This is a genomic window from Micromonospora sp. R311, from assembly GCF_056780015.1.
The window spans coordinates 55,052-112,722 of the sequence record NZ_JBSWCE010000019.1; the positions used below are offsets into that span (position 1 = coordinate 55,052).

General features: G+C 72.7%; 46 protein-coding genes and 2 pseudogenes (2 of these 48 running past the window's edge). 31 read left to right on the forward strand and 17 right to left on the reverse strand.

Annotated features, from left to right (window positions below; genetic code table 11):
- Window positions 1–283, reverse strand: the 5' portion of a protein-coding gene (locus AC1WTP_RS17775) for a GlxA family transcriptional regulator (protein ID WP_481650375.1). The gene continues 719 nt to the left of window position 1, outside the view; the window shows 283 of its 1,002 coding nt (coding positions 1–283); it begins with the start codon at window positions 281–283; the stop codon falls past the left edge of the window.
- Between the two features lie 53 nt (window positions 284–336).
- On the opposite strand from AC1WTP_RS17775, the gene AC1WTP_RS17780 reads away from it, so the two are divergent.
- The gene (locus AC1WTP_RS17780) at window positions 337–1,641 is read left to right on the forward strand and encodes an MFS transporter (protein ID WP_481650376.1); all 1,305 of its coding nucleotides are present in this window, start codon (window positions 337–339) and stop codon (window positions 1,639–1,641) included.
- A gap of 4 nt (window positions 1,642–1,645) precedes the next feature.
- On the opposite strand, the gene AC1WTP_RS17785 is transcribed toward AC1WTP_RS17780, so the two are convergent.
- The 3 genes from AC1WTP_RS17785 to AC1WTP_RS17795 all read right to left on the reverse strand — a co-directional run bounded on the left by AC1WTP_RS17785 (window position 1,646) and on the right by AC1WTP_RS17795 (window position 3,234).
- Window positions 1,646–2,362 (reverse strand): RICIN domain-containing protein, encoded by a 717-nt coding sequence (locus AC1WTP_RS17785; protein ID WP_481650377.1) that lies wholly within the window; start codon window positions 2,360–2,362, stop codon window positions 1,646–1,648.
- A gap of 55 nt (window positions 2,363–2,417) precedes the next feature.
- Window positions 2,418–2,702, reverse strand: a complete 285-nt coding sequence (locus AC1WTP_RS17790) for a DUF427 domain-containing protein (RefSeq protein ID WP_447137329.1) — start codon at window positions 2,700–2,702, stop codon at window positions 2,418–2,420.
- Between the two features lie 61 nt (window positions 2,703–2,763).
- Entirely contained in the window at window positions 2,764–3,234 is a 471-nt protein-coding gene (locus AC1WTP_RS17795; protein WP_481650378.1) for an aminoacyl-tRNA deacylase, read from the reverse strand.
- Window positions 3,235–3,328: 94 nt separating this feature from the next.
- On the opposite strand from AC1WTP_RS17795, the gene AC1WTP_RS17800 reads away from it, so the two are divergent.
- The 9 genes from AC1WTP_RS17800 (at window position 3,329) to AC1WTP_RS17840 (ending at window position 13,563) form a co-directional block, all read left to right on the forward strand.
- Entirely contained in the window at window positions 3,329–4,729 is a 1,401-nt protein-coding gene (locus AC1WTP_RS17800; RefSeq protein ID WP_481650379.1) for an FAD-binding oxidoreductase, read from the forward strand.
- A complete protein-coding gene (locus tag AC1WTP_RS17805) occupies window positions 4,726–6,069 on the forward strand; it encodes a class I SAM-dependent methyltransferase (RefSeq protein ID WP_481650380.1) in 1,344 nt (447 codons plus the stop codon). Before AC1WTP_RS17800 ends, AC1WTP_RS17805 begins: the two co-directional genes overlap by 4 nt.
- A 95-nt stretch (window positions 6,070–6,164) precedes the next feature.
- Entirely contained in the window at window positions 6,165–6,722 is a 558-nt protein-coding gene (locus AC1WTP_RS17810; RefSeq protein WP_481650381.1) for a helix-turn-helix domain-containing protein, read from the forward strand.
- The gene (locus tag AC1WTP_RS17815) at window positions 6,715–7,590 is read left to right on the forward strand and encodes an SRPBCC domain-containing protein (RefSeq protein WP_481650382.1); all 876 of its coding nucleotides are present in this window, start codon (window positions 6,715–6,717) and stop codon (window positions 7,588–7,590) included. The genes AC1WTP_RS17810 and AC1WTP_RS17815 overlap by 8 nt, the downstream gene beginning before the upstream one ends.
- Window positions 7,591–7,948: 358 nt before the next feature.
- Window positions 7,949–8,791 carry a CHRD domain-containing protein gene (locus tag AC1WTP_RS17820; protein ID WP_481650383.1) on the forward strand — a complete coding sequence of 281 codons (843 nt, stop codon included), beginning with the start codon at window positions 7,949–7,951 and terminating at the stop codon, window positions 8,789–8,791.
- Between the two features lie 133 nt (window positions 8,792–8,924).
- Window positions 8,925–9,158, forward strand: coding sequence for a zinc-ribbon domain-containing protein (locus AC1WTP_RS17825; RefSeq protein ID WP_447137307.1), 234 nt, complete (start codon window positions 8,925–8,927; stop codon window positions 9,156–9,158).
- A gap of 281 nt (window positions 9,159–9,439) precedes the next feature.
- Window positions 9,440–10,834, forward strand: coding sequence for an MFS transporter (locus AC1WTP_RS17830; RefSeq protein ID WP_481650384.1), 1,395 nt, complete (start codon window positions 9,440–9,442; stop codon window positions 10,832–10,834).
- Window positions 10,835–10,915: 81 nt separating this feature from the next.
- Window positions 10,916–12,013 carry a hypothetical protein gene (locus tag AC1WTP_RS17835; RefSeq protein WP_481650385.1) on the forward strand — a complete coding sequence of 366 codons (1,098 nt, stop codon included), beginning with the start codon at window positions 10,916–10,918 and terminating at the stop codon, window positions 12,011–12,013.
- Complete coding sequence (locus tag AC1WTP_RS17840) at window positions 12,010–13,563, forward strand: hypothetical protein (protein ID WP_481650386.1); 1,554 nt, start codon at window positions 12,010–12,012, stop codon at window positions 13,561–13,563. The genes AC1WTP_RS17835 and AC1WTP_RS17840 overlap by 4 nt, the downstream gene beginning before the upstream one ends.
- A gap of 72 nt (window positions 13,564–13,635) precedes the next feature.
- On the opposite strand, the gene AC1WTP_RS17845 is transcribed toward AC1WTP_RS17840, so the two are convergent.
- A complete protein-coding gene (locus AC1WTP_RS17845) occupies window positions 13,636–14,562 on the reverse strand; it encodes a S41 family peptidase (RefSeq protein WP_481650387.1) in 927 nt (308 codons plus the stop codon).
- A 56-nt stretch (window positions 14,563–14,618) separates the two neighbouring features.
- On the opposite strand from AC1WTP_RS17845, the gene AC1WTP_RS17850 reads away from it, so the two are divergent.
- The 4 genes from AC1WTP_RS17850 (at window position 14,619) to AC1WTP_RS17865 (ending at window position 19,372) form a co-directional block, all read left to right on the forward strand.
- A complete protein-coding gene (locus tag AC1WTP_RS17850; protein WP_481650388.1) occupies window positions 14,619–15,146 on the forward strand; it encodes an ArsR/SmtB family transcription factor in 528 nt (175 codons plus the stop codon).
- Window positions 15,147–15,424: 278 nt separating this feature from the next.
- On the forward strand, window positions 15,425–17,635 hold the full coding sequence (locus AC1WTP_RS17855; RefSeq protein WP_481650389.1) for a putative bifunctional diguanylate cyclase/phosphodiesterase: 2,211 nt from the start codon (window positions 15,425–15,427) through the stop codon (window positions 17,633–17,635).
- A 123-nt stretch (window positions 17,636–17,758) separates the two neighbouring features.
- Entirely contained in the window at window positions 17,759–18,517 is a 759-nt protein-coding gene (locus AC1WTP_RS17860; RefSeq protein ID WP_481650390.1) for a MerR family transcriptional regulator, read from the forward strand.
- A gap of 105 nt (window positions 18,518–18,622) precedes the next feature.
- Window positions 18,623–19,372 carry a hypothetical protein gene (locus tag AC1WTP_RS17865; RefSeq protein ID WP_481650391.1) on the forward strand — a complete coding sequence of 250 codons (750 nt, stop codon included), beginning with the start codon at window positions 18,623–18,625 and terminating at the stop codon, window positions 19,370–19,372.
- Window positions 19,373–19,374: 2 nt separating this feature from the next.
- Here AC1WTP_RS17865 and AC1WTP_RS17870 read toward each other — a convergent pair whose 3' ends face one another.
- A complete protein-coding gene (locus tag AC1WTP_RS17870; protein ID WP_481650392.1) occupies window positions 19,375–20,646 on the reverse strand; it encodes a serine hydrolase in 1,272 nt (423 codons plus the stop codon).
- 433 nt (window positions 20,647–21,079) lie between these two features.
- Here AC1WTP_RS17870 and AC1WTP_RS17875 point away from each other — a divergent pair, with 433 nt between their 5' ends.
- Window positions 21,080–22,495: an RNA-guided endonuclease TnpB family protein gene (locus AC1WTP_RS17875; protein ID WP_481650393.1), complete on the forward strand. Its 1,416-nt coding sequence runs from the start codon at window positions 21,080–21,082 to the stop codon at window positions 22,493–22,495.
- A gap of 17 nt (window positions 22,496–22,512) precedes the next feature.
- Window positions 22,513–22,797: a putative quinol monooxygenase gene (locus AC1WTP_RS17880; protein WP_481650394.1), complete on the forward strand. Its 285-nt coding sequence runs from the start codon at window positions 22,513–22,515 to the stop codon at window positions 22,795–22,797.
- Between the two features lie 50 nt (window positions 22,798–22,847).
- Here the strand turns inward: AC1WTP_RS17880 and AC1WTP_RS17885 are convergent, their stop codons facing one another.
- Complete coding sequence (locus AC1WTP_RS17885; RefSeq protein ID WP_481650395.1) at window positions 22,848–24,401, reverse strand: gluconokinase; 1,554 nt, start codon at window positions 24,399–24,401, stop codon at window positions 22,848–22,850.
- A 169-nt stretch (window positions 24,402–24,570) separates the two neighbouring features.
- Between AC1WTP_RS17885 and AC1WTP_RS17890 the strand changes: the two genes are divergently transcribed.
- The 3 genes from AC1WTP_RS17890 to AC1WTP_RS17900 all read left to right on the forward strand — a co-directional run bounded on the left by AC1WTP_RS17890 (window position 24,571) and on the right by AC1WTP_RS17900 (window position 29,112).
- The gene (locus AC1WTP_RS17890) at window positions 24,571–25,314 is read left to right on the forward strand and encodes an MBL fold metallo-hydrolase (RefSeq protein WP_481650396.1); all 744 of its coding nucleotides are present in this window, start codon (window positions 24,571–24,573) and stop codon (window positions 25,312–25,314) included.
- Window positions 25,315–25,451: 137 nt separating this feature from the next.
- On the forward strand, window positions 25,452–27,809 hold the full coding sequence (locus AC1WTP_RS17895; RefSeq protein WP_481650441.1) for an acylase: 2,358 nt from the start codon (window positions 25,452–25,454) through the stop codon (window positions 27,807–27,809).
- A gap of 160 nt (window positions 27,810–27,969) precedes the next feature.
- Window positions 27,970–29,112, forward strand: coding sequence for a hypothetical protein (locus AC1WTP_RS17900; RefSeq protein ID WP_481650397.1), 1,143 nt, complete (start codon window positions 27,970–27,972; stop codon window positions 29,110–29,112).
- 85 nt (window positions 29,113–29,197) lie between these two features.
- Here the strand turns inward: AC1WTP_RS17900 and AC1WTP_RS17905 are convergent, their stop codons facing one another.
- On the reverse strand, window positions 29,198–29,776 hold the full coding sequence (locus AC1WTP_RS17905) for a hypothetical protein (RefSeq protein WP_481650398.1): 579 nt from the start codon (window positions 29,774–29,776) through the stop codon (window positions 29,198–29,200).
- 143 nt (window positions 29,777–29,919) lie between these two features.
- Between AC1WTP_RS17905 and AC1WTP_RS17910 the strand changes: the two genes are divergently transcribed.
- Both AC1WTP_RS17910 and AC1WTP_RS17915 read left to right on the forward strand, forming a co-directional pair.
- A complete protein-coding gene (locus AC1WTP_RS17910; RefSeq protein WP_481650399.1) occupies window positions 29,920–30,402 on the forward strand; it encodes a WapI family immunity protein in 483 nt (160 codons plus the stop codon).
- 140 nt (window positions 30,403–30,542) lie between these two features.
- Window positions 30,543–31,775 (forward strand): hypothetical protein, encoded by a 1,233-nt coding sequence (locus AC1WTP_RS17915; RefSeq protein ID WP_481650400.1) that lies wholly within the window; start codon window positions 30,543–30,545, stop codon window positions 31,773–31,775.
- A 23-nt stretch (window positions 31,776–31,798) separates the two neighbouring features.
- Here the strand turns inward: AC1WTP_RS17915 and AC1WTP_RS17920 are convergent, their stop codons facing one another.
- Both AC1WTP_RS17920 and AC1WTP_RS17925 read right to left on the reverse strand, forming a co-directional pair.
- The gene (locus AC1WTP_RS17920; protein WP_481650401.1) at window positions 31,799–32,239 is read right to left on the reverse strand and encodes a VOC family protein; all 441 of its coding nucleotides are present in this window, start codon (window positions 32,237–32,239) and stop codon (window positions 31,799–31,801) included.
- 21 nt (window positions 32,240–32,260) lie between these two features.
- Window positions 32,261–32,629 (reverse strand): VOC family protein, encoded by a 369-nt coding sequence (locus tag AC1WTP_RS17925; protein ID WP_481650402.1) that lies wholly within the window; start codon window positions 32,627–32,629, stop codon window positions 32,261–32,263.
- A gap of 96 nt (window positions 32,630–32,725) precedes the next feature.
- On the opposite strand from AC1WTP_RS17925, the gene AC1WTP_RS17930 reads away from it, so the two are divergent.
- On the forward strand, window positions 32,726–33,151 hold the full coding sequence (locus tag AC1WTP_RS17930; RefSeq protein ID WP_481650403.1) for a hypothetical protein: 426 nt from the start codon (window positions 32,726–32,728) through the stop codon (window positions 33,149–33,151).
- Between the two features lie 71 nt (window positions 33,152–33,222).
- Window positions 33,223–34,047, forward strand: a complete 825-nt coding sequence (locus AC1WTP_RS17935; protein WP_481650404.1) for an LLM class flavin-dependent oxidoreductase — start codon at window positions 33,223–33,225, stop codon at window positions 34,045–34,047.
- A gap of 25 nt (window positions 34,048–34,072) precedes the next feature.
- Here AC1WTP_RS17935 and AC1WTP_RS17940 read toward each other — a convergent pair whose 3' ends face one another.
- Window positions 34,073–34,516, reverse strand: a complete 444-nt coding sequence (locus tag AC1WTP_RS17940) for a MarR family winged helix-turn-helix transcriptional regulator (RefSeq protein ID WP_481650405.1) — start codon at window positions 34,514–34,516, stop codon at window positions 34,073–34,075.
- Window positions 34,517–34,596: 80 nt separating this feature from the next.
- Here AC1WTP_RS17940 and AC1WTP_RS17945 point away from each other — a divergent pair, with 80 nt between their 5' ends.
- The 3 genes from AC1WTP_RS17945 to AC1WTP_RS17955 all read left to right on the forward strand — a co-directional run bounded on the left by AC1WTP_RS17945 (window position 34,597) and on the right by AC1WTP_RS17955 (window position 37,818).
- Window positions 34,597–35,829 carry a multidrug effflux MFS transporter gene (locus tag AC1WTP_RS17945; RefSeq protein WP_481650406.1) on the forward strand — a complete coding sequence of 411 codons (1,233 nt, stop codon included), beginning with the start codon at window positions 34,597–34,599 and terminating at the stop codon, window positions 35,827–35,829.
- Between the two features lie 160 nt (window positions 35,830–35,989).
- Window positions 35,990–37,003 carry a MarR family transcriptional regulator gene (locus AC1WTP_RS17950; protein ID WP_481650407.1) on the forward strand — a complete coding sequence of 338 codons (1,014 nt, stop codon included), beginning with the start codon at window positions 35,990–35,992 and terminating at the stop codon, window positions 37,001–37,003.
- Entirely contained in the window at window positions 37,000–37,818 is an 819-nt protein-coding gene (locus AC1WTP_RS17955) for a nucleotidyl transferase AbiEii/AbiGii toxin family protein (RefSeq protein WP_481650408.1), read from the forward strand. The genes AC1WTP_RS17950 and AC1WTP_RS17955 overlap by 4 nt, the downstream gene beginning before the upstream one ends.
- 237 nt (window positions 37,819–38,055) lie before the next feature.
- Here AC1WTP_RS17955 and AC1WTP_RS17960 read toward each other — a convergent pair whose 3' ends face one another.
- Window positions 38,056–38,721: a hypothetical protein gene (locus tag AC1WTP_RS17960; protein ID WP_481650409.1), complete on the reverse strand. Its 666-nt coding sequence runs from the start codon at window positions 38,719–38,721 to the stop codon at window positions 38,056–38,058.
- 292 nt (window positions 38,722–39,013) lie between these two features.
- Between AC1WTP_RS17960 and AC1WTP_RS17965 the strand changes: the two genes are divergently transcribed.
- Window positions 39,014–40,276: a phospholipase D-like domain-containing protein gene (locus AC1WTP_RS17965; RefSeq protein WP_481650410.1), complete on the forward strand. Its 1,263-nt coding sequence runs from the start codon at window positions 39,014–39,016 to the stop codon at window positions 40,274–40,276.
- Between the two features lie 53 nt (window positions 40,277–40,329).
- Here AC1WTP_RS17965 and AC1WTP_RS17970 read toward each other — a convergent pair whose 3' ends face one another.
- Window positions 40,330–43,197 carry an AfsR/SARP family transcriptional regulator gene (locus AC1WTP_RS17970; RefSeq protein WP_481650411.1) on the reverse strand — a complete coding sequence of 956 codons (2,868 nt, stop codon included), beginning with the start codon at window positions 43,195–43,197 and terminating at the stop codon, window positions 40,330–40,332.
- A gap of 159 nt (window positions 43,198–43,356) precedes the next feature.
- On the opposite strand from AC1WTP_RS17970, the gene AC1WTP_RS17975 reads away from it, so the two are divergent.
- Window positions 43,357–44,556 carry a phosphotransferase family protein gene (locus AC1WTP_RS17975; RefSeq protein ID WP_481650412.1) on the forward strand — a complete coding sequence of 400 codons (1,200 nt, stop codon included), beginning with the start codon at window positions 43,357–43,359 and terminating at the stop codon, window positions 44,554–44,556.
- Between the two features lie 446 nt (window positions 44,557–45,002).
- A pseudogene (locus AC1WTP_RS17980) lies at window positions 45,003–45,552 on the forward strand (transposase family protein); the annotation flags it as partial.
- A gap of 152 nt (window positions 45,553–45,704) precedes the next feature.
- Here AC1WTP_RS17980 and AC1WTP_RS17985 read toward each other — a convergent pair.
- The 4 genes and pseudogenes from AC1WTP_RS17985 to AC1WTP_RS18000 all read right to left on the reverse strand — a co-directional run bounded on the left by AC1WTP_RS17985 (window position 45,705) and on the right by AC1WTP_RS18000 (window position 48,879).
- The gene (locus AC1WTP_RS17985) at window positions 45,705–46,499 is read right to left on the reverse strand and encodes an HNH endonuclease (protein WP_481650413.1); all 795 of its coding nucleotides are present in this window, start codon (window positions 46,497–46,499) and stop codon (window positions 45,705–45,707) included.
- Between the two features lie 306 nt (window positions 46,500–46,805).
- Window positions 46,806–47,095: pseudogene (locus AC1WTP_RS17990) on the reverse strand (IS481 family transposase); the annotation flags it as partial.
- A gap of 217 nt (window positions 47,096–47,312) precedes the next feature.
- Window positions 47,313–47,741, reverse strand: a complete 429-nt coding sequence (locus tag AC1WTP_RS17995; RefSeq protein ID WP_481650414.1) for a very short patch repair endonuclease — start codon at window positions 47,739–47,741, stop codon at window positions 47,313–47,315.
- 7 nt (window positions 47,742–47,748) lie between these two features.
- Window positions 47,749–48,879 carry a DNA cytosine methyltransferase gene (locus tag AC1WTP_RS18000; protein WP_481650415.1) on the reverse strand — a complete coding sequence of 377 codons (1,131 nt, stop codon included), beginning with the start codon at window positions 48,877–48,879 and terminating at the stop codon, window positions 47,749–47,751.
- Between the two features lie 291 nt (window positions 48,880–49,170).
- On the opposite strand from AC1WTP_RS18000, the gene AC1WTP_RS18005 reads away from it, so the two are divergent.
- Both AC1WTP_RS18005 and AC1WTP_RS18010 read left to right on the forward strand, forming a co-directional pair.
- Window positions 49,171–52,344: a hypothetical protein gene (locus AC1WTP_RS18005; protein ID WP_481650416.1), complete on the forward strand. Its 3,174-nt coding sequence runs from the start codon at window positions 49,171–49,173 to the stop codon at window positions 52,342–52,344.
- A 73-nt stretch (window positions 52,345–52,417) separates the two neighbouring features.
- Window positions 52,418–57,671: the 5' portion of a DEAD/DEAH box helicase gene (locus AC1WTP_RS18010; protein ID WP_481650417.1), read on the forward strand. The gene runs 167 nt beyond the window's last position; 5,254 of the gene's 5,421 nt are visible here — the first part of the coding sequence; it begins with the start codon at window positions 52,418–52,420; the stop codon falls past the right edge of the window.

Sequence of the window (57,671 nt, forward strand, 5' to 3'; positions counted from 1 at the left end):
CGTCGGTCAGCGGCGACCCGCCGTGGATCCCGGGAACCACCACCGTGTCGGCGGTGGCGAGCAGTTCCAGGCCGTGGTCGGGGAGCACCCGGTAGCCGCCGCTGCTGCGGACCGGCCGGGCGCCGGGGGTGCAGACGTCGACGGTGTAGAGCGGCCGCTCGTCGTCGTCGCGGGCGGTCCCGAAGACCTGGGCGGGGGTGCCGAGGTCCAGGCCGACGACGTCGTCGAGGGCGAGCACCGCGACGCGGTGCCGGCGGAGGGTCATGGCCCGATTATTGCGCATGATGGCTTCCCGGCCACTCGTCGTTCGGGGGACGGGTCCCGAGACTCGACATCGTGACCCGATCCCGTCGCCTGCATCCGGCCTGGACCGTCGCCGCCGTCGCCTTCGTCGCGCTGGTCGGGGCGGCCGGGTTCCGCGCCGCCCCCTCGGTGCTGCTGCACCCGCTGCACGCCGAGTTCCACTGGCCGCTGGCCACCATCTCCGCCGCGGTCTCGGTCAACCTGCTGCTCTACGGGCTCACCGCGCCGTTCGCCGCCGCCCTGATGGACCGGTTCGGCATCCGGCGGGTGGTCACCGCCGCGCTGTTGCTGGTCGCGGCGGGCAGCGGGTTGACGGTCTTCATGACGGCGAGCTGGCAGCTCATCCTCTGCTGGGGCGTCCTGGTCGGGCTGGGCACCGGGTCGATGGCGCTGGCCTTCGTGGCGACCGTCACCGGGCGCTGGTTCGTGCACCGCCGGGGACTGGTGACCGGCGTGCTCACCGCCGGCGGCGCGACCGGCCAGCTGGTCTTCCTCCCGCTGGTCGCGGTGCTGGTCGGCGAGCACGGGTGGCGGTCGGCGGCACTCGTCGTGGCCGGGGCCGCGCTGGCGGTCGTACCGCTGGTGGTGTGGCTGCTCCGCGAGCACCCGGCGGACCTGGGCCTGCCGGCCTACGGCGCGACCGAGGTGACGCCCCCGGCGCCGACGGCCGGCGGGGCGGCCGGGCGGGCCCTCGGCGCGCTGGCCCAGGCCGCCCGGACCCGGCCGTTCTGGCTGCTGGCCGGCGGCTTCGCGATCTGCGGCGCGACCACCAACGGGCTGGTCGGCACGCACTTCGTGCCGGCCGCGCACGACCACGGCATGCCGCAGACCACCGCGGCCGGGCTGCTGGCGCTGGTCGGGCTCTTCGACATCGCCGGCACCATCGCCTCCGGCTGGCTGACCGACCGGGTGGACAGCCGGCTGCTGCTCGGCGCCTACTACGCGCTGCGCGGTGGCTCGCTGCTGGTGCTGCCCGGGCTCTTCGCGGCCACCGCCGAGCCGAGCATGCTGGTGTTCATCGTCTTCTACGGGCTGGACTGGGTGGCCACCGTGCCGCCGACGGTGGCGCTGTGCCGGGAGTACTTCGGCGCGTCCGCCGCGGTGGTCTTCGGCTGGGTGTTCGCCGCGCACCAGGTGGGTGCGGCGCTCGCCGCGACCGGCGCGGGGCTGGTCCGCGACCAGCTCGGCGACTACGCGCCGGCCTGGTACGCCGCCGGGGCGCTGTCGATCGGCGCGGCCGGGCTGTCCCTGCTGCTGCGCCGCCGGGGCGCCCCGGCCGCGCCGCCGGCCGTCCCGGTGCCGGTGACCGGCCGGCGGGCGTGGAGCTACCGGGGCTGACCGGTCAGGCCAGGTTCCACTGCTGTTCGACGGCGCCGGTGCAGGCGGCCTGTTCCACGTCGTCGCCGACCTCGGTGCCACCGTCGTCGACCTGCCCGCACCGGCCGCTGTGCACCGCGACCAGCAGCACCGGGCCGGTGCCGGTCGGGGTCAGCCGCCACTGCTGGTTGGGCTGGCCGTGGCAGGGGAACTGGAGCAGCTTCGTGCCGTCGTCGGTGCTGCCGCCCTCGACGTCGAGGCACTGCCCGGAGGCGGCGTTGGTCAGGGTCACCACGTCCGGGCCGGCCGGGTTGACCACCCACTGCTGCTCCGGCCCGCCGGTGCAGACGGCGAGCTGGGCCGGCGCCCGTTCCCCGGCGCCGTCCAGGCCGAGGCAGAGCCCGGACGCCGCGGCCCGGAACACCCGCGGCCCGGCGGTCGGTGCCGCCGGGGTGGTGGGGGCGACCGCCGTCGGCGAGGGCGTGGCCGGATCGCTGGGCGGTGGCTCGCTCGCCGTGGTTTCGGGCGCCGTCGACGGGGTGCCGGCGGCCGCCGGCACCACCGGCTCGTCACCGCCACCGCCGAGCACCCCGGTGGCGAAGAACGTCCCGAGCAGGACACCGGCCAGCGCGACGCCGAGCGCCGCCCGCATCAGCGGGTCGCGGGGCAGCCCCGGGCGGGACGCGCGCCGGCCGCCGTAGACCGTGCCGGCCGGGTCGTTGCGCTCTTCTCCGACGCTCATACCGGCATCCTGGCCCACCCCGGCCGGCGACGGCCAGCCGGGTGACCCGACGCGCTCAATCGACGACCTGGACGTCCTTCCAGAAGGCGACCCGGTCGCGGACCATCTCCGCCTCCGGCTTCGGGTCGGGGTAGTACCAGACCGCGTCGGGGCTGGTCCGGCCCGCGTGTTCCAGCGTGTAGTAGGAAGCGGTGCCCTTCCACGGGCAGACGGTGTGGGTCGCCGACTCGCGGATCAGGTCCGCGCGCAGCGCGGCCCGGGGGAAGTAGTGGTTGCCCTCCACCAGCACGGTGTCGTCGCTCTCGGCGACGACCAGGTCGTTCCAGACGGCTTTCGGCATGGCTCCCACGCTATGCCGGCCGGCCGGCGTCGGCCAGCGCGCCGGGCCCGGTGGGCCCGCGTCAGCGGGTCGGCTCCGGGTCGGTGACGTCGGCGACCGTCGCCGCCAGCACGTCCAGCGCGCGGTCGGCGTCCACCGCCACGGCCACCCCGTGCTCGCCGGCGCCGAGGGTGATCTGCCGGCCGCGCAGCCGCTGGTCGGCGACCACCGGCCAGGCGGTGGTGGCGCCGAACGGGGTGATGGTGCCCCGCTCGTAACCGGTCACCGCCTTCGCGGTCGCCGCGTCGGGCAGCGAGAGCCGGCTGACCCCGAGCAGCGCGCGCAGCTTCGGCCAGGAGATCACCCGGCCCCCGGGGGCGAGCACGAAGAGGTGGTCGTCCGGGCCGCGCCGGACGACGATGGTCTTCACCACGTCCGGTACGGCGACGCCGCGCGCCTGCGCGGCCTCGGTCAGGCTGGTGACCGGCCCGTGCCGGATCACCCGGTAGGGCAGGCCGCTGGCGTCCAGGGCGGCGAACGCGGGGGAGGGCATGCCGGCCACGGTAACCGCCTCGATCGGCCCGTGATGCGAAATGGCCACCGTGGACATCCCACGAATTTCACCTCGTGGCGCGTACAGTGATCTCATGTGCGCGGTCCGTGTGGATCATCATTCGGTCGACCACGACGGTGCGGTGGCCCAGCTGCGGCGGTCCTACGCCGCGGTGCCCGCCGGTGAGCCGGTCCGGCTCGCCAAGCGCACCTCCAACCTGTTCCGCCCGCGATCCGCGCCCCGCGCGCCGGGGCTGGACGTCAGCGGGCTGACCGGGGTGCTGGCCGTGGACCCGGCCGCCCGCACCGCCGACGTGCAGGGCATGTGCACCTACGAGGACCTGGTCGACGCGACCCTGCCGCACGGGCTGATGCCGCTGGTGGTGCCGCAGCTACGCACCATCACCCTGGGCGGCGCGGTGACCGGCCTGGGCATCGAGTCCACCTCGTTCCGCAACGGCCTGCCGCACGAGTCGGTGCTCGAGCTGGACGTGCTCACCGGCGCCGGCGAGATCGTCACGGCCCGGCCCGAGGGCGGGCACGCCGACCTGTTCGCCGCGTTCCCCAACTCGCTGGGCAGCCTCGGCTACGCCACCCGGCTGCGCATCGAACTGCAGCCGGTGGGCCGGCACGTGGCGCTGCGCAACGTGCGGTTCACCCGGCTGGAGGAGCTGGTCGACGCGATCGCCGAGGTGAGCGCCACCCGCTCCTGGGCCGGGGTCACCGTCGACGCGATGGACGGGGTGATGTTCAGCCCGGGCGAGGCGTACCTGGTGCTGGGCACGTTCACCGACGACGCGGGCGAGGTCAGCGACTACACCGGCCAGGACATCTACTACCGGTCGCTGCGCCGGCGCACCCGGGACGCGCTGACCGGCTACGACTACCTGTGGCGCTGGGACACCGACTGGTTCTGGTGCTCGGCGGCGTTCGGGGTGCAGCACCCGGTGGTCCGCCGGATCTGGCCGGCGCGGTGGCGGCGCAGCGACGTCTACCACCGGCTGGTCCGGCTGGAGCACCGGCACGGGGTGGCCGCGCGGATCGACCGGTGGCGCGGCCTGCCGGCGCGGGAGCGGGTGGTGCAGGACGTGGAGATCCCGCTGGAGCGGACGGCGGAGTTCCTGCGCTGGTTCGCCCGCGCCGTCGGGATGAGCCCGGTCTGGCTCTGCCCGCTGCGCCTGCGCGAGCCGGCCGGTCCCGGATCGGCCCGGGCCTGGCCGCTGTATCCGCTGCGGCCGGGCCAGGACTACGTCAACATCGGATTCTGGGGGAGCGTGCCGATCGCGGAGGGCGCCGCCGACGGCGACGTCAACCGCGCGATCGAGCGCGAGGTGTCGGAGTTGGGCGGGCACAAGTCGCTCTACTCCGACGCGTACTACGACCGGGCGTCCTTCGACCGGCTCTACGGGGGCGAGACCTGGCGCGCGGTGAAGGACCGTTACGACCCGGACCACCGGCTGACCGGACTGTACGAGAAGGCGGTTGCACGACAATGAGCCTGACCGATCGAGACCAGGGAGCGGCGAGCACTCCCGCCACCCCGCCGGCGGGGGGCCGGCGTACGGGTTTGACCGTGGCCGACGTGATCCGCGCGGTGACCACCGGCGCCCTGCCGGTGCGGATCACCGCGTACGACGGCAGCGCGGTCGGCCCGGCGGACGCCGGGATCACCCTGGCCGTCCGCTCCGAGCGGGGGCTTTCCTACCTGCTCACCGCCCCGGGTGACCTGGGCATGGCCCGCGCCTACGTCAGCGGTGACCTGGCGCTGGAGGGGGTCCACCCGGGCGACCCGTACGAGGCGCTGCGGGTGCTCAAGGACGAGCTGCGGCTGCGCCCGCCGTCGCTGGCCGAGGGGCTTAACCTGGTCCGCCGGCTGGGCTGGGAGCGGCTGCTGCCCCCGCCTCCGCCGCCGCAGGAGGCCCAGCCGCGGTGGAAGCGGGTGGTGAACGGGCTGCGGCACTCCCGCACCCGGGACAGCAACGCGATCTCCCACCACTACGACGTGTCGAACGCCTTCTACGAGAAGGTGCTCGGCCCCTCGATGACGTACACCTGCGCGCTCTTCCGCAGCCGCGACGACACCCTCGAGCAGGCCCAGGCGGCCAAGTACGACCTGGTCGCCGGCAAGCTGGCGCTCAGGCCGGGGATGCGGCTGCTCGACGTGGGCTGCGGCTGGGGCGGCATGGTCCGGCACGCGGCCCGCGAGTACGGCGTCAAGGCGCTCGGCGTGACGCTGTCCCGGGCGCAGGCGCAGTGGGCGCAGGCGGCGATCGAGCGGGAGGGGCTGACCGAGCTGGCCGAGGTGCGCCATCTCGACTACCGGGACGCGCCGGCCCAGCAGTTCGACGCGATCTCCTCGATCGGCCTGACCGAGCACATCGGGGTACGCAACTACCCGGCCTACTTCAGCTTCCTGCGCGACCGGCTGCGTCCGGGCGGGCGGCTGCTCAACCACTGCATCACCCGGGCGGACAACCACGCGCCGCACCGGTCGGGCGCGTTCATCGACCGGTACGTCTTCCCGGACGGGGAGTTGGCCGGGCCGGGCCGGGTGATCAGCGAGCTGCACGACGTGGGGCTGGAGGTGCACCACGAGGAGAACCTGCGCCAGCACTACGCGCTGACGCTGGCCGGCTGGTGCCGCAACCTGGTGGAGCACTGGGACTTCTGCGTCGACGAGGTGGGGGCCGGCACGGCCCGGGTGTGGGGGCTGTACATGGCCGGCTCCCGGATGGCGTTCGAGCGCAACGGCATCCAGTTGCACCAGGTGCTGGCCACCCGTAACGGGCCGGACGGGGCGAACAGCTACCCGCTGCGCCCGGACTGGCTGCCCTGAGCCGGACAGGCGCCTGACGAAAGCCGCGCCGGACCGGCGCGGCTTTCGTCGAACCCATTGACAAAGAAGTTTTGTACGTACAAACTGATTTTGCCATGAGAGAAGTCCTGTACCTGGAGCAGATCGAGCAGGCCGAGGCCCTGCTCAAGCCGCAGCGCGTCGAGGTGCTGCGGCAGCTGGCCGAGCCGCGCACCTGCACCGAGGTCGCCGCCCGGCTGGAGCAGACGCCGCAGCGCGTCTACTACCACGTCAAGCAGCTGGTGGCGGCCGGCCTGGTCGAGCGGGTCAGCGAGCGCAAGGTCCGCGGCATCACCGAGGGCATCTACCAGGCGGCGGCCCGGTCCTACTGGCTCTCGCCCCGGCTGGTCGGCCGGATCGGGCTGCGCCGGGCGCGGGACGAGCTGAGCCTGGGCTACCTGCTCGACCTGATGGAGGAGGTCCAGGCCGACATCGCCGGGCTCGACCGCGCCGCGCCCGAACTCCCCTCGGTCGGGGTGTCCGGCGAGATCCGGGTGCCGGCGGCGCAACGCCAACAGTTCCTGCACGACCTGCAGGCCGCCCTGCAGGACCTTTTCACCCGCTACGGCGGCGCCGAGGGAGACGCCTTCAAGCTCGCCGTGGCCTGCTATCCGAAGGGGAAAGACCGTGAGTGAACCGATGAAGCTGCACGCCCGCCTCGCCGCGCCGGTCGAGACCGTCCGCCGCGCCCTGACCGACCCCGCCGAGCTGCGCGTCTGGCTGGCCGAGCACGCCGAGGTCGAGCTCCCGCACCGGTACGAGTTCTGGGGCCGGCACACCCCCGAGGGCGACGTCGCGCACCAGCGGCTGCTGCACGTCGACGACGACACGCTGCGCTTCGCCTGGACGCTCGACGGAGTGGAGACCACCACCGAGTTCACGCTGGGGGCCGAGAGCCCGGAGAGCACCGTGATCACGCTGAGCCAGAGCCACTTCGACTTCACCGAGGCGATGACCGGCAGCAGCATCCGGGGCGTGCTGCAGACGTTCTGGAGCCTGTCGATCGCCAACCTGGCCGCCCACCTGGAGGGCCGGCCGCTGCTGCCCAAGGTCGACTTCACCTCGGCGGAGCTGCGCGGCGAGTTGCTCATCGACGCCCCGATGGCCGAGGTCTACCGGTCGCTGACCGACTCCGAGCAGGCCAGCGCCTGGTTCGGCTACCCGATCGGCATCGAGCCCTGGGTCGGCGGCCGCTACGCGATGGGCGGCTTCGAGGCCGGCTACGCGGCCAAGGTCATCGACCTGGAGCCCGGCCGGAAGATGTCCGTGGACTGGGGCCCCACCGGCGTGACCACCTGGGAGCTGGCCGAGTCGGCCGGAAAGACCAAGTTGACCTTCGTGCAGAGCGGCTTCGACGAGCAGCACCCGCCGTACGCGGCCTGGGCCGGGTCGGTGGCCGGGCTGGCCGAGCTGCGCCGCTACCACGAGGTTGCGGACTGGCAGCCGATCTGGCTGGAGGCGGAGATCCCCGGCCTGGAGGCCGAGGCGGCCACCGCCGGCTGACCCGCCACCGCGCCGGGCCCCCGGGCCGGCCGGCGAACCGAAGTGCCTGACCCGCTGACGGGGGCCAGGCACTTCGGCGTGTCGTAGGAGAAACGCCGCACGGCGACCGGTCGACGGCAGAGGTTGCAGTTCGCTCATAGCGCTCGTAGGCCACTGACGGTCGGACCAGTGAAGATGTCTCAGGTTTCCGCCAAACATGGGACAATTTCACCATAGGGCGCTAATCGATCCCGAGCGCCGGAGGTCCCGACGTCACGTCTCTCCGGCGCGCGGCGCCTTCGCATGCCTGCGTCCCGGGGTGGACGAGCACTACGCCGTCGGCTCCGGGCCCGGGCCCCGTCTAGGAGGGGAACGACAGATGCTGATCCGATGGACTCGACTGTGGACAGTGGCGGTGGCGGCCAGCGCGGCGGTGGCGGCCACCGCCCTGGGAACCGCAGCCATGGGCGACGGGCGGGACGACTCGGGCGACAAGCGCGAGTCGCACGACTCCCGCGGCTCGTGGGACTGGAGCGACTCCCGGGGCAAGCAGGTCGTCCGGGCCAAGCTCAGCGGCTACGAGGAGGACCCACTGACCATCTCCACGCCCGGCTTCGGCCGGTTCGTGGCGCACATCGACGAACGCAACAAGGAGATCAAGTACAAGCTGACCTACGACGAGCTGAAGGACGTCGAGCAGGCGCACATCCACTTCGGAGGCCGGCACCAGAGCGGCGGGATCGCCGCCTTCCTGTGCTCGAACCTGAAGGACGCCAAGGGCGGGGCGCCGAAGCACGTGCCGGCCTGTCCCAAGTCCCCGGCCAAGGTCGAGGGAACCATCAAGCGGGATGACGTCGTCGGCCCCGCCGCGCAGGGCATCGAGCCGGGCGAGTTCGACGAGCTCGTCGACGCGATCGAGGCCGGTGTCACGTACGTCAACGTGCACACCAAGAAGTACCCGAACGGCGAGATCCGGGGCCAGATCAAGAGCGACGACGACCGGAAGTGCGACCGGAACCGGGACAAGGACCACGAGGACCGTGGCTGGGACAAGGACCACGAGGACCGGGACTGGGACAAGGACCGGGACCGGGATAAGTGCGACGAGGACCGGAACCGGGACAAGGACCACGAGGACCGGGACTCGGACAGGAAGGGCGACGACCGGGACCACGGCAAGGACGGCGACCGCTGGCCCGCGTGGATGAACTCCAACGAGTGACCCTGTCGACGTGACAGGCTGAACGCCCGAACCGGTACGACGGGACGGGCGTTCAGCCGTTGCCTCGCCGGGTCCGTCGCGTCACGACGCCATCGGTGGTGAGGAACGACGTCCCGCTGGGTAATGCCGGGCGATGTTCTTCATCTTCGGACTCCGCACCAAGGTCACCCAGTCGGGCGTGATGCAGCAGGTCTGCCGCAACTGCGGGAACCACGCCGCGCAGGTGATCACCCGCCGGTCGACGAAGTTCAGCCTGTTCTTCATCCCGATCATTCCGATCCGTACCCGCTACCTGCAGCAGTGCACCTTCTGCGGCGCCCAGTACGAGATCCCCAAGGCCGACGCCCAGCGCCTCCCGGTCGGCTGACCGCGCCCCGATGACCCGCTTCCTCTGCTGGCTGATCGGCCGACGACCCGAGGTCGGGCCGCCGCTGCACTCCGTCTCCCGGCCGCCCTGCACCCCCGGCCACCGTCGCCGGCGTCGGCGCGACCGCCGTCCGCTGGCCGGCACCGCGCTGCCCCGTTCTCCCTGGAACCGCTCGACCGGCCGGTAGCCCCGCCGCCGGCCTCGTTGTGATCTTCGACCCGGAGCGGATCGCGCCCCCACCCGCGGCACTTACGCTGGGGCGGCCGTCCGAACGGGGAACCGTGCGCAACCATCCGGCCGTCGTGCTGGTCGCCGTCCTGCTGTCCACCCTCTCGCTGCCGGTGTCGCTGACCGGCGCGTCGGTCGCCCTGCCGGACATCGGTCGCGATCTCGACGCGGGGCTGGCCGGCGTGCAGTGGGTGGTCAACGCCTACAACGCGACCTTCGCCAGCTTCATGCTGGCCAGCGGTGCGCTCGCCGACCTGCTCGGCCGGCGTCGGGTCTTCGCCACCGGCGTCGCGATCTTCTCCGGTGCGGGGCTGCTCGGCGCGGTGGCCGACGACATCGTGCTGCTCGACGTCCTGCGCGCGCTGGCCGGTGTCGGTGCGGCGGCCGCCGCGACCAGCGCCTCGGCGATCCTCGCCGGCACCTTCCACGGCCGTGCCCGGGCCCGCGCCTTCAGCGTCTTCGGCACGACGATCGGCGTCGGCCTGGCGTTCGGCCCGTCCATCGCCGGGCTGCTCATCGACGGCTTCGGCTGGCGGGCGGTCTTCGCCGCGCCGGCGCTGGCCGGGCTGGTGGTGCTGGCCCTGGTGCCGCTGCTGCCCGAATCCCGCCAGCCGCACGGCGGCCGGATCGACTGGCCGGGCACGGTGTCGTTCACCGCCGCGCTGCTGCTGGTCATCTTCGGTTTCGTGCAGGGACCGGAACACGGCTGGGACGATCCCGTCATCGTCGCCGCGTTCGCCGCCGCGCTGGCGCTGCTGGTGCTCTTCGTCCGGGTCGAGCGGCGCCGCGCCGAGCCGATGTTCGACCTGGCGCTGCTGGCCAGCCCCCGGTTCCTCGGCATCTGCCTGGCGGCGGCCACCATCGTGGCCGTGCTCGTGCCGCTGCTGGTCTACCTGCCGTCGTACCTGACCACGGTGGTCGGGATGAGTCCGGCCGAGGCCGGCGCGACGCTGATCCTGCTCACCGCGCCGACGCTGGTCCTGCCGCTGCTCAGCGGGGTGCTGACCCGGGTGGTCCCGGCCCCGGCGGTGATCGTCGCGTCGGTCGCGGTGGTGGCCGTCGGCGCGGCCTGGGCCACCGTGCTCGGGCCGGGCAGCGACGCCGCCGCGCTCGCCGGGCCGCTGCTCACCATCGGCGTCGGGGTGGGCCTCTCGATGGGGCTGCTCGACGCGCTGGCCATCGGCAGCGTCGCGCCGGCCCGGGCGGCGACCGGCGCCGGGATGATCAACACCGCCCGGCTGGCCAGCGAGACGGTCGCCATCGCGGTGGTCGGCGCGGTCGTCGCCAGCACCACGGCCGGCCGGCTCGCCGACCCGGGGTTCACCGGCGGGCTGCGCGTCGTGCTCTGGTCGATGGCCGGGGTGGCGCTGGTGGCCGCCGCGCTCGTCGCCGCCCTGGTGCGCCGCGGCGTACCGGCGCCGGTGCCGGTCGCCGCCGGCGGCCGCTGAGCCCGCCGCTGCCGGCGACCGCCGGTGTTCGGCCGCGGCGCGGGTGGCACGGAGCGGGTCCGGGCCTATCCTGGGCGGATCATGACGAGCAGCGAGCAGCGACTGGCCGCGATCCGCGGCGGGGTGCCGCCCCGGCGGCACAACGCCCGCACCATCGCCGCGCTGACCGGCAACCCGGGCTGCGCCCGGCGGGCCGTGCTCGACGGCGCCGGGGTGGACAAGCCGAAGCTGGCCGAGCGGATCGGCTTCCCGGCCCGGTTCGGGCAGTCCCGGTTCGCCATCACCCGGGGCAACGCGTTCGAGGCGCAGGTCAAGGCCGACGGCGGCGCGGAACTCCTGCGGCTGGTGGCGGAGCGGCTGGGGGTGCCGCCCGGCGACCGGGCCGACTGGACCGACCTCGGCGCCGACGACCTGCCGGACCGGCAGCGGCGCTCCCGCGAGGTGCTCACCGCCGCCGTGCCGACCGGGGCGGACGAGCCGGCGGCACTCTTCGACCACCCGCTGCTCGGCCTGGACGTCGCCGGCCGGCGGGTACACCTGGAGCCGGACCTGGTCGCCGCCCGGCTCGCCGGCCGGTTCCACGTGGTGGAGATCAAGTCGTTCCCGGTGATCGACGGGCAGGCCGACCCGGGCAAGGTGGCCGCGGCGGCGATCCAGTCGGCGGTGTACGTGCTCGCGCTGCGCGAGCTGCTCGCCGCCGAGGGGCACGACCCGGAGCTGGTGTCGCACGACGTGGTGCTGATCTGCCCGCGGGACTTCGCCAACCAGCCGGTGGCCAGCCTGCTCGACGTGCGTAGGCAGTTGCTGGTGCTGCGCCGCCAGTTGGCCCGGATGGCCCGGATCGACGCGCTGCTGGCGGCCGTGCCCGAGGACTTCACCGCCGACCTGACCGCCGACCCGGCGACGCTGGCCGCCGCGCTGTCCACCGTGGAGGCGCGCTACGCGCCGGAGTGCCTGGCCGCCTGCGAGCTGGCGTACTTCTGCCGGCAGGAGGCGCGCGCGCAGACCGCGGTGCTGGGCCGGTCGGTGCGCGAGGCGCTCGGCGGCGTGCCGGCCGTGCCGGAGGCGCTGGCGCTCGCCGCCGGTGAGCGCACCCCGGAGCCGGAGCAGGCGGAGGCCGCCGCGCTGCTGCGTGCCGCCGCCCGGTTGCGGGCCGACGCCCTCGGGCTGCCGGCATGAGTACGCTGCGCGCGCTGGCGAAGGCGCAGGCGCTCGCCGCCGGGGTGGCGCAGCCGGTGGCCACGGTGCGCCACCTGCACCTGTCGCGGCGGCCGCTGGTGCTGGTGCCGCTGGCGATGGCCGGCGAGGCGAACGCCCCGCTGGCGATGCTGGTGGGGGCGGCGGCGGACGAGGCGCGGCTGCTGATCGTGCCGCAGCCCCGCAACCGGGACCAGCGCTTCGCCTTCGCCGCCGAGCTGGCGGCGGTGCTGCTGCCGTACCTGGAGGGGCACCGGGCGGTCAGCGAGGCGGTGGCGGTGGACCGGGGCCGGGACGTCCGGTACCGGTACGTCGACGCGCCGCAGCTGCTGGTGCCGAACCCGGCGGGGATCACCTTCCTGCGGCTGCTCGGCCGCTCCACCCGGTTCCGCCGGCCGGACGGCGATCATCCGGTGCACCCGTCGGTGCCGCTGCTGGGCCGCTGGCTGACGTTCTTCGCCGAGCGGGCCGAGCAGCCGGGCTCGTCGGCGCTGGTGGCGATGACCGACGCGCTGACCCTGCACTGGGCGACCGGGCAGAGCGCGGTGGAGGATCTGCACCTGCCGGCGCTGCTCGGCTGGATCGACCCGCCGGCCGGGCTCACCGGTGCCGAGGCGGCGGCCCGGGCCGAGGACCCGACGGTCTGCCCGCCGGCCGGTCCGGCCACCGATCCCGACTTCGACAACCGGCAGCTCGCCCCGGCCATCGCCCGGTACGCCGCCGCCGAGGCGGATCCGGTGGCCCGCGCGCAGGCGTACGCGGAGCTGGAACGGCTGCTGCGCGACCAGCTCACGCCCACCTGGGAGCTGATGTGGCGCGGCGTGGAACTGCTGCGCGCGATGCCGCCGGGCGCCCGGGTCGAGGGCCGGTGGGCCGGTGACCGGGACGCGTTCACCGGCCACGCGGAGCACGTCGACGCCGGTGGCGGCCCGCAGCCGCGGCGCGACGGCGCGGTGGCCGCGGCCCAACGGCTGCACCGGCTGGAGCGGGCGCTCACCTCGTACGCGGTGCAGCGCGCCTACGACGACCCGCTGGTGATGGCCGAGCACCGGCTGGCCGGCGCGGCGTTCGTCGGCGAGGTGACCCTGGCCGACCCGAAGCGGGTGGACGACAGCGGCAAGCGGCCGGTGCTGCGGCCCCGGATCCAGCTGGTCACCACCGAGCCGGTGCCGGTGCCGGTCGGCGCGACGCTCTACTCGCCGGCCCGGCCGGCGCAGAAGGCCCGGGTGGTCTTCCTGACCCCGGCCGCCGACGGCAAGACCGAGGTGGTGCTGGAACTCTCCGGTGGGATGGGCCGCGGCCTGACGGCGGCGCCGGGCAGCGTGCCGGAGGTGGGGGAGCGGCTCTGCTACACCACCCTGTCGGAGGCCTTCCTGCCGGCGGCGACGTTCCCCGCCGTCGAGGAGACCCCCTGGACCCACGGCGGCCCCCCAACCCCCGCCCCACCGGTCCCCACCCCGCCGGTGGCCGCCCACCCACCGCCCGCCCCTCCACCCGCCCCGGACGCCGACCCCGACGAACCCTGGACCTGACCCCCCCGGGACCCCTGTTGATCATGAGGTTGGCGGCGGTGTCGATCTCCGTTCCTGCCGCCAACCTCATGATCAACGAGTCGCGGCGGGGGTGCGGGCGACGGCGCTCTGGGCGGCCTCCACAGCGTCGGGGGCGGGGACCTCGAGGTCGGGGGTCACCCCGACGCCCTCCCAGTTGGTGTCGGTGACCGGGTTGACCGGCCGGGCGACCGGGACCGAGAGGTGCAGGTGCGGGTGGACCGGGAACCCCGTCCGCGGGTGGGCGCCGCCGCCGGTGCGTTCGCCGACGACCGTGGCGCGGCCGTGCTGCTGGAGGGCGTACGCCAGCGACTCGCCGCCGGAGAAGGTCGTCGCGCTGGTCAGTACGGCCAGCGGCCGGCTGCCGCCGAAGCGCACTCCGCTCGGCGGCGCCGGGCTCCAGAACTGGCGGTCCGGAAGGTGGCGCTGGCACATGGTGTAGAGGTGCACCGGGCGGTCGAAGAGGTGGCCGCAGACCAGCAGCTCCATCTCCGGGTCGCCGCCGATCGTCTCGCGCAGGTCGAGGATCAGGGCGTCGGCGTCGGCGACCAGCCGGAGCGCGGCGGTCATCGCCGGCCCGGCGAGCGCCGGGGCGAAGAGCGCGGGTTCGACCCGTAGCAGGGCGACGTTGCCGGGCAGCCGCTCCACCCGGTGGATGCCGCCCATGCTGTCGCGGGCCATCCGGGGCAGCTCGTCGGCGAGCGGGTCGCCGCCCCCCTCCGGCAGCGGCCGGTCGTGGAACGTCACACGCAGATGGCGGTCACCGTTGATCGACTGGAGCGTCCCGGTGAGCGTGTCGGCCAGCGCCGCCCAGGACGACACCTGCCGGCCCGCCGCCAGCTCGGTCCGGAGCAGCCCGGCGAGCCGGGCGGCGACGTCCGGAAAGATGTAGTGCTCCTCGACCAGCCGAGCGGCGCGCTCGACCACCTCGGCGATCTCGGCCTGCTGCGCTGGCTGTTCCCGGGTGTGCAGAGACGTCATGTCCGCAGTAGAGCAGCCGCGTTGACAAAGCGTCAAGAAGTGCAGACACTTTCTTCGTGGCCGACGAGATCCCCGACCAACCGACCGACGAGCTGCTGGAGGTCACCACCGCGGCGCAGTTCAAGGCGCTCGGGCACCCGCTGCGGCAGCGGCTGCTCTTCGCGCTCGGGCAGCGCCCCGCCACCATCAGCCAGCTCGCCGCCTCGCTCGGCGCGGCCAAGGGCAACGTCGCGCACCACCTCAAGGTGCTCCGCGACGCCGGCATGGTCCGGGTGGTGCACACCCGGCCGGTGCGCGGCGGCACCGAGCAGTACTACCAGCGCAGCGCCCGGCGGCTGCGGGTCGCGCCCGGGCAGACCGCCGCCACCGCCGCGATGTTCGGCGCGGTCGGCGAGGAGGTCGCCACGGCCGCCGGCGAGCCGCTGGTGCAGCTGCGCCACCTGCGGCTCACCGCGGCCCAGGCCGACCAGCTCGCCGCCGCGCTCAGCGAGCTGGTCGACGGCGCCGAGGACGCCGGCGACGCCGCGCCCCGCTACGGCGTGCTGGTCAGCCTCTACCGGCAGGGCACGCCCGCACCGTCCTGAGAGGTCGGCCATGCCCGTACGGCTCTGGCGGGGCGACTGAGCACCTGGCTACGCTTTCCGGGTTTGCCGGGACCGGTCCTCGCCGTCGAGGGTGCGCAGGAGAGAGAGCCGGAGCGATCGGATCGCGACAGGACGTCGAGCAGGCCGCCGGGGGCACCCCCGCGCCGGCCGCTTCGACCCGCCCCGGGCACTCCGGCCCGCCGGCCGGGCCGGTCGACGCCGACCGGCCGACGCTGTGGGGCCGCTCCCGTCGCCCAGCCGCGGGGTGTACCGCTCGGGTGGGGCTTTTCGGCGCGGGCGCGGTGCTGGTCGGCGAGGCCGTCTGGCTGGTCGCGGCGCTGCCCGGCGCGGCCCTGGTCAGCGACGTCGGCGCGTTGCTGGTGGCGGCCTGGGCGGCGCTGGCCTGCCGGGGTGCGGCCCGCCGGCATCCGGCGTCGCTGCGCCGGTTCTGGGCGCTTCTCGCGGCCACCATGGCGCTGGCGGCGCTGGGTCGGGCGGTGTGGACCGTGGACCGGCTGGTCGGCGGCGGCCTGCCGCACACCCCGCTGGTCGGTGCGATCTTCACCGCGGGGATCCTCACCGGCACCGGGGCGCTGCTCTGCTCGCTCGCCGCCCCGCGCACCGCCGTGGGCCGGGCCCGGACCGTGCTGGACGGGGTGATCGTCGGGCTCGCCCTGGTGCCGGTCGGCTGGGTGGTCGTCTTCCGCCCCGTCGCCGCCGCCGACCTGGCCGATCCGGTGCGTACCCTCGGCCTGCTCTTCCCGATGCTCGACCTGATGCAGCTGACCATCCTGGTCGCGGTCGCCGGGCCGGGCCGGCCGATGTGGCGGCCGATGACGGTGATCGGGGCCGCCCTCACCCTGCGGGCGGTGGCCGACACCGTCTACGTGTCGCTCGCCGCGCGCGGCGACTACGTCGCCGGGCACCCGATCGACGTCTGCTGGCCGCTGAGCTACCTGCTGGTCGGCGTGGCCACCGGATACCCCCCGCCGCCGGAGTGCGACGACGCGGACGAGGCGGAGCCGCCGCTGCCGCCGTGGTGGCGGGTGGCGCTGCCGTACCTGCCGGTGGGCGGGGCGGTCGTGGCGGTCGTGCTGGCCCGCCTACCGACCGGGCAGGTCCCGCACCTGGTCTTCTTCGGCATGATGGTGCTGCTCGCCGTGCTGGCGCTGCGGCAGGGGCTGGCCGCCAACGAGAACCTGCGGCTGGTGGTTCGGCTGCGCCGGCTGGCGTACGCCGACCAGCTCACCGGCCTGCCCAACCGGCTGATGTTCACCCGCCGGCTGCGCACCGCGCTGCGCGACGGTGGCCCGGTCGCCGTGCTGCTGCTCGACCTGGACGGGTTCAAGCAGGTCAACGACCGGTTCGGGCACGCCACCGGGGACAGCCTCCTGACCGGCGTCGCCGACCGGATGCGGGCGGCGGTCGACGGCGACGGCACGATCGCCCGGCTCGGTGGCGACGAGTTCGCCGTGCTGGTCGACGGCGACCGGCAGGTGCCGCCGGAGCGGCTGGCCGAACGGCTGCTCGCCGCGCTGGAGCCGCCCGACGACGGCGACCTGGGACTGCACCCGTCGGCCAGCATCGGCATCGCCGAGTACGGCCCGCAGCACGCCTCGCACACCGACCTGCTGCGCGACGCCGACATCGCCATGTACGCGGCCAAGGCCGCCGGCAAGTCCGCGTACCGGACCTGCACCTCGGCACTGCGGGAGTCGGCGGTGACCCGGGCGGAGCTGATCGCCGACCTGCGGCGCGCGGTCGACGAGGGTCAGCTGCACCTGGATTTCCAGCCCATCGTCGACCTGGCCACCGGGGCGGTGCGCAGCGCGGAGGCGCTGGTGCGCTGGCGGCACCCCCGGCTCGGGCTGCTCAGCCCGGCCCGGTTCCTGCCGCTGGCCGAGGAGACCGGGCTGATCGTGCCGATCGACCGGTGGGTGATCCACGAGGCGTGCCGGGCGGCGGCGACCTGGCAGGACCGGCGGACCGAGGCGACCGTGGCGGTGAACATCGCCGCCGCGCACCTGCGCCGGCCGGACCTGATCGCCACGGTGACCGCGGCGACCGCGAGCGCCGGCCTGGCGCCCCGGGCGCTCACCCTGGAGCTGACCGAGTCGGCGCTGATCGACGGCAGCGAGGCGGTGCTCGACCGGCTGCGCCAACTGCGCGAGCTGGGCATCCGGATCGCCATCGACGACTTCGGCACCGGGTACTCGGCGCTGAGCTACCTGCACCGGATCCCGGCCACCGAGCTGAAGATCGACCGCTCCTTCGTGGCCCGGCTCGACACCGACGCACGGGCGTACGCGACGGTGGAGATGGTGACCCGGCTCGCCGGGGCGTTCCAGCTCTCGGTGGTGGCCGAGGGCGTGGAGACCGAGCGGCAGCACGCCGCGGTGACGGCGATCGGCTGCGTGCACGGCCAGGGCTTCCGCTACGGCCGTCCCGCCGGGCTGGCCCAGCTGCGCACCGCGCTCGCCCGAGCCTGACCGGGGCGGCCGCGCACCGCGCTCCGGCGAAGCCGGAGCGCCGGGGTGACCGGCGTCGCAGAATCGGCCTTGACCCTCACGTAGCGGCAGGCGGGAGCCTGGTTTCCGGAAGGGAGGGAAACCATGGCGTACACGGTGGGACAGGTGGCCAAGCTGGCCGGGGTGACCGTGCGGACGCTGCACCACTACGACGAGATCGGACTGCTCTCGCCCAGTGGTCGCAGCAGCACCGGCTACCGCCGCTACGACGACGCGGACCTGGAGCGGTTGCAGCTCATCCGCTACTACCGGGAGCTGGGGTTCCCGCTTGAGGAGATCGCCGCGATCCTCGACGACCCGGCGAGTGACCCGGCGGCGCACCTGCGCCGCCAGCACGAGCTGCTGACCGTACGGATCAAGCGGTTGCAGGAGATGGTCACGGCGATCGAGTTCGCGATGGAGGCGAGCAAGTTGAACATCCAACTGACCCCGCAGGAGCGGTTCGAGGTCTTCGGCGACTTCGACCCGGACGCGCACGCCGCGGAGGCGGAGCAGCGGTGGGGCGGCAGCGAGGCGTACCGGGAGTCGAACCGGCGCGTGTCCCGCCACACCAGGGAGGACTGGCTGCGGATCAAGGCGGAGAACGAGGACTGGGGTCGCCGGATCGTGGCGCTGATGTCCTCCGGCGCTCCGGCGGACAGCGCGGAGGCGATGGAACTGGCCGAGGAGCACCGGCAGATCATCAGCCGGTGGTTCTACGAGTGCTCGTACGAGATCCACACCGGCCTGGCCGACATGTACCTGGCCGACGAGCGGTTCACCGCGCACTACGAGGCCATCGCGCCGGGCCTGACCGCCTACCTGGCCGAGGCGATCCACGCCAACGCGATCAGCCGGGCGTGAGCACGCCGGTGCGGTCCGGCTACGCTGGCCGGACCGCACTGTCGTGAGCGTCGATCGGTGATCCGCCGGCGGGCCCACCACACCCCTGCCGGAGGAGACGTCGCCGTGAATCGTCGCAAGCTGGTCGCCGCCGGCGCCGTCCTCGCCGCCACCGCGGTCGTCGGCGGCTGGGCCGCCTTCGGCCGGTCGGAGCCGTCGGAGACCGGACGGCCGGCGGCGGGCACCGACCCGGCCAGCGTGCTGGTCGACGCCGCCGCCCGGGTCGAGCGGGAGTCGTACCGGTTGACCGTCGGCACCGGCGCGGACGGGGACGGCACCGTGCTGGTCTGGGACCCGCAGGCGCGGCGGGGCCTGGAGACCACCTCGCTGAAGGTGCCCACCGGCGAGGTGAAGATCGAGCGGCTGGTCACCGGGACGGACGTCTACGTGCGGGTGAGCGCCCCGGACCGGCGGGTGCCGGAGTGGGACGGCCGCACCTGGTGGCACGTGCCGGCCGGCGGGGGCCGGGGCCTGGACAACACCCGGCTGGCCAGCACCCTGCGGGCTCCGGCCGGGGTCCGGCAGACGGGGGTGCGCGACTACGCCGGCACCGTCGACCTGCGCGACAGCGCCGACGTGCTCGGTGCGGGGGTCGGCGGGGTGCTCGGTGACCGGGCCGGCGCGGTGCCGTTCACCGCCACCGTGGACGAGCAGGGCCGGCTGGTCCGCTACCAGCTCGAACTGGCCGCCGAGCCGGGGCGGACGGCGCGGCTCGACCTGGCCTACGCCGACTTCGGCCTGCCGGTGTCGGTGCCGAAGCCGGCCGCGGAGCTGGTGCGGGAGGACCCGCCGGCCAACATCCCGGGCGCCGCCTGAGCTCACTCCTGGTACGCCCCGTCGCCGGGCGGCACCAGGTAGTCGTAGACGGTGCGGGCGAGCCGGCGGACGGTCTCGTCGCCGCTGGCCGTCGGCCCGGAGGTGAGGAAGGCGACCGCGGTCTGTGCGCCGGGGAGCAGGTAGTAGCCGACGTCGTGCGAGGCGTCGGGGAGGTCCCCGGTCTTGTGCGCCACCGGCACGCCGGGCGGCAGCGCGGCGGGGATCTTGGTGTTCAGGGTCTGCCCGCGCAGGAAGCCGATCATCAGGTCGCGGGACGCCGGGGTGAGGATCTCGGCGTCCCAGACCGCGCCGAGCAGCGAGATCACGTCGTCCGGGCTGGTGTAGTTCTCCTCGCCCCGCCGGGCGGCCTCGGTGTCGAGCATCTTGCGGGCCAGCACGGTCTCGCGCTGGTTCATCGAGTCGATCAGCGCGTTGACCGGGGCGAACCCGCCCAGGTAGTCGATCAGCACGTTCGCCGCCGTGTTGTCACTGTAGATGATCATGTATTCGGCGAGCCGGTGGACCGTGACCACCTGCGGGAACGTCTCGTACTGCAACTCGCCCGTGCCGTCGACCACGTCGGCCGGGGTGACCAGCACCCCGTCGTCCAGCGCCACCTGGCCGCAGTCGACCCGGCGCAGCAGCTCGACCAGGATCCACAGCTTGATCACGCTGGCGGCCTTGGGGCGGAACGTGCCGTTGACCGCGATCTGCTGGTCGCCGTACCGGCCGGAGAGGTCGCGGACGGCGACCCCGGCCGGGTTGGCGGTGGACCCGGCCACCACCCGCGCCAGCCGCCCGGTGAGCGGGAGCAGCCGCCGCCCGGCGGCCGGGTCGGTGGGCGGTTGCGGGTCGGTGACCACCTCGCCGACCAGCGCCGCCGGCCGGGTGCCGGGGCGTACCACCTCCACCACGCCGGGGATGCGCCCGACCAGCGGGATGTCGTAGACGTAGGTCGTGCCGCCGACGGTGACCTCACCGCTGGCGACCCGGCGGGCGACCCGCATGCCCGGGTCGGCCACCCGGCCGGTGTCACCGTCGCAGGCCCGGTAGCGCACGGTCCGCGCCGCGGTGTCCACCGAGAACACCCCGCCGGGGAAGGCGAGCCAGGCCAGCGCGGCCGCCGGGGGCCGCGGCGCGGCGGGCGACGCCGCCGGCCCGCCGCCGTCGGCCGCCGCCGGCCCCACCGGCCCGAGCAGGGCCAGCGCCACCAGCGCCGACAGGGCTCGCCGTACGTGCCGGGAAGATGAAGCCTTCTTGTCGGTTTTACTCACGTTTGTACGATAAGGAGCGGCCGGCACGGTCGGCGCCGGTGGCGGTGGCGTCACCCGTCCGGGTGCGGCGGCGCGCCGCGCCGCTGTCACACCCGGGGACTATCACTGGATCGTCAGCCGTCAGAGGAGGAGTGACTAGTGGTCGGAACTTTCGCTATAAACTGCCTACAGGGCCAGGTCGCGGCTCGCCGCCTGTCGTCGGGACAGAGGTATTTCGACGACTCCGATGTGCGCAAGGCGCTGCAACCGGGCTTCGACGTCCCGCGCCGGAAGGTTGTGGCCGGGTCTTTTGCCCGGCCAGAGCCGACCTGGCTTCGCGGGTCGCGTCGATGCAGCAGTTCTGCGTGGCTTGCGGGCTCGCCGTGGACGAGTGGATCAGCGGGGTCGGCGGTGGGATGATCAAGAGAGCGGATCTGATCACTGGTGGCGGCCAGTGAAGGTCACCCGAATCGCCTACTCGGCCCGCCTGAACGTCGGCAAGTATGTGGCCCTTGTGGAGCAGGCCAGCCGGCTAGGTTGCGTGCGCAGCGAGGTGTGGCAGCGCTACGGTTCGACCAGCGGAGTCGGGTCGGGGCTGAGGGATCGGCAGGTGCGGGATCGTTGGCTGGCTGATGGCACGCATCAGCGGTTCGGTGTGCTGGCGAATGCGTGGAAGGAGACCGTGCGCGACGCGATGGCCGACATCGCGGCGAACAATGCGGCGGCCAAGGTTGAGGTGCGGCGGGCGATCGTGCGGCGCACGGACGATCCGGCCGAGCGCAAGCGGATGCTCACCGCGCTCAAGAGCGACCGATGGGCAGAGGATCCGTTCCTGGCCCGGCAGATGCGCAAGCACTGGAAGCGAGGCAAGAACCGCACCCACGATCAGATCGTCGTGCGCGCCGATCAGCACAACATCCTCGCCGACGGGCGTGGCGGGTTATGGCTTGCGGTTCCCGGTCTCGAACGCCGCAGGATGGTCAGGATCCCGCTGTCCACGACGGTCGTCCCGACCGGCACGCTGCGGCTGATCCTGCGGGGCGGCCGGGTCGAAGTGCACTACCAGATCGACGCGTCGCAGCTGCGATCGTCGCAGCGGCCGTGCGGCAGCCGAACCATCGGCGTCGACAAGGGCTACACCGAAGCCCTGGCCGACTCCGAGGGCGAGCGCCACGGCACCCGCCTCGGCGAGTTGCTGACTACCGAGTCGGACCGGTTGAAGGAACGCAACCGCCGCCGGGCGAAGCTGCGCTCGATAGCCAACAACGCCGCCCGTCGCGGTGACCACGCGAAAGCGCACCGGATCACTGTCAACAACCTCGGGCACGTGAAGCGGGACCGGCGCGCCGCCCGCCATCGGGCGCAGGTCCGTACGGAGATCTTCACCGCCGTGCACCGGGTCGTCGACAAATCCGCCACCGTGGTCGCCGAAGACCTGACCAAGACCTTCGCCGGGCGTAAGACGCTCGGTAGGAACCTCAACCGGCGCCTCGCCGGGTGGACCAAAGGGGTCACCGCCGAAGCGCTGACCAACGTGTCGGAGCGCAGAGGTTCTGCGCTCGTACACGTCAACGCCGCCTACACCTCACAAACCTGTCACCGCTGCGGCCGGCTCGGCCGACGCAGCGGGGACCGGCTTCACTGCACCTCGTGCGGGGTGGTGTGGCAGGCCGACGTGAACGCCGCGATCAACATCCTGCAACGAGCCGGCGACCCCGACATCGCCCTGCACACCCCACACCACAAGGTGAAGCAGATCCTGCAGGACAGGACCGATCGCCACCGGACCAGACTGCCGGTCCAGGACTCCAGCCCGGCCACCACCGGACGGAGAGCGAAACATCCGAATTGCTCACCAACGAGCACCTAGTAGGAAGCAGGTCCACTGTGCTCATCGTCGCCGGCAGCCTGTACGTCGACCCGGCCGAGCGGGGCCCATACCTGGCGTCCTGCGTCGAGACGGTCCGGCAGGCGCGCTCCGCGCCGGGCTGCGTCGACTTCGCGATCAGCGGGGACCCGGTCGAGCCGGGGCGGATCAACGTCTACGAGCGCTGGGAGTCCGACGAGCAGCTGCTCGCCTTCCGCGGCTCCGGTCCCGGTGAGGGGCAGGTGGCCGCGATCCTCGGCGCCGAGGTGCACAAGTACCGGATCTCCGCGGTCGAGGCCCCCTGACCTCCCGCCGCGCCGGCCGGTCCCCGCCAGGGTGAGCCACCCGGCGGGCGCTACAGGGGCGGCGGCGTGGGGACGGGCTCCGGCGGCAGGCCCGGCGCCAGCCGGCGCAGCGAGGTGAACGTCGGCACCAGCGCGTCGTACAGCTCGGAGAAGAGCGGCAGCAGCGTCGCGTAGGTGGCGGCCGCCGCCGGATCGGGGTTGATGGTCTCCTCGATGGTGACCATCTCGGCGGCCACGTCGACCGAGGCGATCTGCCCCAACGCCTGCATGCCGAGCAGCGCCGCGCCGAGGCTGGACCCCTCGTGCCCGGCCGGGAACCGCACCGGCATGCCCAGCACGTCCGCGAGGATCTGCCGCCACAGCCCGCTGCGGGCGAAGCCGCCGCTGGCCCGTACCTCGTGCACCTCGTTGCCGGCCGCCCGCACCGACGCCAGCACCAGCGCGAGCTGCTGGCAGACCCCCTCGATCGCGGCCCGCACCAGGTGCGAGCGGCGGTGGCCGTGGGTCAGCCCGACGTACGCGCCGCGCGGCAGCGCGCTCCAGTGCGGCGCCCGCTCGCTCAGCAGGTACGGCAGCATGATCAGCCCGCCGGAGCCGACCGGGGCGCGGGCGGCCAGCGCCAGCAGTTGCTCCTCGGCGTCCTCGCCCAGCTCCGGGGCCAGCGCGTCCCCGGCCCAGTCGAGCACCACGCCGCCGTTGTTGATCGCCCCGCCGACCACCCACCGCCGCTCGGTCAGCGCGTAGCAGTACACCCCGCCGAGCGGGTCGACGCCCGGGTGCTCCACCACCACCCGCATCGCGCCGCTGGTGCCGATCGAGCAGGCCACCACCCCCGGGGCCACGGCGCCCAGGCCCAGGTTGGCCAGCGGCCCGTCGCCGGCGCCGACCACCACCGGCGTGTGCCGCGGCAACCCGGTCACCTCGGCCGCCTCGGCGGTCAGGCCGGGCAGCACGGCGGTGGTGGAGACCAGCCGGGGCAGCTGCGCCTCGGTGATGCCGGCGATGCTGAGCGCCTCGGAGTCCCAGGCCAGCCGGTGGATGTCCATCAGCCCGCTGCCAGAGGCGACCGAGTGGTCGGTGACCAGCTCGTCGCAGAGCCGCAGCAGGATCCAGTCCTTGATGCTCACCCAGTAGGCCGTGCGTCCGAACAGCTGCGGCTCCTGCTCGGCCAGCCAGAGCAGCTTGGGCAGCGGCGCCATCGGGTGCACCGGGGTGCCGGTGCGGCGGTGCAGGGCCAGCCCGGACGGGACCGCCCGCAGCCGCTCGGCCTGCCGGCTGGCCCGGGCGTCGGCCCAGGTGATCGAGGGGGTGATCGGCTCGCCGTCGCCGTCCAGGCCGATCAGGCTGTGCATCGCGGTGCTGAACGACAGGCCGGCCACCGGCCGTCCCAGCTCGGCGACCACGGCCGCGATCGCCTCCAGCACCGCCGTGTGGACCCGCAGCGGATCCTGCTCGGCCCAGCCGGGCTGCGGCTCGTCCAGCGGATAGGCGACCCCGTACTGGGTGAGCTGGCGGGCGTGGCTGTCGTAGGCGACCGCCTTGGCGCTGGCCGTGCCGATGTCGACGGCGATCATCGCGTCGCGACGGCCACCCGTCTCGGTCACCGGCGCTCACCCCTTCCGCCCCGCCGCCGGCGGCACCGGCTGCGGCTGACGTTACCCAGCCCCGGACCGCCTCGTCCGGCGAAAGCCGGCGGCCGGCCGGCATCCGAGGGTGACGCCTGCCGGCGGCCGGACGTCGCAGCCCACGGACCGGCCACTAGGGTTGCCGGGCATGCGGCTCAGGGTTCTCGGCGGATGCGGGGCGTGGCCGGAAGCGGGCCAGGCGTGCAGCGGATACCTGGTGGAACATGACGGCTTCCGGCTGCTCGTCGACCTCGGCTACGCGACCGTGCCGCGGCTGCTGCAACGGATCACGGCGGACCAGGTCGACGCGGTGTTCGTCAGCCACGGACATCCCGATCACTGCGCCGACCTGAACCCGCTGCTGCGGGCGCGGGCGCTGCGCGACGACCCGCCGGCGCCGCTACCGGTGTACGCGCTGCCCGGTGCGCTCGACGCGGTGTTGGCGCTGGACCGTCCCGGCATGCTGGCCGACGCCTACGCCCTGCACGAGATCACCGTCGGCAGCCGTCTTGAGATCGGCCCGTTCCGTGCCGAGACCTTCCTGTTGCCGCACTGGGTGCCGAACGCCGGCGTACGGCTGACCGCGGGTGATCGCGTTCTCGCCTACACCGGTGACACCGGTCCGAGTGCCGACCTGGTCGACCTGGCAGGTGACGCGGACCTGCTGCTGGCTGAGGCCACCTACGTGGATCAGGTGCCGGAGGACTCGCGGCGCTACCTGTCGAGCGCGCGGCAGATGGGCCGCCTGGCCGCCGACGCCGGCGTCGGACGGCTCCTGCTGACCCACCTGTGGCCGGGCACGGACCGGGCGGCCGCCCGGGCCGCCGCCGGTGACGAGTACGACGGTGAGATCGGCGTCGCCACCGCCGACCTGGTTCTGGACCTCCCCTGAACCAGGTGGCCGCCGGGCAGGGGTGTACGCGGCGGCCCGGCCGGGTGAGAATGCCGAGGAACGTGAATGTTTCTGGACGATGACGTCCGGCGGGGAGGATGCACGTGACCGGTCCAGCTCTTCGCCTCGGCGCCGCGATGGCCGCGCTGGGCATGGTCGTGTCCGGGCTGGCCGTCGGCGCGGCGCCGGCCGCCGGCGAGCAGCGCGACGGGCGGGGCTACTCCGCCGAGATCCGCCGGGCGTCGTACGGCGTCCCGCACATCACCGCGCACAGCTTCGGCAGCCTCGGCTTCGGCGTCGGCTACGTGCAGGCGGAGGACAACCTCTGCGTCATCGCCGAGAAGGTGGCCACGGTCAACGCCGAGCGCTCCCGGTACTTCGGGGTGACCGGGTCGACGGACCCGAACGTGCGCAGCGACCTGTTCTATCGCAAGGCGATCGAGGACCGTACGGTCGAGCGCCTGCTCACCGGCCCTCGCGACGGCGTCCACTCCCCGTCCGACGACGTCCGCGACCAGATCCGCGGGTTCGTCGCCGGCTACAACACCTACCTGCGCCGGGTCGGCGGCCCGGCCGGCCTCACCGACCCGGCCTGCCGGGCCAAACCCTGGGTGCGCCCGCTGACCGAGCTGGATCTCTGGCGGAGCACCTGGGCCAGCATGGTCCGGGCCGGCTCCCGCGCGCTGCTCGACGGCATCGTCGCCGCCGCCCCGCCGACCGCGACCGGCCCGGCCGCCGCCCAGGACGCGCCCGGCGCGGCGGCCGTGCTCGCCGCCGCCGACGGCGCGCCGGCCGGGGTGGGCAGCAACGCGTACGGCCTGGGCGCCGGGGCCACCACGCACGGCGGCGGGATGGTGCTGGCCAACCCGCACTTCCCCTGGGACGGCGCGGAGCGGTTCTACCGGATGCATCTCAAGGTGCCCGGCCGCTACGACGTGGAGGGCGCCGCGCTGATCGGCGACCCGATCGTGGAGATCGGGCACAACCGCACCCTCGCCTGGAGCCACACCGTCTCCACCGCCCGCCGGTTCGTCTGGCACCGGCTCGCCCTGGTGCCCGGTGATTCGACCTCCTACTACCTCGACGGCCGGCCGCGGAAGATGACCACCCGCACGGTCACCGTGCAGGTGCCCGGCCCGGCCGGCGGCACGGTACCGGTCAGCCGCACCTTCCACGACACCCACTACGGTCCGGTGGTCGTGGTGCCCGGCACCTTCGACTGGACGGCCGACGCCGCGTACGCCGTCACCGACGTCAACGCCACCAACAACCGGGCCTTCGACGGCTGGTTGCAGATGGGCCGGGCGAAGACGGTCCGCGAGCTGAAGAGCGTGCTGGACCGCTACCAGTTCCTGCCCTGGGTCAACGTGATCGCCGCCGACGCCCGCGGCGAGGCGCTCTACGCCGACCACTCGGTGGTGCCCCGGGTCACCGACGAACTCGCCGCCGCCTGCATCCCGGCGCCGTTCCAGCCGCTCTACGCCAGCAGCGGCCAGGCGGTCCTGGACGGGTCCCGGTCGGCGTGCGCGCTCGGCGCCGACCCGGACGCCGTGGTGCCCGGCATCCTCGGCCCGGCTAACCTGCCGATCCGGTTCCGCGCCGACTACGTGACCAACTCCAACGACAGCCACTGGCTGGCCAACCCGGACGCGCCGCTGGAGGGCTACCCGCGGATCGTCGGCAACGAGGGCACCCCGCGCAGCCTGCGCACCCGGCTCGGGCTGGACCAGGTGCAGCGGCGCCTCGCCGGCACCGACGACCTGCCGGGCACCCGGTTCACCGCCGGCCGGCTCTGGCAGACCGTGTTCGGCAACCGCGCGTACGGCGGCGAACTGGTCCGCGACGACCTGGTCGCGCTCTGCACAGCCCAGTCGACCGCCACCGCCTCCGACGGCAGCACCGTGGACCTGCGCGACGCCTGTGCCGCGCTGCGGCGCTGGGACCTGCGGGTGGACACCGACAGCCGGGGCGCCCACGTGTTCACCGAGTTCGCGCTGGCCGGCGGCATCCGGTTCGCCGACGCCTTCGACGCCGCCGACCCGGTGCACACCCCGGCCCGGCTGGCCACCGCCGACCCGCGGGTGCTGCGGGCGCTCGCCGACGCCGTGCGCCGGCTCGCCGGCATCCCGCTGGACGCCCGCCTCGGCGACATCCAGACCGAACCGCGCGGCGACCGGCGCATCCCGATCCACGGTGGACCGGCCGAGGCCGGCATCTTCAACATGATCATCAACCCGTTGCGGCCCGGCGTCGGCTACCCGAAGGTGGTGCACGGTTCGTCCTTCGTGATGGCCGTCGAGCTGGGCCCGAACGGCCCGTCCGGCCGGCAGATCCTCACCTACTCGCAGTCGACCAACCCGAACTCGCCCTGGTACGCCGACCAGACGAGGCTCTACTCGGGCAAGGGCTGGGACACCGTCAAGTACACCGAGGCGCAGCTGCGGGCCGACCCGAACCTGCGCACCTACCGGGTCGGGGAGAGGCACCACCGCTGACACGCCCGACGGGCAGGAAGCCACGCAGCAGAATCGACTTATCGTCCAACTTGGTACACCGATCGGGTGATTCGCCCGATGTGGCGTGTCCACGCCGGACGCCGCCGGAGTTAACACCTGTGACACCCCGGTGGTGGTTCTGCACGGCGAAGGAGTCGGCGTGGCAAGGACTGATTCGACGGGTTCCACATGGCGGTACCGGTGGGCGCACCGGCAGAACGATCGGCGGCTGCGGACGTACCGCGGCGCCGAGACGGCATGGCGACGACGCGACGACGAACTGTGCCGGCTGCGCACCCTCGCCGCGGAGTTCCACGGGTCGGCGGCGGCCGGCGCCGGACTGCCCCTGGAACTCGGCGCCGGCGAGGTGGTCCTCTGGGCGCTGCCCGCCGCGCAACTGGTCGAGGTCCGGCACACCAGCGTGCTCCCGGCCCCCGACCTGACCGTCGCCGTCGACGCCACGCCGCTGCGACCCCGCCGTCCCGACGGGATCCGCGTCACCGACGCCGGCATGGCGGTGATCACCAACCGCCGGCTGGTGCTGCTCGGCGGGCGCGGCCGGCGCGACTGGGCGTACGGCCGGATGACCGGCCTGGCCCACGACCCGGCGGCCCCGGTCACGCTGATCCAGGTGCTGGACCGGCGGCGCACCTCCGGGCTGATGCTGCCCGCCGACGCCGCCGCGGACTTCCGGTTCAAGCTGACCCTGGCCTTCGCCGACGCGATCGAGCAGCGCGACGCCGTCATCGCCCAGCTCGACGAGCTGATCGCCGAGCACGCGCAGCTCAAGCCGATCCGGCCGGGCATCGCCACGCCCGCGCAGGCCCGGCTCAGCGCGATGCTGCCCGGCGGCCGGCGCACCGTGGCGGTGGCGGCGGCCATCGCGGTGCTGGTGCCCGCCGCGCTGATCGAATCCGACCCGTCGGACCCGGGGCGCGGCGAGGTCGCGGTCGCGGCCACCCCCGCGCCGACCGGCGTCCCCCGGCTGGGCCCGTCGGTGCCGCCGCTCGCCGCGCCCAAGCCGAAGCGCAGCACCACCCCGCCCGCCCCGACGCCGTCGACGACGGCGCCCGGGGAGCGGCTCTGCGGCGCGCCGGCCAACCCGATGGGGTACGACTTCTGCGGCGGTAACCGGATCCGCCGGCCCGCCGCCGAGATCTGCGACTGGTTCGACTGCGCGCCGCAGTTCTGGGCCGGGCGGGGTTATCTGGTGCAGTGCCGCGACGGCTCGGTCAGCCTGACCGGCGGGCAGCGGGCCGCCTGCGCCGAGCACCGCGGCGTGCGCCGCACCGTCTGGACCTGACCGACGGCCGGCCGGCTCCCGCGTGTCGCGCCGCCGGGCACCTGTCGCCGGCGGCCGTGATGACCGTGAGGCATCAATATGACTCTCAGGTATCACGCTCGGCGGGTTCGGTGAGTCGGTGCAGGGGGAGCAGGCCGCCGAGGATGAGGGCCGCGCCGAGCGGCAGCAGGTCGAGGTTCACCGCGATCGGCAGGAAGCCGAGCAGCACCAGCACCGGGCTCCAGCCCGGCAGCAGTCGCGGCCGGGCGGTCGCGGCCTGCACCAGCAGGGTGAGGATGCCGACCTGGAACAGCAGCGGCCCGAGCGCCATCGCCGGGTCCGGCAGCGGCGCGGCGTCGGAGAGCCGGGGGAACAGGTCGCCGAGGATCACCCAGAGGAACCCGGCCGCGCCGGCCAGCCCGAGCGCGGTCGCGGCCTCGGTGAGCGGTCGCTGCCGTGGCGCGGCCTGGCGCAGCAGTCGCCGCAGCCCGACCAGGAGTACGGCGAAGAGCACGAACGCCACCAGGAAGAGGGTGTGCCCGACGTTCCATGCCCAGCCCGGTCCATGGTGGCCGTCCAGCCCGTCGAGCAGCCGCAACAGGCCGTAGAGCAGCAGGAGCGCCGGCGCGCCGAGGGCCGCGGCCGGTACGAGTTTCGTGGTGGTCCGGGGGTGGACTGTCGTCATGTCCCCAGCCTTGCCGGGTGGCGGAGTGGAGGCATCCGGGTCTTCCCGTACCGGCCCCCGACTCCGCGGTCCTGAGGGGCCGCCGATCAGGCCGACCGGAGAATTCGCCCAGATTGCGACCCGATGTCCGAGATGATGGGTGGATGGAGATCCGCTCCGACGACGGCGCCCGGGTGAGGATCCGCCCGGTCGGCTACCAGCCGGGCGTCGAGCCGCCGGTCCATCCCGACGAGGGCTGGGACGACTGGCTGCTCATCGAGACGGACGCCCGCACCGCCGACGGGCAGGCGTGGTCGCACCTGGAGCCCTGCCTCACCGTGGCGGAGGCGGAGGCGCTGACCGGCTGGCTGCGGTGGCGGGCCGAGTCCGCGGTGGACCCGGCGGCGCCGCCGGCGGTGGTGCGGTTCATCGAGCCGAACCTGACGTTGCGGAGCCGGGTCATCCGGCGCCGGCGGGTGGAACTGGTCGTCGAGTTCTCCTACGAGTCGCTGCCGCCGTGGATGCCGCGGCGACCCCTCGACGCGGTGTATCCGCTGACGCTGACGGTCTCGGCCGACGCGCTGGCGGCGGCCGCCGAGCAGTGGGCGCGGGAGGCCGAGACGTATCCCCGGCGCGTCATCTTCTAGGCCGGACGGCCGGTTCCGCGCCCCCGTCGGGTCAATTCTCTCCTTTCGGGAACAACGCGGATATATCGATCGCCATGCGTGTCCTGTAGGTGAGACGGGCGGTTGTACCGGGTGTGACGGCGAAATCACCGGCCATCATCATGATCCCGGCACCAGCGGAGGCCCGCTGGCGCATCACCTGGTCGGAGCGCGAGAACGACCGGCGGCGGCGCGCGTACGACGCCGAGACCGCGGCCTGGCTCCGACGCCACGACCAACTGATCCGGCTCCAGATCGAGGCCGCCAGCTTCCTCGGCTGCACCCAGCCCCGAACCGGGCTGCCCGTGGACCTCGCTGACGACGAGGTCGTCTACCGGGTGCTGCCCGCCGCCGAGCTGGTCGAGGCGGAGGCCCGGCACGTCGCCGGCCTGCCCACCCCCGGACTGGCCGGTGCCGCGACCGGCCCCGACACCCCGCACGGGGCCCTGCCGAAGGGCGTACGGGTCGTCGACGCCGGCCTGGCCGTGGTGACCAACCACCGGGTGGCCTTCGCCGGGCGGGAGCACCGGCGCGAGTGGACGTACCCGGACCTGGTGGGGCCCGCGCACCACCCCGACGTTCCGCTCACCCTGCTACACGCCGGCGACGGGGGGCGGCTCGCCGGGCTGCTGGTGCCGACCCCCGCGGTGGTGAACTTCCGCTTCTATCTCACCCTGGCCTTCGCCGCCGCCACCGGGGAGCGCGCCGCGGTGGCCGCGCAGGTCGACGACCTGCTCGACGCCCACCAGCGCGCGCGGCCGGTGCCGCCGCCGGTGGCCGTGCCGGCCCAGGCCCCGCTGACCGGGCTGCGGCACGACCGGCGGGCGGCCATGGTCACCGCCGTCGCCGCGGTGGCGTTCGCGGCGCTGGCCGTCGGCGCCGTCGAGCCGGAGCAGCCGGCGGGCGTGCCGTACCGGGCGGAGGCGGGCGGCTTCCCCGCCGGGCCCGACGCGGTGCCGTCGAGCGACACCGCCCCCACCACGTCCGGCGAGCCGCCGGGCGGCGGCACGGCGGCGTCGGTGACCGGCTCGGCCGAGCCCCGGCCCACCGGCGGCCCGGGGGACCGGCCGACCGCACCCGGGAACCCGGGCGCTCCCATCGCGCCGGCGGCCGGTGCGGACCGGCCCGCCGCCCCGCCGTCCCCGGCCGACGGCCCGGCCCCGACCACCGCCCCGCCGACCAGGGCTCCTGCTCCGAGCGCCGTGCCGCCGACCACGGCGCCGCCCCCGACCACGGCCCCACCGCCGACCACGGCACCGCCGTCGTCGGGTCCTGTCACCCTGATCACGCTCTGCCTGGATCCGCTGGAGCTACCGCTGGTCGACCGGCTGCTCTGCCCGTCGTCCAGTTCATGACCGGAGCCGCGAAGCCGGCCGACTCAGGCCGGGGCGCCGAAGTCGGGGACGGTGATGGTGCCGTCCGGGCCGAGCGGGAAACCCGGGTTCCAGGCGATCTCCCAGACGTGACCGTCCGGGTCGGCGAAACAGCCGGCGTACCCGCCGTAGAAGGTCTCCCGGGCCGGGCGGGTCACCGTGGCGCCGGCAGCCGCCGCCACGGCGAGCAGGTCGTCGACCTCCTCGCGGGAGCGGAGGTTCTGCGCGAGCGTCAGGCCGCCGAACCCACCGGTGCCCGGGTCGTCGTCCACACCCGCGTCGGCGGCCAGCTTCGCCCGGCCCCACAGCACCAGCACCAGGCCGCCGGCCTGGAAGAAGACCGTCTCCTCGACCTCCTGACCGCGCCAGCCGAGCCGCTCGTAGAACGCCCGGGCCCGGGCCACGTCGGCAACCCCGAGGGTGATCAGGCTGATCCGCTGCTCCATGCCCGTCAACCTAACGCCGGATCACTCCGGGGCGTGGCAGACCGCCTGGACGTTGTTGCCGTCCGGGTCGCGGACGAACGCGCCGAAGTAGGTCGGGTGGTATTCCGGCCAGACGCGGGGAGCGTGCAGCACCTCGGCGCCGGCCGCGACGGCGGCGTCGTGGAACGCCTGGACGGCGGCGCGATCCGGCGCGGTGAACGCCAGGTGCACCTCGCGGGCGCTGCCCCCGGTCGTCGTCGGGCCCAGCCAGAAATCGGGCCGGTCGACGCCGTAGCCGATGACGTTCGGGAATTCCAGCAACCGCCGGCCGCCCAGCGGGGCGAGCACCGCGTCGTAGAACGCCGCGCTGGCGGCCACGTCGCGGACCTGGACGGACAGGTGGTCGATCATGCGGATGCCTCCTCGGGAGCGGGCGTCCCTGCAAGGTAGCGCCGAGGTGTGACACCGGCCACGTCACCTCACCGGAACCTGTACCGTCGAGAGGGCATGAGACGCATCGTCCGCGGCATCGCCGCCCTGCTCGGTCTGTCCGCCGTCGTGGTCGGGGTGTGGGGGCTGACCGCGCCGGAATCGTTCAGCTCTGCGGTCGACTTCCCCCCGAGCCGGCACTTCGTGCACGACGTGGGCTCCTTCCAGCTCGGCATCGGGGCCACCCTGCTGCTGGCCCTCATCTGGGCGGACGCGCTGGTGGTCGCTCTCGCCGGCTACCTGGTCGGGGCGGTCGCGCACACCGCCGTCCACGTCATGGACCGCAATATCGGCGGCAGCACCGGACAAACCGCGCTGATCGCGGCCTTCGCGCTGGTGGCGGGCTGGGCCCTGGTGCTGCGCTGGCGCGAACTCGGTTGGGCCGGGTCGAAGGGGAACCGGCATCGCGGTGGGCGCCGTACGCCCGAAAGACCGTCGCGCTGACCAGCTACCGCCGGAACGGCACCCCCGGTCCGTGGCTCCCATGCGAGGCGGACCCTGGCTAGGGTTACGCGATGCCGCGATTCGCCGTCGGTCTACCCAACGTCGGGCCCTTCGCCGATGCCGCCACCCTGGTCGAGCTGGCCGTCGCGGCCGAGGAGCGGGGCTGGGACGCCGTCTTCCTCTGGGACCACGTGCTCTACCACGACCCGGACTGGCCGGTGGTGAACCCGGTCGTGGTCGCGTCCGCGATCGCGGCCCGAACCTCCCGGATCAGACTCGGCGTGCTCGTGACCGCGCTGCCCCGACGGCGGGTGCAGATCGTGGCGCGGGAGACGGCCACCCTGGACATACTCTCCGCCGGCCGGCTCGTCTTCGGGGCAGGCATCGGGTCGATGGACCTCGAGTACGCGGCCTTCGGTGAAGACCCCGACCTCCGGGCCCGCGGCAGGCGCCTCGACGAGTCACTGGAGCAGCTCACGGCGCTCTGGTCGGGCCGGGAGGTGACCATGCCCTCGGGCGAGCGGGTGCGGATGCTGCCGACGCCGGTGCAGCAGCCGCGCATCCCCGTCTGGTGCGCCGGCCGATGGCCCAACCGCCCGGGCTTCCGCCGCTCCGCCCGGTGGGACGGGATCGTGGCGACGTTCCGTGACGCGGGCCGGGACGTTCCGGTGCCGGTCGAGGACTTCGCCGACGCGGTCCGGTTCGTCGCCGCCGAGCGGGGGTCGCTGGACGGGTTCGACGTGGTCCTCGAAGGCTGGACGTCGCCCGAGGACGCGGAACGGGGCATCGCGCCCTACGCCGCTGCCGGGCTGACCTGGTGGATCGAGGCCATGGGTTGGTGGCGCGGCGGCGTGGACGCGGCCCGGGAACGGATCCTGGCCGGCCCACCCCGCTGAGTCCCGGCGCCGCCCCGGCCCGGGCTCAGCGTTGCTCGGTCACCCGGTCGACGAGCCGGCCCAGCGCCGGTACGGCGGCGAGCACCGCCTCCCGGTCCGATCCCTCCAGTTCGGACAGCGCCGCGCTGAGCAGGTCCCGTCGGTGCCGGGCGTACGCGGCGATCCGCTCCCGCGCCGCGTCGGTCAGCTCCAGCCGGACGCTGCGCCGGTCGGCCGGATCCCGCTCCCGGCTCAACAGGCCGGCGCCGGTCAGTTCGCCGACCAGCGTGCTGACCGTGTTCGGCGCGATGCTCAGCCGCTCGGCCGCCTCCCGGACGCTGACCCCCGGCTGCCGCTGCACCAGGCGCAGCACCTCCACCTGGGCGTCCGGCAGGGCGACCCGGCCGGCCCGCTGGATGGCCCGCCGGCGCAGCGCCCGGTGCAGCTCGCCGAGGGCCGCGCCGAGGCGATCGAGCGTTTCGTCCGTCACAAAGTCGCCCTCTCCAACCGGGAAAAGCTCTGTGTCCAGAGCTATCGTAACCGGGTCGATCCGCCACCGAGGGGACAACCATGCCGCACACCATCGCGCCGCCCGTACGCCCGGACGAGCGCGTCGCCGCGCCGACCGGCCGGGCCGCCGTCGTGGTGCTGGTGCTGCTCGGCACGCTCACCGCGTTCGGGCCGCTCTCCCTGGACACCTACCTGCCGGCGTTCCCCGAGATGACCCGCGACCTGGCCGCCAGCCAGGCGCAGATCCAGCTCTCGCTGACCACCTGCCTGGTCGGCATGGCCCTCGGTCAACTCATCACCGGCCCGCTCAGCGACCGCTGGGGGCGCCGCCGGCCGGTGCTGGCCGGCGTCGCCGCGTACGCCCTGCTCTCGCTGGCCTGCGCGGCCGCGCCGTCGGCGCAGACCCTGGCCGCGGCGCGGTTCGCGCAGGGCTTCGCCGGCGGGATGGGCGTGGTCGTCGCCCGCGCCGTGGTCCGCGACCTCTACGCCGGCCGGGACGCCGCGAAGTACTTCTCCCGGCTCACGCTGATCTTCGGCATCGCCCCGATGGCCGCCCCCGCCTTCGGCAGCCTGGTGCTGCGCTTCGGCGACTGGCGTACTGTCTTCGTCGCGCTCGCGGTGATCGGCGCACTGCTCGCCGCGGCCGTCGCGTGGCGGCTGCCGGAGACGCTGCCCGCCGGCCGGCGCAGCACCGGCGGCCTCGCCGCCACCGCCGCCGCCGGCCGCGCGCTCTTCACCGACCGGATCTTCCTCGGGTACGCGCTGGCGCAGGGCCTCGCCTTCGCCGGGCTGTTCGCCTACATCTCCGGGTCGTCCTTCGTCTTCCAGGACGTCTTCGGCGTCTCCGCCGTGCTGTTCAGCGCGCTCTTCGGCGTGAACGCGCTCGCCCTGGTCGCCGTCGGCCAGCTCAACGCCCGGCTGCTCGACCGTTTCGACCCCCGGCCGCTGCTGGTCCGCGCGCTGGTCGTGAGTGTGCTGGCCGCCGCCGCGGTGCTCACCGGCGGGCTGCTGGGCAGCCTGCCGCTGGTGGCGGTGGCGCTGTTCGCCTTCGTCGGATCGCTCGGCATGGTGACGCCGAACGGCACCGCGCTCGCCCTGGACCGGCACGCCGCGCACGCCGGGACGGCCGCCGCGCTGCTCGGCGGGATCCAGTCGGTGGTCGGGGCGCTGGCCGCGCCGCTGGTCGGGCTCGGCGGCGAGGGGAGCGCGCTGCCGATGGCCGTGGTGGTCGCCGGCGCGGCGGTCGCCGCCCTCGCCGTCGTCCTCACCCTGGCCCGCACCCGCCGGCCCTGACCGCCGTTAACCAGGTCCTGCCGGGAGGGGCGGTGTCTCAGTTCATCGGCGCATGTCCGTCGGGACCTCTGCGGGCCGGAACACGACGTCCATAGTCCGGACAGCTTCCGGGCGCGGCCGGCCTCGGGCGTGTATAAGTGTTATCTGAGGAGGGCGGATAATGCTTATATCGGCGGTGGCGTGGCGGGAACTGGTCGGTGTCGGCCTGACGCTGGTCCCGCGCGGCCCCGATCAGCTGGAGCTGCGGTACGGCGACGCCATGGCTGTGCTGACCGTCGTCAGGTCTCCGACGCCACTGACGCCCGGCGACGTCGCCGCGCTGGCCGACCGCCACCCGACGCCGTGCCTCATCGTCGTGCCCTCGGCCACGCCTGCCGTTCGCGCCGCGATCGAAGCCCTCGGCTGGTCCTGGCTGACCGACGCCGACCAGCGGGTGGCGGGCATGTTGCGAGTCGGTGCGGAGCGGGTCGAGCTCAACGCCCGCCAGGGCGTGGCGTCTCGGTCCACCCGTCCCGGTCCGGTGCCGTGGGGCGCTTTCACGCTCGTTCGCCGGATGATCGAGCGCCCGTACGCCACCCAACGAGAGTTGGCCGCCCTTGTCGGTGTGTCCCAGCCCCGGGTATCGCAGGCCCTGCGCGCGCTGGCGGATCAGGGTTTCGCGCGCCGAGAGCCGTCAGGCTGGACGGTGCACGACATCGACGCGGCGCTGCGCTGGTGGCTGGACTCCTATCCCGGGCCGGGCGGGCTCCGGACCCTTTGGTACGGCCTTGATCCGCCGGTGAAGCAGGCCAGTACGGTCGCCGAGATGATCGCGACCGGACATGCCGGGTCGGGCCCCGTCGTCTCGGGCGACGTCGCCGCCGACGTCATCGCTCCCTGGCGGTCGCCGGTGCGCGCAGTCCTCTACGCCCACGCTGGCGTCGACCTGGCCGGCGCCGGCTTCGTTCCGGCAGGCGAGGAGGAGGCCACGCTGGAACTCACCGTGCCTCGGGACGTCGGCCTGTGGCCGGCGGCGCAGCCGTCCTGCCCTTCGCCGGCCACGCTCTCGCTCGCCGACCCACTGCAGATCCTTTGGGACGTATGCCGTACTCCCGGTCCGGACAGCGAGGAAGCGGCGGACCGGGTGTGGCAGTTCATCCGCCGCCGTCACCAAGAGCAGGGAACCGCCGCATGACTCCACCGACGTCGGCTGACCCCACGCCGCCAACGCCGAGGCCGGTCTCGCTGACATCAACCAGCCGGGCCGCTGACGCCGGATTCCTGACTCTCGCTGACCTGGCCGGCCTCACGGCTGCCCTCGATCTCGACTATCGCATCGTCGGCGGCCACATGGTCACCCTGCTCGTCGCGGCTCACGGGGTCGCCGATCAGGTGCCGATGCGGGAGACGGCCGACGCGGACTTCGCCGCCCTGCCCACCGTGATCGGCGACCCCCGCCTGCCGGCCGCCCTCCGCGACCGCGGTTACCAGTCCCGGGAGGCTGCCAACCGGTTCGGCCGCGACCACACGGACTCTCGCGGGCAGCTCAGCCTGGTGGTCGACATCCTGGCTCCGTCCTACCAGGGCACGCTGGTGCCCAACCAGCGGCACGGTGGCCTGGTCGTCGACGAGATTCCCGGCCTTGTGCTTGCCCTGCACCGCCCTGCCGAGCTGATCGATCTCCGGGTGCAACTCACCAACCGCGACAGCCTCGCCATACGCGTGCCGCTTCCGGACGTGACCTCCGCGCTCTGCCTGAAGGCGCTGGCGTATCGCGGACGGTTCACCGCGAAGGATGCGGTCGACCTGTGGCGCCTCGCCAACGCCGGCCATGCGGCTGGACTGCGCGCCGCTGACTGGCCCGTCAGCGTCACCGGTCGTCAAGCAGCCAACGTCTTGCACCGCTTCTTCGGGTCGCCCGCGGCGGCAGGGCTCAAGCAGATGTCGTCCCGCCCCGCGGACCGCACCCGCATGCAGGCCCTGATACGCCAACTCGCCCCGAAACTCTGAGGAAAGTCTTCGAACCCCGAACGGCATGGCACTCGCCCCCGACCGGTACGCCACCGGCCGGGATGGCCGCCGCGCTGCTCGGCGCGATCCAGTCGGTGGTCGGGGCGCTGGCGGCGCCGTTGGTCTGGGTGGGCGATGAGAGCAGCGCGCCGCCGATGGCCGTGGTGGTCACCGGCGAAGGGTCGCCTCCCTCGCCGTCGTCCTCACCCTGGCCGGAACCGCCGGGCTTGACCACCGTCAGGCTCCCTCGTGCTGGTCGGTCCTCGGCGTGGGCTCCCACCGCCACCCGGTCACGGCAGGGTGGCCCGGTAGCTCACCCCGGCCGGTCGCCCAGAGCAGCGTCGGCCACGGTTCGGTGTCGGTCGGCGCGGCGGGGAAGAGCCGGTGCAACACCCGGGCGCACAACGCCGCGTCCGGCTGCCACGGCAGGCCAAGGCCCGTCGCCACGTCGTGCAGGTGGACCAGCGTCTCGACCACGCCCATCGCCGCAAAACCCTCCGGGTCCGCCGCGCCGTCCGGGTGGTATGCGCGCACCGACGGCGGGGTGGCGCGGACCATCGCCGCCAGCAGCGCGCCACACCCCTCCAGCACCTGGAGCAGGCCCGCCGGCCCCGCCGCCGGTTCGGCGTAGATGGTGGACGCCGGGCCGCCTGGCCGGCTGGCCGCGTAGACGACCGGCACGTGCGTGTCGGGCGTCGGTCGCCTCGGGCCGAGCTGGATCGCGTACGTGAAGAGGTCGTCGGCGACGTGCTCGACGGTCTCCCAGCAGGTCCACTCCAGGCCGCCGGCGGGGACGTGCCAGTCCCGGTCGAGGGCCGGGGTGAGGGTGGTGACCGCCGCGTCGACGGCGTGGAGCACGTCGTCGGCGGTGACCGGTCCGGGCTGTCCGTCAGTCTGCTGCACCGACAGAACGATAGTGCTGCCGCCGAAACCGCCCGTGCTTTCACGCCGCTTCCACGGTGCTTCCACGCCGCACTGCAATCGTGGTCGCCAATCCGGGAGGGTGCACCGCAACACACCTGTCCCGGCCACCGACCAGCGGCTGGATCGTGGGGCCCGAAGGCGGTGCTCCGACCCTCGGGACGGACACCGGCATCGGCGCCGCCGACGGGGGCCAGCCGCTGGCCACCAGTACGGGGAGGCACGGTATGCACATCGAATCGCTGGTGAGCCTGGCCGGGGAGGTGAGCGCCGGATGACCCGAAGCGTGGGCCTGCGCGGCCTCGCTGTGGCGGTCGTCGCGACGACGGCGCTGTCCCTGCCGATCACCCCGGCCAGCGCGGCCAACCCCACCGCGGAGGCGCCGGCCGCCGCGGCGGCGGCGGTCCCGATCGCCGCGTCCGAGGTACGCAACTACGCCTGGTTCAACCAGAAGACCGAGAGCGACATGCACGCCGGAGTCGCCGGTCACGTCACCCGGCTGATCAACGCCGCCGCACCGGGGGCGACGCTCTCCCTCACCCTCTACTTCTTCAACCGCCAGGAGATCGTCGACGCGCTGCGCTCGGCCGCCGCGCGGGGCGTACGGGTGCGGATCGTCATCAACGGCAGCCAGGTCGGGACCGCCCACTACAACGCGCTCAAGGCGATCCCCACCGCCCGGGTGGTCGCCTGCGGGCAGCGGCGTTCCGATGGTCAGTCCACCCGCGGCTGCGTCACCAGCCGCACCGGGGCGGCACCGCTCAACAACCCGCCGCTGCTGCACGACAAGTTCATGACCATCTCCCGGGTGCGGCTGGCCGGCGGCGGGACGGCCGGCAACGTCCTCTACGTCTCCTCGGCGAACCTCGACCACTACCGGGCGTACGAGAACGCCATCACCGTCAGCCACGCCGGCCTGTACAACGCCTACCTGAGCTACTTCAACGACCTGATGCGGTACGGCAGCTCCGGGCGGAACAATCCGAACTACGGCCGGACGACCACTGTCGGCGCGCACCGCCTCTACACGTTCCCCCGGCGGGAGGCCGCCGGGCGCACCCCGGGCAGCGCCAGCAACGACCCGATCGCCAGCCTGCTGAAGTCGACCACCTGCTCCGGCGGTACCCGGATCGACCTGGCCAACTTCCGGATCCAGCGGGCTGCCGTGGTGCGGGAGCTGAAGGCGGCCCGCAACCGCGGCTGCCAGGTGCGGATCGTCACCGGCGCCACCTCGGGTCGGCCGCACGACGCCGGCCCGCCGATGAAGGCCCTGGTCGACCTGGCCCGCGCGATGCCCGTGCATCTGTGCGGCTACACCGAGGCCGGGGGCGTCCCGATGCACGAGAAGTTCATGATCATCCGTCGGGGCAGCCAGTCGACGCTCTACACGGGTAGCCACAACCTCACCTACCGGGCGCTGCGGCAGAACGACGAGAACATCGTGGCGTTGCGCAACCACCCGCTCGCCGCGCCGTTCCAGCAGCGCTTCGAGCAGCACCACAGCACCTGCCTGCGGTGGACACCGCCGGCGAGCTGAGCACCGCCGAGGGTCGGCCCGACCGGGCCGGCCCTCGGGCCGTCACCAGCGGCTCACGACGTGGCCGCCTCGAGCAGCAGCGCACGGATCCCGTCGGCGTCCGGATGGTCGAGGTCGTTGAGGATCTCGAGGGCCTCCCGCCAGGACTCCCGCGCGCCGCTCGGGTCACCGCCGGCGTGCTGGGTCTCGCCCAGCTGGCGCAGGGTGACCGCCTCGTTCATCCGGTCGCCGAGCTGCCGGTAGAGCCCAAGGGCCTGCCGGTAGCAGGCCAGCGCCGCGCGCGGGTCGACCTGCCGGTAGGCGTACCCGAGGCTGTCCCAGGCGCCCGCCGTACCGACCGGGTCGCCGAGCCGCTCCAGCAGGGCCAGCGCGCGGCGGCAGTGCTCGATCGCCGACTCGTGGTCGCCGAGCAGCGCGTGACACCAGCCCACCGAGTTGTGCGTGTTGGCCACTCCGCGCTCGTGCCCGGCGCGCTCGAACAGCTCCAGCGCCGCCAGGTCGTGCCCCAGCGCATCGCGGACGTCACCCCGCTGCTCGCACAGCCAGCCGAGGCTGCGGCGGGTGAACCCCTGCCCGACCAGGTCCCCGAGCGCACCGAACAGGTCCAGCGCCCGCCCGTAGTGGTCCCGCGCGGTGTCGAAGTCGCGCAGCCGCACGTGGGCGCCGCCCAGGATCCGGTGCGCCTCGGCCTCGGCCGCCCGGTCTCCCTGCCGCCGTGCCGCGGCCACCGCGGCCTGAGCGACCCGCACCCAGTCCCGCCAGTGCCCGCGCCGGGCGAGGAAGTTGGCCGCCGCCCAGGCGATCCGCCACACGTGTCCGTCCAGGCCGGCGCGCTCGGCCCGGTCGAGCGCGGCGAGCAGCACCCGATGCTCGGCGGTGAACCAGGCCAGCGCCGCGTCGCGGTCCGCGAACACCTCCGGCCGCACGCCGGGCGCGGCAGCGGGCGCCGGCAGCGGATCCCGGTGCGGCCAGAGCAGCCGGTCGGCGGCGAGCGCGGTGTGCAGCAAGTGGTCGAGCACCCGGCGCAGCGCCGTCGGTCGCCCGCCGTCGTCGGTGGTCAGCTCGTTGGCGTACGCGTGCAGCAGGTCGTGCAGCACGTACCGACCCGGGACGTGCTCGACCAGCAGGTGCGCCGAGGCCAGCTCCCGCACCGCCGCGCGTGCCTCGTCGACGGGCCACCCGGCGAGACTCGCCGCCGCCGCGACCGTCAGGTCCGGGCCGGGATGCGCCGCCAGCAGCCGGAACAGCCGCGCCGCCGGCGGCGCCAGCCCGTGGTACGACCAGGAGAAGACCCCCCGGACGTCGGCGCCGCCCACCGCGAACGCGTCGAGACCGCCACCGCCGGCGCGCAGTTCCCGGGCGAGCGCGTCGAGGGGGAACTCGGGATGGCTCGCCGCCCGGGCCGCCACGATGGCCAACGCGAGCGGCAGCCGCCCGCACGCGTCGATGATCTGCCTGACCGCGATCGGCTCACCGGCCAGCCGGGCGGTGCCCACCCGGCGGCGTACCAACTCGCGGGATTCGTCCTCCGTGAGCAGGTCGAGCCGCAGCGGCCGGGCGCCCTCGGCGACCACCAGGCCGGGCAGCTGGTTGCGGCTGACCACCACCGTGGCGCAGCTGGCCGCGCCCGGTAGTAGCGGACGGACCTGTTCGGCGTCGCGGACGTTGTCCACCACCACCAGTACCCGCCGGCCGGCGAGCAAGCTCCGGTAGAGCCCGGCCTGCGCCTCCAGGGTCGCCGGCACCCGGTCCGGCGGCACGGCGAGCGCGTCGAGGAAGCCACGTACCGCCGCACCCGCGCCGAGCGGGGTGGCGTCCGGGTCGTAGCCGCGCATGTCCACGTACAACTGGCCGTCCGGGAAGTCGCCGCGCACGGTGTGGGCCAGGCACACCGCGAAGAGCGTCTTCCCGACCCCGGCCAGCCCGCTCACCAGTACTGTGGGCGAGCCGTCGGCGGGGGAGAGGAGCAATCTGCGGGCGGCGGCGAGATCCTCGGTGCGGCCCACGAACTGCGGCGGATCGGGTGGCAGCAGGCAGGGCCGGATCGGCTTCGCGGGCTCCGCCGGCCCGCGCGGCGCCGGCACGACGCGGCGGAGGATGTCCCGCTGCAGTTCCTGCAGCTCCGGCGCGTCCAGTCCGCGTTCGCCCAGCAGCACCAGGCCCTCCCGGCACACCTCGGCCGCCTCGTCCACCCGCTGCTCGGCGTAGAGCGCCAGGGCGAGCAGCCGGCGTACGCCCTCGTCGTACGGGTCGTCGGTGAGAGCGGTGGAGAGTTGCGCGATCGCCTCGGCGTGCCGTCCGAGCGATGCCAGTCCTTCGGCGTAGCCGCGCCGCGCCGCCCGGCGTCCCGCCTCCAACTGCGCGGCCCGGGGCCGGACGAACGGACGGTCGGCCAGGTCGGCGAAGGCCGCGCCGCGCCACAGCGCCAGCGCATCATGGAGCATCGCCACCCCGCGCTCGGTCAGGGCGGCGTCGCCAGCCGCGACGAGCTGGCGGCCGTCGGCGCACCAGCGCTCGAAGCGGTACGCGTCGACCGTGTCGCTCGGCAGGTCGAGCCGGTAGGCCGACCCACTGCCCAAGCCGACGGTGCTGAGGACCGGCTCGCCCGTCTCCCGCGTGCCGTGCCGGCTCGTTCCCGGCTCCGGTGTGTGGTGCTGGCCGTCTCCCGTCTGCAATGGCTGGTGCTGGCCCGTTTGGCTGTCCAGGGCTCGGCGTAGGTGGGAAATGTGGCTGCGGAGCGTGGCCCGGGCGCCGGCCGGCGGTGCCGCGCCCCACAGCAGCTCGACGACCCGGGAAGCCGGCACCGCCGAGCCCGCCTCGACCAGGAGGATGGCCAGCAGCTCCACCAGCTTCGGGCCCAGCCGTACCGGCTTGTCGCCGTGGGCCACCTGCACCGGGCCGAGCACGCTGATGCGTAGCACCCAGGACTCACGCTCCCATCCGCCGCGTCATGACTACCGTAGTGGTCGATCTCGTAACCGTGCGTGCGTCGGGCCGGGTGTCCCGGATGGCGGTCAGCGGGAGCGGCAGCCGGGGTAAACCGGTCGCTGCGGTCCGTCTCGCGGCGATAGCGTCCCGGCGTGAGCCGCACCGTGACCCTCGTCCTGCTCGACGCCGCCGGCGCGCCGCTGGGCGCCCTGCCGTCGTTCGACGTGCCCACGCCCTGGTGGCAGGACATCACCCCGGTCGTCCAGCAGGCGCGCGAGCGGTACGGCGCCGACGTACAGGTGCTCCGCCTGCTCGGCGGGGACGACACCGGCACCATCGGCGGCGCGGTGACGTACCTCGGACAGGTCAGCGAGCCGCCCACCACGCCGCTGCGGCCGGCGGAGGTGGAACTGACCGCGGACCCGTTGCGCGCCCCCTACGCCGAGCCCGGCGGCCCGGCGCGGAGCCTCGACTGGGCGCGGGCGGAGCTGCGCCGGCTCGGCCGGCCGGCGGAGACCGCCACCCAGCAGCGCACCTGGAACCTGTCGGCGATCTGGCGGCTCGACGGCGCGGGCGGGACGGCCTGGCTGAAGCAGGTGCCGGTCTTCTTCCGGCACGAGGCCGCGGTGCTGCGCTGGCTCGGCCGGGCCGCGCCAGGACGCACCTCGACGCTGCTAGCCGACGACGGCGACGGGCGGATGCTGCTGGAGCACGTGCCCGGCGAGGACCGGTACGGGGCGCCGCTGGACGAGCGGCTGGCGATGGCCGCCGACTACCACCCGGTGCAGGTGCGGTCGATCCCGGACGTGGCGGAGCTGGTGGCGGCGGGGGTGCCGGACCTGCGTGGTCATTCTTTGGCTGGTTGGATCCGCTCTCGTCTGGCCGCGCATGACACCTCGTCCGTGGGCTTCCTGCTAACAGGGCTTGAGGAGCGGCTCGACGAGGTGCGGCGGTGCGGGCTGCCGGAGACGCTGGTGCACGGAGACCTGCACCCGGGAAACGTGCGGGTGTTCGGTGACCAGCGGGTCGTCATCGACTGGGGGGACGCGTTCGTCGGGCATCCGGCGTTCGACGTGCTGCGGTTGAGTGAAGGGCTGGAGCCCGCGGCTGCTGCGCCGGTGGTGGCCGAGTGGTGTGCGCGGTGGCGGGAGAGCGTGCCGGGGTGTGAGCCGGAGCGGGCCGTGGAACTGCTGCGGCCGGTCGCGGCGCTGCGGCTGGCCGCGGTGTACGCGATGTTCCTCGCCGGCATCGAGGCGAGCGAGCGGGTCTACCACGTCACGGATGTGGCCGGCTGCCTGAAGCAGGCAATCGAGGCGGAGCGCCCGCCGGCCCTCGAACGAGCACCGGCCTGAGGTCCTGAAGCGGCCAGGCGCGGCCCGGATGCCCCGCATGGTGCCGAGTGGGGCTGCTTCGGCTGGACTGCTGACCGCCGAAGGCCACTCGTAACGGGAGCGTCGGTAGCGAAGGGTGGCAACTCAATTGGTGCTGTGTCGCTGGCCGAGTACAAGGACAGCGCGACCTGCTGCGATCGTCGCGAGAAGAGTGTCGGCAGCCCGCGGGCCGCCGACAGACTCTCTGTCTGCGTTGCTCGAAATGTCGGCCACGGGCTCCATCCAATAGGGATTCGACACGAAGCACGGTAGCCGAAGCGCCTTGTGCGGAAGCCCCTCCTTCCGGTCAAATTTCCGTGTCCGACCTTCAGCTTGCGGAATGCCGGGCACCCGTACAGCTACAGGTGCCCGGTGTCCCTGAATCTCACCAACTTCGGCGATCGGTCGAAATCCCACTGCACGACGTCATTGCGCACTCTGCCGCGCACCGGGATGATCGACACCCTCGGGCCTTGCTGGCCCTGGCACCGGTCCGCCGGCACTCATTCGGCCAGATCGCGATCGTCGACGGCACCCTTATCCCCACCCGGGACCACAGCCTGGTGGCACCGAGCAAGAATTACCGCTACTCGACCAATCTGCAAGTGGCCATCGACGCGAGCACTAGCCTGGTCATCGCCGTCGGCGAGCCCCAGCCGGGCAACCGCAACGACACGACCGTCTACCGCAACTCGGGGATCGAACAAAAGCTGGCCGGGCGGCCGGTCATGGTCGACGGCGGCTACCGCGGCAACCCCGAGGTGAATATCCCCTACCGCACGCCCCGCGAAGGCACTGCGCTGCCGGGCTGGAAGGAGGACCTTAATGCTTAGCACCGCACTGTCCGAGCAGGTCGATCACGCCTTGGCCAGGCTCAGGACCTGGAAGACCCTCTGCGACTATCGGCGCACTACCTGCACATCGACCGATACCGCTTCCGGCATCGCCCATCTGCACAACATCGCCCTCACCGCCTGAGCATCGCCCAATCACGGGCACTTCCCTCACCGATTTACGAGACGTCCCTCAGCTCAGTCCTTCAGGTCACGCTTGGCGGGGAGGTCGGCATCCACTCGGCCCGTTTCGTCACCGATCCTCGCGCTTGCCCTGCCGTGCGAGTCGCTCTGGCCTTATGACTGGCTCTCCGCCTCAAGAAACGAGTTCCAGAGGATTTCCAGCACCGCCGATGCGGGTCGCTGAATCTGTTCGGCGGGCTCTGCGAGCTGAACCCCATCGAGTTCCCGATAGCTCGTCTTCTCGAGGCGTTGTGATACCCGGACCCGTCTACTGGCTGGCTCGATGGCTAGTAGGCGCAGGTCGAGCAGCGTGTGAACATCAGCCCTCAACAGCAGGCCGTTCTGAAGCACGTTAGATTCTTTACCGCGATAGGGGTGAAGATGCGCTGCTTCGAGAGCAGCGTCGGCGTCAGTTCCTGTCATCGCGCAACGCCCTCCATACGCCTGCAAAAGAGCAATCCTGAACGCTCGCTGACCTCTGCGGGCGAGGATCTGGCGGACCACGCGTAGCCGGGCGTCGTATTCGTCGCTGGGTGGCGGCTCTGCATCCCCTGTCGACTCATCCTGCGCCTCTGCGGTAGACACCAGGACCTCGGATGCGGTATCGCCGTAATGCCAAACACCGTCCGAACGTACGCCCTCGAAGAAGAAGTAGCCTGCCTGCCATAAGACCGGAACGGCTAGGCCCAGCACATCGTACTCAGACGGGGCGCTCTTTCCGACCTTGCGTTCCCTAAGAACTCCTACCGGAATCGCATCCGTGATGCATGCCATCAAAGCCCTGTTCGTGAACTGCCTGTCCCGCATCAAAGGGTCAGGGTTCTCCTGGTGATAAGAGAAGTACCATGTACCGTCCTTGCGCTCGAAGATTTTGCCGTCTTTATAGGGGCTGTCGAGGTTGATGCGCACCGAGAGGGCGTAGGGTTGCCCCTCAGGCTTGTAGATGCCCTTCGGTCGTGTGACCAGGAACGAGCCGTCATCTAGGCGCCTGGGGTATCCCGTTACGGTCCCCGCCCGTTCCTCGAACCACCGAAGGCGTCTGGCATGCGACTTGGGAAGAGCTGATAGATCCACCGAAGGCATACGTATGGCTTAGCAGTCGGGCGACGTCCTGTACAGAAGGGATTGCTCCGGCCACCGAAGCTGGTCTGTCACCGACCCCGCCACGCAAGGATCAGGTCAGCGCCCGGCTGCCCGTCCCGATGCCCAGGAGCCGTGGCTGCGGTAACAGCTGCCGTTGTCGGGCAGCACACGTTTGGTGACGACGCCGCGGTCGCTCAACCAGTTCTCTGCCCTGGGCAGGACGGCGACGGCGGTGTCAGCGGTCTCGTCGTGGATCTCGGCGTAGGCGACGCGGCTGTGGTCGTTGATCACGGTGTGCACGAAAGCGGTGCCGATCACCGGGTTGTTTGCTTGCTGCGCGGCTTGCCGGCAATGGCGTTGCGGTTCTTGCCGCCCGCGTAGCGGCCGACGTAGCGCCAGCCGCCGCCGTCGGGGATGTTGCCCAGCTATGCGCTGATTGGTCGAGGTCGGCTTGGTGAGCACCGGGCGCCCGAGGCGCGTCGACAGCCTGACCAAGCTCTGCTGCTGTCCCGCCGCCCCACCCCGATCGTGCAGGCCATCCCCGTCCTTCAAACCGCCGAAGACGCCCGATGCCCACTATGAAAATGGTTCATTCACAGACCGCCTGCGAGGCCTGCGCCCAGCCGGGTTGCGTCAACCTTACGCGCCGGATCGCCCGGCGATGGCGGCCCGGACCAGCTCCGCTGCCTCCTCGGTGGCGGTGTGCTCCCAGAGCCGGACTACCTGCCAGCCGGACTCGTGCAGCGCCTGGTCAACCGCGCTGTCGCGCTGTTGATTCCGGGCAATCTTTTGATGCCAGTAGCCGCTCGGATCGCTCGGCATGCGCCCATGCTGGGGACATCCATGCCAGAAACAACCGTCGACGAACACGGCCACACGCGTCCGGGTGAAGACGACGTCCGGGCGAACGGTCCGGCCCGGGACTCTCACCTTCAGATTCACCCGATAGCGCAGGCCGGCCGCGAACAGCGCCCGCCGCAGCACGAGCTCTGGCTTGGTTCCGGTGCTGCGATTGGCCTTCATTGTCTTGGTGGCCGACGACGGCGGTGGGGTGGGCGGCAGCGGCACCGGACGGCTAACCTTCGTCGGTCGTCTCGGAGCTGAGCACCGGAATTAGGTAGTGCTGTCCGATCCACCGCACGACATCGACCACGACCGCATCACCGAAGCCGAACAGCTGCTGATTAGGGGTGCCCGCCACCAATTTGTAATTGCCGGCTCCCATGAGCCGCGCGTACTCCTTAGGTGTCATCCAGCGTACCCGCGGCTCGCGACGCATGCCGAGCTCGACAAGCGCCTGTTTGCTAGAGCCGCCGCCGGTCGTGCGCAGGCATCCCGCGATGGCGTCGCGGCGCATCTCCCACATTGAGATCCCCTGCCGGGTGCGGCGATAGGCCGACCGGTAGGAGATCACGTTCCCGTCGCGCAGCGCCTCGAATCGGCTGCGTTGCCCATGGTTTAGCGAATCGACGAATGCCTCCACCCGCTTCGCGTCCCACCAGGCGCTCGCCGGGACGTCGTGGTCTATTACCCCACTGAGGTCCTCGGGGCCTTCCGGAAGCGGCGGCAAATCCAGGTAGTGCATGTCGTAGGTGCTGCTATGCCGCTCGTGCAGGGCCGTCACCCAGGCCGGGCGCACGTCGCTAGGGGGCGGGCCGCCGACGTGGGCGTTCTTCGGCAGCTTGTCCTTGGAAATGCCAACGATGAACATGCGCGGCCGTGACTGCGGGACGAAATGCTTGGCGTCGATCGCGAGCACGTCGAGGGAATAGTCCAGCTGGGAAAGCTTTTCGAAGGCGCGTTCGATGTCTTTGCCGCCGTGGCTGGTGGCGAACCCCTGCACGTTTTCCAGCAACACGACCGACGGGCGTCGCGGCATACCTTCTAAGATTCGCGCAAACTCGAAGAACATCCCCGACTGGGCGCCGTCCAGGCCCCGCCGATTGCCTGCCAGCGACAAGTCAATGCATGGGAAGCTGCTTGTTGCCAGGTCTATTCCGGGTGGCAGGTCTGTCGCTTCGACCTTGCGGATGTCAACAACCTTGAAGTGCTTGTCAGCGTCCGGGTAGTTCTCGCGGTAGGCGTTGAACTTGGCCTGCTTGATGTCGTTGGCCCAGACGACCTGGACGCCCAGCGGCTCGAGGGCGGTTCGCACCAGCCCGATGCCGGCGAAGAACTCCGCCGCCCGGATGGCCGTACCTTCCACGCGTCCTCCTCGGTCGATCGTCGCTGGGAGCCTATAGGGGCGCGCGGTCGACGATGCGCGCCACCCCGGCGGCAGGCTTGATCATCTGTTCTGCCGAGTCAGGTCGACCCATGGTGCATATCGTCGCAATTAGGACACTGTGGAGCCGGCGGCCATATCATGAGCTGGCCCTGATCACCACCTTCAGGTGGACACCTTCCGCCGCCCCAGTGGTGTCTACAGCTGAGGAACTTGCCGGCTATTTTCAGCCTCCAGCAAAATGGTTGCGAGCGAACGGTCATTGTTCAGAGCGTGGTCCTTCCTTACACTTTGAGGTCCAATTCCGCCTATACGGAAGCGACAGCTGGTCAGCACATGCAACGTCAGCCGGTAGATCGATGGAAGATCTACAGCGCCTTCAACCGAGCCATCGCAGACGTGTTCTTCACCCAGGACATGGCGGGTCTCCCGGTCTACCTGGATTTCGACGAGGACACTCTCGCTCGCATCGGGCATCGGCTGAGACTGCCCACCGACAAGGTGTGGGACTCCCTGGCGCGCTCGGCAATCGGCGTGCTGTCGCTGCACACGCGCTACAGCGACATCTTCGGCCTGCCTCTGCAGCGCACGCGCGAATGGCTGCGCCGGTGGCAGCAGACCCCACGCGACGAGCGGATGAACCTGCCGGCGCCGCCTGTATTGACCCTCCTGGCGGTCTTCAGCATGGCCGCGGAGCGCATGGGCAGCGACGTCACCATGGCGGCGAGCAATTACTTCGGCCCCCTCTCTCAGCTGCTGCGGCTGGAGGACCCCCAGCAGAAGGAGCGCCTTGCCGCCCAGTACCGGCAGCACGTCGAGCTGTTCTGGAACGTGCTCGGGCTGTGGCTGACCGGCTTGGACGGCATGCTGGGGCTGCCCTCCGCGGTGGCCCTGTCGCACCGCTACGTCGGGTTGTCGATGTCGCAGGCCCTGGTCCGCGAGCACGACCGCGGCAAGCTGCCCCGGTTCTTCGCCACGTACGGCCTGGACCCCGGCCGGGAGGTCACGCCGCGCGAGATCGAGCCGTACCTCGACGACTGGATGAAGCGCACGCCGCCGGCGATCAGCCGGAACCTGGCCACCCTCTGGGCCCGGCAGCCCACCGCCCGCGAGCGGATCGCCAGCGTCGTCGCGCTCGAGCTGCAGAACTGGGACGGCAACGACCGGGACGCCGCGCCCCGATCGCAGGCGGCCGGTGCACGGGGCGGCGAAGCCCGGCTGGTCGCCCTCATCCGCTCCAACCTGTTCGGCCGCAAGGTCGAGTTCAGCCTGGTGGTCAAGCTGCCCGGCCACGACGAGCCGCGGCGCCTGCAGATCGCCAGCGCGGTCGGTGACCAGAAACCGGTCCTCGACTTCATGCCCGGCGTCAACGGCTGGCACCGCTTGCACCGCCCAGCGGACCTGGCCCAGACCTCCATCCTCGACGGCGTCCTGCGCCTGACCGACACCGACGGCGGGGCTCCCGTCGTGCGCCGTCCGCGCCAGGTGTTGCCGATGCGCAAGGACGAGGCGCTCGGGCAATTTCTCGAAGCCGAACGGCTGCAGCTCGCCGGGGACGGCATCGTCTTCGCCTTGGACGGGCTGGCCGACGAGGTTGACGACGTGCTCGCTCAGGTCGCTCGCCCCGGCTACCGGCGGGTCCCGGGGGGCCAGGAAGGCGTGCCTCCGAATTGGACCCTGTTCGCCGACGTTCAGGTGCTGGGGGTGCTTGCGCCGGAAGCCCGCGCCAAGCTGCGTGACGACCTCAACGTGCTGCAGCCCTCGGTTTCGTCGCAACTCGCCCTCGCCGAAGGGATGAAGCTGCCCGGCCGGATGCGCAAGTACGCCGTCCAGGCGCCCCCGGAGCTGCGCGCTGTGGCCGTGGCCGCGGAGCACATCAAGCTAGAGATCATCCGCAAGGACACCGGGGCGCTCGACGCCCTCGACGATGCCACGCCTATCGCCCTCGACCAGGTGATCGCCGCCCGCGAGTCGGACGACGCCGCCCTGGTGTTCCCGCTCGCCGACGCTGACCTCGCCGAGGGCGACTACGAGGCCCTGCTCTTCGTCAACCGGGCGAAGGACGCCACCCAGCGGCTGCCCTTCTTCCTGCGCTCCGGCGACTACGTTGACCTGGCGCTGTGGGCGCGCGCGACCCGGCTCGCCTACCTGCCCGGGGCCCAGCACGGGCGGGGCGTGCTCAGCGCGGACGCATACACCGAGGAGTCGGCGGGGGTGGTCGACGGCGTCATCGTTCTCGGCGAGGACGCCGCGCCGCGCCGGCCGGCGCCGCAGGTCGTCTGGTGGATGGAGCCGCGTCCGCCGGCCGGCGCGGCTCTGCCCGCGACGACGCTGACCGCGCCCGACCCGAACTCGTGCCTGGTCACCCCGGCGCACCATTGGGACCTGCCCTACGCAGGGGAGAAGGTGTTGGCCGTCGAGGGAACCTGCCGTCACTGCGGCCTGGTCAAGCGCTTTCTGAACACCCCGTGGGCGGCCGAGGCCAAGAAGAAAGCGCGCGACCAGCTCGAATCTTGCTACCACGTGGATATCCGCCGGGTCGCCCCCGTGCAGCCGAGCAAGCTGACCTGGGACATCGGCTTGGATGCGCTGATGCACGCCGGCGGCGGCGGATACTCGTCCTTCGAGCGAATCGCCTTGCAGATCGAGGGCTCGCTGCTGTTCGCCCACATCTTCGCCCGTACGCTGGAATCCCTTGGCCACGTGCAGGTCCGCCGCGACCCGCGAACCCTCGAGCCGCACGACTGGGAGATCGCCCCGTCCGCGTTGGCCGAGCTCGTCGATGGCTCGTACCTGCTGGTCGGCTACTGGCCCGCCGGGTACGTCGCCGAGGTCAAGGACGCGATCGCCGGCACGCCGGGCCGCCTCGACGTGCAACCCGACCCGGAAGGCCCGAGCCGGCGGGTGCTGCGTGGGCTGACCGCCGAGCGGGTCCACGAGCTGGCCGCCGAACTCGGCGTCACGGTCGCGGCCCGGCCGGCGGCGGCGATCCTCGGCGCGACACCCGGGCTCAGCGAGGTGCTGGCCGCGCTGCCTAGGGTGAGCATGCCGGGGGCACGCACCTTACAGCAGTTCCACCTCGGCTCGGCCGCCTGGGTGGCGCAGCCCCGGCCGGACGAGCCCGGCGCATACGCGCTGGAGTCCTTCGGCAAGACGTACGTGTTCCGCGACGCTGAGGACGTCGCCGCCGGCACCGCACGCATCGGTGCCGCAAACCTGGTCAAGCACTTTGCCGCCCTGCAGGCCGGCCGCCCGCTGTTGGCCTACCGTGCCGAGGAACGTGCCCTCGACGTGCCGCTGGGCGCCGAACTGCCGGGGCTGTACGGCCGTGCCGCGGTGCTCTGTAGCGGCCGCCCGCCCTACGGGCTCGGCCCTCGGCGGGTGCTGCGCTATTCCGGCGTGCCCGCCGAGATCGCCGAGATGCTGACCGCCCGCCTCACCAGCTGAGCCACCGAACCGCACCGAGATGAGGACCGTCATGTCGCCACACGGCGTCGCCACGCCGAGGCCGCGTTTCCCGATGCCGACGCAGGTCTACCGGGAGCTGCAGGACGCGTACCTGCGATACTTCGACACGGCGTACTGGCTGCGCGACAAGCCGCTGCGCGACGAGCGCCGGCAGCTGCTGGAGGCGCCCGGACTGCTGTTCACAGACGTGCTGCTCGAACCGGTGGTCCCCTACGACGCCGATTACCCGCTGGCCAAGGCGGCGCAGCAGGCCGGTCTGAACCCGGTTGCGGCACGCATCGTCGGCGAGGCGCTGTTCGGCGATTTCGTCAAGCCGGGACAGCAGATGATGCTGCGCCGCCACCAGGCCGAGGCGCTTTTCCGGTCGCTTAGCGCCGCTGATGGTGAGCCCCACAACGTGGTCGTCACCTCTGGCACGGGCTCGGGTAAGACCGAGTCCTTCCTGCTGCCCGTGCTCGCCCGGCTGGTGCAGGAGGCGCTCACCTGGACCAAGCAGCCGGAGCCGGACCGCTGGTGGGAAGCCGCAGGCAACGTCCCAAGCTGGCGGCCGCTGCGCGCCCCGGAGACCCGGCCGGCGGCGCTGCGCACCGTCGTGCTTTACCCCACGAACGCGCTGGTCGAGGACCAGGTCTCCCGGCTGCGCCGCGCGCTGCGCCGGATCGCGGAGACGGGCGAGGTGCCGCCGCTGTGGTTCGGCCGGTACACCGGTGCCACCCCAGGATCCGGCGAGCTGCCCGGACCTAAGGACAAGGACAAGGTGCGCGAGGCCGCCGTCGAGATCAACAGCGCCGCCCAGGACTTCCAGCAGCTGGCCAAGGCGTACGAGGACGACCTGGACCGCCGCGCCGTGGAGCAGATGCTCGCCCAGTTCGCCGACCCTCGGCAGGCGGAAATGACGACTCGCTGGGACATGGTTGCGTCGCCGCCAGACCTGATGGTCACGAACTACTCAATGCTCAACGCGATGCTGATGCGCGACATCGAACAACAAATGTTCTCCGCCACCGCGGACTGGCTTGCCGCCGACGAGAACAACAGCTTCACCATCGTCATCGACGAGATGCACCTCTACCGCGGCACCCAGGGCAGCGAGGTCGCGATGGTGGTCCGCAACCTGCTGTCGCGGCTCGGCCTGGACCCGGACTCCCCGCAGCTGCGCTGTCTGGCCACCAGCGCCTCGCTTACCGACGACGATAAGGGCCGCGGCTACCTGGAGGAGTTCTTCGGCGTCGACCGGTCCAGCTTCTTCGTCACCGCCGGCACGCCCCGCACGATCCCCGAACGCAAGCCGCTGTCACGCGCCGCGTTCGAGGAGCAAGCCAAGACCCTGCCCTCGGACGGGAGCGACCGCGCGGCCGCGCTCAGCGCCTTGGCCGCTGAGCACCGGCTCTCCGAAGCCATCGCCGCCGCGTGCCGCGCCGACACCGGCGCGCCTATGCGCGCGACCCGGCTGCCCGACATCGAACGGCGCCTCTTCGACGAGCCACCTGCTACCGACGACGGCGTCAGCGCGGCATTCGACCTCGTGCTGGAAGCCGGGGCGGAAGCCTGGAACGATCCGGCCACGATCCCGCTGCGCGCTCACATGTTCGTCCGCACGGCGAGCGGGCTGTGGGCCTGCGCCAACTGGGCATGCACCGAGGTGCAGCCGGAGCACGCGTACGCGGAGCGGAAGATCGGCCGGCTGTACAGCCGGCCGGCCACGACGTGCCCGTGCGGCGGGCGGGTTCTCGAGGTGCTGTACTGCTTCGACTGCGGCGAGGTCAGCCTCGGCGGCTACGTCATCGACCGAGTCCCCGACAGCGTCCCGGCGATGCTCGCCCTCGGTTCGCTGGCCGACAAGATTCCCTCGGACCAGACCCGCCCGGTTAACCGCCGCTCGCACGGCGAGTACATCTGGTACTGGCCAGAGCCGGAGAAGCCAGCCGCGGGAAAGCCGTGGAATCACAAGCTCGAGGGTCCGGGCACCAAGGGACGCCAAATCAGCTTTTCGTTCGCCCAGGCGCGGCTGGACCCGACCTCGGGGTTGATCGTCGAGGATGCCCAGGAACCGACCGGGTACGTCCTGCGGGTTAGCCCGATGGGGGAGACCAGGGCCAAGGCGCCCGCGCTGCCGGAGAAGTGTCCGCGCTGCGGTGCCAAGAACGTCAACAACGACCTGCAGAAGTTCTGGCGCGGCATCGTGCGGTCGCCGATCCGGGGACACCGCTCCGGGCAGTCGCAGTCGATCCAGCTCTACCTCGCTCAGCTGTTCCGCAGCATGGGCACAACCGCCGCCGAGTCGCGCACGATCCTGTTCACCGACAGCCGCGACGACGCCGCTCGCACCGCCGCCGGCGTCGCCAAGAACCACCATCGCGACCTCGTCCGCCAGCTGATCCGGCACGAGCTGGAGCGGCCTGAGGCCGACGCGGTCGACGCGGTGCTGGGGATGCTCACCGGTGCGCCGACGCCGGAGGGACAGGCGGCATTCGTCACCATGCAGAACGAACATCCCGAGCTGTTCCAGGTGCTGATGAAGAAGGCGCTGGGCGTCGCCCCACCCGAGACGGAAGCGCTGATCGCGGCGCACCGGGCGAGCAAGGCAACGGCTCAGCTGCCGTGGTCGGTCGCGGCAACCCGGCTCGAGAAGGCCATGGTGCAGCGCGGCATCCATCCGGCTGGCCCCGGCACATCAATGCAGAAGTGGCAGGGCGAGCCCTGGTACCGGGTGTACGACCCGCCGCAGCCGGGCCTCTGGACGCCCCTGCACCCCGAGATTCAGATGAAGGGCTACGAGCGCTACCGCCGGGAGCTGGCCACGACGATGGCCGAGGCGGTGTTCGACCGCGCCGCCCGTGACCTGGAGTCCACCGGCCTGGTGGTGGTCGACCCGCGCAACCCACGGCTGGACGACGCCGGCGTCGCTGAAGACGTCGCGCTGCAGATCCTCCGCTCGGTGATTCGGATCCTCGGCATCCAGGGACGCTACGCCGGCAACAGGTACTTCTCGCCCGCGTTCGACATCCCGGCCGCGGTGAAGGGCTACCTGAAGGCGGCCGCCGAACGGCACGGGCTGGCCGGTTCGGGCGTGCTGGAGACCTGGGTTACACGCGAGATCGGCGGGCGGGTGGCCCCGGAATGGGGGCTGCGCGTCGACAGTGTGGAAGCGCCGTTCTTGCTGACCAAAGCTGGGTCGGCGGTCTGGGTCTGCCGCCGGTGCAGCTACCGGCACCTGCACGCCTCGGCCGGAGTGTGCGCCGCCCGCGGCTGCCACCACCCCGACCTGGAGCGGCGCGAGGCCGGCGACCAGGAGCAGGACTACTACGCTTGGCTCGCCGAGCTGGAGCCGCGCCGGATGGCCGTCGCCGAGCTGACCGGCCAGACCAAGCCCCTAGCGGTCCAACGGCAGCGCCAACGTTGGTTTAAGGACGCGCTGCTCAAGGAGCCGCTGGAGAACCCGCTGACGACGCCGCTGGACGTGCTCAGCGTGACGACCACGATGGAGGTCGGCGTCGACATCGGCTCGCTGCGCTCGACGGTGATGGCCAACGTGCCGCCGCAGCGGTTCAACTACCAGCAGCGCGTCGGCCGGGCCGGACGTCAGGGGCAGCCGTACTCCTACGCCCTCACCGTCGCCCGCTCCCGCACCCACGACGACTACTACTTCAACGCCACCGAGCGGATGACTGGAGATATCCCGCCGCAGCCGTTCCTCGACCTGGAACGGACCCGCATCGCCCGCCGCGTGGTGGCGGCCGAGCTGCTGCGACGAGCCTTCGCAGTGTGCCTGCCCAAGCCGACCCGCACCCGCGAAAGCATCCACGGCATCTTCGGAGTCCGCGACCAATGGGCCGACACCTATCGGCCGCAGATCGAGCTGTGGCTCGACCAAGCGCCCGACGTGCCGGAGGTCATCGCCGCGCTGACGGTGCGCACCGGCACGACGGCGGGGGAGCGAGCGGAGCTGGAACGCTGGGCTCGCCACGAATTCGTCGCCGACATCGACACCGCCCTCAGCAACCCGTTTTACCAGCAGAACGAACTGAGCGAGGTGCTCGCCAACGCCGGTGTCCTGCCGATGTTCGGCTTCCCCACCCGCGTCCGGAACCTTTACAAGGACTACCCGAGGGATAAGCGCGACCTCAACGACCTGGTTGTGTCCGACAGGTCCCTGGACATGGCGGTGGCCAGCTTCGTGCCCGGCGCGGAGGTCGTCCGCGACGGCGAAATCCACACGGTTGTGGGCTTCGCCGCGTACGAGGTCAAGGGCCCACGGGTGCTGCCCGTCGATCCGCTGGGCAATCCCATCGACATCACCAAGTGCCAGCGTTGCGGCCGTACGTCGGTCGGTGTGGACACCGGAGCGTGCCCAGCCTGCCAGGGCGAGCTCACCACGTTCGTGATGTTCCAGCCGCTCGGGTTCCGCACCGACTACCAGGCCCGCGACTACGACGTCGACGGCGAGACAGTGGCCGTCATGGGCTTCCCCGAGCTGGGCGTCGCCTCGAAACCTAACCGCTCCGGGACGGTCGAGGGTTTACGCGTCGACGTGTACGAGCTGGCCGACATCCTGCGCGTCAACGACAACCTAGGCCGGCTGTTCGCGATGGAGGAGGCGGCCGGCCGCTCGGTTGTCGTCCGGGACAGCTCGCTCTACGGCAACGACGTCAAGCTGCCTAATACCCAGGGCCACCGCATCGACGCCGCAATTGGCGAGGTCCGCAAGACCGACGTGCTGGTCGTGACCGCCGACAATCTGGACATTCCGGGCGGCGTGGTGCCGACCGACGCGACCGTGCTGCCCGCCGGCCTGCCGGCGATGTGGTCGTTCGCCGAGGTGCTGCGCCGCGGCGTGCAGGCCGAGTTGGATATCGATCCGAACGAGCTGTCGGCGGGCTTGCATCCTGCCCGGATCGGCGACGACCAGGTGCACCGAGTGTTCCTGGCCGACACACTCGAGAACGGCGCCGGGTACGCCACCCTGCTCGGCGACCCTCAGTTCTTCGCCAAGGTGCTGGAAAGCGCCCTCGACGACCTGGGCGCGATGTGGCGCGGCCGGCGCCACGCCGAGGAATGCACCGCCTCGTGCCCTGATTGCCTGCGCTCCTTCGACAACCAGCGCATCCATGGTGCCCTGGACTGGCGGCTGGCCCTGGACATGGCCGAGCTGGGACTGGGCCGGCCGGTCAACTGGGAACGCTGGCTGAGCCGCACCGGACCGCTGGTCGCCGGCTTTATGAGCTCCTTCACCCCGGTGGGCATCCAGTACCACGAGGTCGAGGGGATCGCGGTGCTTGCCCACTCAGGCAACCGCAAGGCCGTCG

Bases quoted from the DNA above. Each gene is read 5' to 3' on its own strand.
- AC1WTP_RS17910 (WP_481650399.1), top strand. From the start codon at position 29,920: ATGGAGATCCGCTCCGACGACGGCGCCCGGGTGAGGATCCGCCCGGTC.
- AC1WTP_RS17905 (WP_481650398.1), bottom strand. From the start codon at position 29,776: ATGACGACAGTCCACCCCCGGACCACCACGAAACTCGTACCGGCCGCG.
- AC1WTP_RS17785 (WP_481650377.1), bottom strand. From the start codon at position 2,362: ATGAGCGTCGGAGAAGAGCGCAACGACCCGGCCGGCACGGTCTACGGC.
- AC1WTP_RS17795 (WP_481650378.1), bottom strand. From the start codon at position 3,234: ATGCCCTCCCCCGCGTTCGCCGCCCTGGACGCCAGCGGCCTGCCCTAC.
- AC1WTP_RS17915 (WP_481650400.1), top strand. From the start codon at position 30,543: ATGATCCCGGCACCAGCGGAGGCCCGCTGGCGCATCACCTGGTCGGAG.
- AC1WTP_RS17820 (WP_481650383.1), top strand. From the start codon at position 7,949: ATGCTGATCCGATGGACTCGACTGTGGACAGTGGCGGTGGCGGCCAGC.
- AC1WTP_RS17800 (WP_481650379.1), top strand. From the start codon at position 3,329: ATGTGCGCGGTCCGTGTGGATCATCATTCGGTCGACCACGACGGTGCG.
- AC1WTP_RS17835 (WP_481650385.1), top strand. From the start codon at position 10,916: ATGACGAGCAGCGAGCAGCGACTGGCCGCGATCCGCGGCGGGGTGCCG.
- AC1WTP_RS17950 (WP_481650407.1), top strand. From the start codon at position 35,990: ATGCTTATATCGGCGGTGGCGTGGCGGGAACTGGTCGGTGTCGGCCTG.
- AC1WTP_RS17840 (WP_481650386.1), top strand. From the start codon at position 12,010: ATGAGTACGCTGCGCGCGCTGGCGAAGGCGCAGGCGCTCGCCGCCGGG.
- AC1WTP_RS17895 (WP_481650441.1), top strand. From the start codon at position 25,452: ATGGCCGCGCTGGGCATGGTCGTGTCCGGGCTGGCCGTCGGCGCGGCG.
- AC1WTP_RS17845 (WP_481650387.1), bottom strand. From the start codon at position 14,562: ATGACGTCTCTGCACACCCGGGAACAGCCAGCGCAGCAGGCCGAGATC.
- AC1WTP_RS17890 (WP_481650396.1), top strand. From the start codon at position 24,571: ATGCGGCTCAGGGTTCTCGGCGGATGCGGGGCGTGGCCGGAAGCGGGC.
- AC1WTP_RS17955 (WP_481650408.1), top strand. From the start codon at position 37,000: ATGACTCCACCGACGTCGGCTGACCCCACGCCGCCAACGCCGAGGCCG.
- AC1WTP_RS17965 (WP_481650410.1), top strand. From the start codon at position 39,014: ATGACCCGAAGCGTGGGCCTGCGCGGCCTCGCTGTGGCGGTCGTCGCG.
- AC1WTP_RS17935 (WP_481650404.1), top strand. From the start codon at position 33,223: ATGCCGCGATTCGCCGTCGGTCTACCCAACGTCGGGCCCTTCGCCGAT.
- AC1WTP_RS17860 (WP_481650390.1), top strand. From the start codon at position 17,759: ATGGCGTACACGGTGGGACAGGTGGCCAAGCTGGCCGGGGTGACCGTG.
- AC1WTP_RS17945 (WP_481650406.1), top strand. From the start codon at position 34,597: ATGCCGCACACCATCGCGCCGCCCGTACGCCCGGACGAGCGCGTCGCC.
- AC1WTP_RS17805 (WP_481650380.1), top strand. From the start codon at position 4,726: ATGAGCCTGACCGATCGAGACCAGGGAGCGGCGAGCACTCCCGCCACC.
- AC1WTP_RS17930 (WP_481650403.1), top strand. From the start codon at position 32,726: ATGAGACGCATCGTCCGCGGCATCGCCGCCCTGCTCGGTCTGTCCGCC.
- AC1WTP_RS17920 (WP_481650401.1), bottom strand. From the start codon at position 32,239: ATGGAGCAGCGGATCAGCCTGATCACCCTCGGGGTTGCCGACGTGGCC.
- AC1WTP_RS17790 (WP_447137329.1), bottom strand. From the start codon at position 2,702: ATGCCGAAAGCCGTCTGGAACGACCTGGTCGTCGCCGAGAGCGACGAC.
- AC1WTP_RS17925 (WP_481650402.1), bottom strand. From the start codon at position 32,629: ATGATCGACCACCTGTCCGTCCAGGTCCGCGACGTGGCCGCCAGCGCG.
- AC1WTP_RS17810 (WP_481650381.1), top strand. From the start codon at position 6,165: ATGAGAGAAGTCCTGTACCTGGAGCAGATCGAGCAGGCCGAGGCCCTG.
- AC1WTP_RS17825 (WP_447137307.1), top strand. From the start codon at position 8,925: ATGTTCTTCATCTTCGGACTCCGCACCAAGGTCACCCAGTCGGGCGTG.